This window comes from Limnobacter litoralis, assembly GCF_030160455.1.
GTDB classification, from domain to species: Bacteria; Pseudomonadota; Gammaproteobacteria; order Burkholderiales; family Burkholderiaceae_B; genus Limnobacter; species Limnobacter litoralis.
Map to the genome: position 1 here is coordinate 1 of NZ_BSOJ01000032.1, position 55,215 is coordinate 55,215.

59 protein-coding genes, 3 tRNA genes and 1 pseudogene (1 of these 63 only partly in view) are annotated in these 55,215 nt (G+C 54.8%); 43 read left to right on the forward strand and 20 right to left on the reverse strand.

Annotated elements, in window-relative coordinates; all coding sequences use genetic code 11:
* Positions 1-89 precede the first annotated feature (89 nt).
* A complete protein-coding gene (locus QQJ87_RS12950) occupies positions 90-1,505 on the forward strand; it encodes a high affinity choline transporter 1 (RefSeq protein ID WP_284282521.1) in 1,416 nt (471 codons plus the stop codon).
* 44 nt (positions 1,506-1,549) lie between these two features.
* Positions 1,550-2,452 carry a cysteine synthase CysM gene (cysM, locus tag QQJ87_RS12955; protein ID WP_284282252.1) on the forward strand — a complete coding sequence of 301 codons (903 nt, stop codon included), beginning with the start codon at positions 1,550-1,552 and terminating at the stop codon, positions 2,450-2,452.
* Here the strand turns inward: cysM and mltB are convergent, their stop codons facing one another.
* A complete protein-coding gene (mltB, locus tag QQJ87_RS12960) occupies positions 2,453-3,526 on the reverse strand; it encodes a lytic murein transglycosylase B (RefSeq protein WP_284282253.1) in 1,074 nt (357 codons plus the stop codon). It abuts the gene before it with no gap.
* Between the two features lie 93 nt (positions 3,527-3,619).
* On the opposite strand from mltB, the gene QQJ87_RS12965 reads away from it, so the two are divergent.
* The 11 genes from QQJ87_RS12965 to QQJ87_RS13015 all read left to right on the forward strand — a co-directional run bounded on the left by QQJ87_RS12965 (position 3,620) and on the right by QQJ87_RS13015 (position 15,273).
* Positions 3,620-4,540 carry a histone deacetylase family protein gene (locus QQJ87_RS12965; RefSeq protein WP_284282254.1) on the forward strand — a complete coding sequence of 307 codons (921 nt, stop codon included), beginning with the start codon at positions 3,620-3,622 and terminating at the stop codon, positions 4,538-4,540.
* A gap of 118 nt (positions 4,541-4,658) precedes the next feature.
* A complete protein-coding gene (locus tag QQJ87_RS12970; RefSeq protein ID WP_284282255.1) occupies positions 4,659-5,408 on the forward strand; it encodes an electron transfer flavoprotein subunit beta/FixA family protein in 750 nt (249 codons plus the stop codon).
* A gap of 24 nt (positions 5,409-5,432) precedes the next feature.
* Positions 5,433-6,362, forward strand: a complete 930-nt coding sequence (locus QQJ87_RS12975; protein ID WP_284282257.1) for an electron transfer flavoprotein subunit alpha/FixB family protein — start codon at positions 5,433-5,435, stop codon at positions 6,360-6,362.
* Between the two features lie 28 nt (positions 6,363-6,390).
* Complete coding sequence (locus tag QQJ87_RS12980) at positions 6,391-8,196, forward strand: acyl-CoA dehydrogenase (RefSeq protein WP_284282258.1); 1,806 nt, start codon at positions 6,391-6,393, stop codon at positions 8,194-8,196.
* Positions 8,197-8,306: 110 nt separating this feature from the next.
* Positions 8,307-8,501 (forward strand): YqaE/Pmp3 family membrane protein, encoded by a 195-nt coding sequence (locus QQJ87_RS12985; protein ID WP_284282259.1) that lies wholly within the window; start codon positions 8,307-8,309, stop codon positions 8,499-8,501.
* Positions 8,488-8,874, forward strand: a complete 387-nt coding sequence (locus tag QQJ87_RS12990; RefSeq protein ID WP_284282260.1) for a DoxX family protein — start codon at positions 8,488-8,490, stop codon at positions 8,872-8,874. Before QQJ87_RS12985 ends, QQJ87_RS12990 begins: the two co-directional genes overlap by 14 nt.
* A gap of 65 nt (positions 8,875-8,939) precedes the next feature.
* The gene (locus QQJ87_RS12995) at positions 8,940-9,689 is read left to right on the forward strand and encodes a TerC family protein (RefSeq protein ID WP_284282261.1); all 750 of its coding nucleotides are present in this window, start codon (positions 8,940-8,942) and stop codon (positions 9,687-9,689) included.
* Between the two features lie 111 nt (positions 9,690-9,800).
* On the forward strand, positions 9,801-10,976 hold the full coding sequence (gene carA, locus QQJ87_RS13000; RefSeq protein WP_284282263.1) for a glutamine-hydrolyzing carbamoyl-phosphate synthase small subunit: 1,176 nt from the start codon (positions 9,801-9,803) through the stop codon (positions 10,974-10,976).
* 39 nt (positions 10,977-11,015) lie between these two features.
* Entirely contained in the window at positions 11,016-14,246 is a 3,231-nt protein-coding gene (carB, locus tag QQJ87_RS13005) for a carbamoyl-phosphate synthase large subunit (RefSeq protein WP_284282264.1), read from the forward strand.
* A 70-nt stretch (positions 14,247-14,316) separates the two neighbouring features.
* Positions 14,317-14,793: a transcription elongation factor GreA gene (greA, locus tag QQJ87_RS13010; protein WP_284282265.1), complete on the forward strand. Its 477-nt coding sequence runs from the start codon at positions 14,317-14,319 to the stop codon at positions 14,791-14,793.
* Between the two features lie 12 nt (positions 14,794-14,805).
* On the forward strand, positions 14,806-15,273 hold the full coding sequence (locus QQJ87_RS13015) for a DUF4149 domain-containing protein (RefSeq protein WP_284282266.1): 468 nt from the start codon (positions 14,806-14,808) through the stop codon (positions 15,271-15,273).
* Here QQJ87_RS13015 and yhbY read toward each other — a convergent pair whose 3' ends face one another.
* The gene (gene yhbY, locus QQJ87_RS13020) at positions 15,274-15,642 is read right to left on the reverse strand and encodes a ribosome assembly RNA-binding protein YhbY (protein ID WP_414674814.1); all 369 of its coding nucleotides are present in this window, start codon (positions 15,640-15,642) and stop codon (positions 15,274-15,276) included.
* A 28-nt stretch (positions 15,643-15,670) separates the two neighbouring features.
* On the opposite strand from yhbY, the gene QQJ87_RS13025 reads away from it, so the two are divergent.
* The 7 genes from QQJ87_RS13025 to QQJ87_RS13055 all read left to right on the forward strand — a co-directional run bounded on the left by QQJ87_RS13025 (position 15,671) and on the right by QQJ87_RS13055 (position 20,991).
* Complete coding sequence (locus tag QQJ87_RS13025) at positions 15,671-16,306, forward strand: RlmE family RNA methyltransferase (RefSeq protein WP_284282267.1); 636 nt, start codon at positions 15,671-15,673, stop codon at positions 16,304-16,306.
* A 123-nt stretch (positions 16,307-16,429) separates the two neighbouring features.
* Positions 16,430-18,334, forward strand: coding sequence for an ATP-dependent zinc metalloprotease FtsH (gene ftsH / locus QQJ87_RS13030; RefSeq protein ID WP_284282269.1), 1,905 nt, complete (start codon positions 16,430-16,432; stop codon positions 18,332-18,334).
* 99 nt (positions 18,335-18,433) lie between these two features.
* The gene (folP, locus tag QQJ87_RS13035; RefSeq protein ID WP_284282270.1) at positions 18,434-19,276 is read left to right on the forward strand and encodes a dihydropteroate synthase; all 843 of its coding nucleotides are present in this window, start codon (positions 18,434-18,436) and stop codon (positions 19,274-19,276) included.
* 19 nt (positions 19,277-19,295) lie between these two features.
* Positions 19,296-20,636 (forward strand): phosphoglucosamine mutase, encoded by a 1,341-nt coding sequence (glmM, locus tag QQJ87_RS13040; protein ID WP_284282271.1) that lies wholly within the window; start codon positions 19,296-19,298, stop codon positions 20,634-20,636.
* Between the two features lie 78 nt (positions 20,637-20,714).
* Positions 20,715-20,791 (forward strand) — tRNA-Pro (locus QQJ87_RS13045).
* 30 nt (positions 20,792-20,821) lie between these two features.
* Positions 20,822-20,898 (forward strand) — tRNA-Arg (locus QQJ87_RS13050).
* A gap of 17 nt (positions 20,899-20,915) precedes the next feature.
* Positions 20,916-20,991: transfer RNA gene (locus QQJ87_RS13055), tRNA-His, on the forward strand.
* Positions 20,992-21,131: 140 nt separating this feature from the next.
* Here QQJ87_RS13055 and QQJ87_RS13060 read toward each other — a convergent pair.
* Positions 21,132-22,529 carry an aminotransferase-like domain-containing protein gene (locus tag QQJ87_RS13060; RefSeq protein ID WP_284282272.1) on the reverse strand — a complete coding sequence of 466 codons (1,398 nt, stop codon included), beginning with the start codon at positions 22,527-22,529 and terminating at the stop codon, positions 21,132-21,134.
* Positions 22,530-22,810: 281 nt separating this feature from the next.
* Here QQJ87_RS13060 and QQJ87_RS13065 point away from each other — a divergent pair, with 281 nt between their 5' ends.
* The 7 genes from QQJ87_RS13065 to QQJ87_RS13095 are packed head-to-tail and all read left to right on the forward strand — an operon-like array spanning position 22,811 to position 28,538.
* Positions 22,811-23,293, forward strand: coding sequence for an MSMEG_0572/Sll0783 family nitrogen starvation response protein (locus tag QQJ87_RS13065; RefSeq protein ID WP_284282273.1), 483 nt, complete (start codon positions 22,811-22,813; stop codon positions 23,291-23,293).
* A gap of 58 nt (positions 23,294-23,351) precedes the next feature.
* Positions 23,352-24,308 carry a Nit6803 family nitrilase gene (locus QQJ87_RS13070; RefSeq protein ID WP_284282274.1) on the forward strand — a complete coding sequence of 319 codons (957 nt, stop codon included), beginning with the start codon at positions 23,352-23,354 and terminating at the stop codon, positions 24,306-24,308.
* On the forward strand, positions 24,295-25,371 hold the full coding sequence (locus tag QQJ87_RS13075; RefSeq protein WP_284282275.1) for an MSMEG_0568 family radical SAM protein: 1,077 nt from the start codon (positions 24,295-24,297) through the stop codon (positions 25,369-25,371). The genes QQJ87_RS13070 and QQJ87_RS13075 overlap by 14 nt, the downstream gene beginning before the upstream one ends.
* Positions 25,372-25,392: 21 nt before the next feature.
* Positions 25,393-25,968, forward strand: coding sequence for an MSMEG_0567/Sll0786 family nitrogen starvation N-acetyltransferase (locus tag QQJ87_RS13080; RefSeq protein ID WP_284282277.1), 576 nt, complete (start codon positions 25,393-25,395; stop codon positions 25,966-25,968).
* Complete coding sequence (locus QQJ87_RS13085; protein WP_284282279.1) at positions 25,965-26,972, forward strand: sll0787 family AIR synthase-like protein; 1,008 nt, start codon at positions 25,965-25,967, stop codon at positions 26,970-26,972. Before QQJ87_RS13080 ends, QQJ87_RS13085 begins: the two co-directional genes overlap by 4 nt.
* Positions 26,963-27,247: an MSMEG_0570 family nitrogen starvation response protein gene (locus QQJ87_RS13090; protein WP_284282280.1), complete on the forward strand. Its 285-nt coding sequence runs from the start codon at positions 26,963-26,965 to the stop codon at positions 27,245-27,247. The genes QQJ87_RS13085 and QQJ87_RS13090 overlap by 10 nt, the downstream gene beginning before the upstream one ends.
* A gap of 10 nt (positions 27,248-27,257) precedes the next feature.
* On the forward strand, positions 27,258-28,538 hold the full coding sequence (locus QQJ87_RS13095; protein ID WP_284282282.1) for an MSMEG_0569 family flavin-dependent oxidoreductase: 1,281 nt from the start codon (positions 27,258-27,260) through the stop codon (positions 28,536-28,538).
* 65 nt (positions 28,539-28,603) lie between these two features.
* Here the strand turns inward: QQJ87_RS13095 and infA are convergent, their stop codons facing one another.
* Both infA and cspE read right to left on the reverse strand, forming a co-directional pair.
* Positions 28,604-28,867, reverse strand: coding sequence for a translation initiation factor IF-1 (gene infA / locus QQJ87_RS13100; RefSeq protein WP_284282283.1), 264 nt, complete (start codon positions 28,865-28,867; stop codon positions 28,604-28,606).
* An 11-nt stretch (positions 28,868-28,878) separates the two neighbouring features.
* Entirely contained in the window at positions 28,879-29,082 is a 204-nt protein-coding gene (gene cspE / locus QQJ87_RS13105; RefSeq protein ID WP_284282284.1) for a transcription antiterminator/RNA stability regulator CspE, read from the reverse strand.
* Positions 29,083-29,365: 283 nt separating this feature from the next.
* On the opposite strand from cspE, the gene QQJ87_RS13110 reads away from it, so the two are divergent.
* Complete coding sequence (locus QQJ87_RS13110; protein WP_284282285.1) at positions 29,366-29,977, forward strand: tetratricopeptide repeat protein; 612 nt, start codon at positions 29,366-29,368, stop codon at positions 29,975-29,977.
* On the opposite strand, the gene QQJ87_RS13115 is transcribed toward QQJ87_RS13110, so the two are convergent.
* Entirely contained in the window at positions 29,974-32,016 is a 2,043-nt protein-coding gene (locus QQJ87_RS13115) for an NADPH-dependent 2,4-dienoyl-CoA reductase (RefSeq protein WP_284282286.1), read from the reverse strand. The two genes, QQJ87_RS13110 and QQJ87_RS13115, sit on opposite strands and share 4 nt — an antisense overlap.
* A 151-nt stretch (positions 32,017-32,167) precedes the next feature.
* Between QQJ87_RS13115 and QQJ87_RS13120 the strand changes: the two genes are divergently transcribed.
* The gene (locus QQJ87_RS13120; RefSeq protein ID WP_284282287.1) at positions 32,168-32,692 is read left to right on the forward strand and encodes a PadR family transcriptional regulator; all 525 of its coding nucleotides are present in this window, start codon (positions 32,168-32,170) and stop codon (positions 32,690-32,692) included.
* A 28-nt stretch (positions 32,693-32,720) separates the two neighbouring features.
* Positions 32,721-33,719 (forward strand): NADP-dependent oxidoreductase, encoded by a 999-nt coding sequence (locus tag QQJ87_RS13125; protein WP_284282288.1) that lies wholly within the window; start codon positions 32,721-32,723, stop codon positions 33,717-33,719.
* Positions 33,720-33,731: 12 nt separating this feature from the next.
* On the opposite strand, the gene QQJ87_RS13130 is transcribed toward QQJ87_RS13125, so the two are convergent.
* Together QQJ87_RS13130 and QQJ87_RS13135 are read right to left on the reverse strand one after the other, a co-directional pair.
* Positions 33,732-34,574 (reverse strand): metal-dependent hydrolase, encoded by an 843-nt coding sequence (locus tag QQJ87_RS13130; protein WP_284282289.1) that lies wholly within the window; start codon positions 34,572-34,574, stop codon positions 33,732-33,734.
* A gap of 3 nt (positions 34,575-34,577) precedes the next feature.
* Positions 34,578-35,609 (reverse strand): fatty acid desaturase family protein, encoded by a 1,032-nt coding sequence (locus tag QQJ87_RS13135; RefSeq protein WP_284282290.1) that lies wholly within the window; start codon positions 35,607-35,609, stop codon positions 34,578-34,580.
* A gap of 276 nt (positions 35,610-35,885) precedes the next feature.
* On the opposite strand from QQJ87_RS13135, the gene QQJ87_RS13140 reads away from it, so the two are divergent.
* Complete coding sequence (locus QQJ87_RS13140; RefSeq protein WP_284282291.1) at positions 35,886-36,626, forward strand: SDR family NAD(P)-dependent oxidoreductase; 741 nt, start codon at positions 35,886-35,888, stop codon at positions 36,624-36,626.
* Positions 36,627-36,630: 4 nt separating this feature from the next.
* Here QQJ87_RS13140 and QQJ87_RS13145 read toward each other — a convergent pair whose 3' ends face one another.
* Entirely contained in the window at positions 36,631-37,338 is a 708-nt protein-coding gene (locus tag QQJ87_RS13145) for an SOS response-associated peptidase (protein ID WP_284282293.1), read from the reverse strand.
* Positions 37,338-37,766 (reverse strand): DUF4149 domain-containing protein, encoded by a 429-nt coding sequence (locus QQJ87_RS13150; protein ID WP_284282294.1) that lies wholly within the window; start codon positions 37,764-37,766, stop codon positions 37,338-37,340. Before QQJ87_RS13150 ends, QQJ87_RS13145 begins: the two co-directional genes overlap by 1 nt.
* Before the next feature lie 206 nt (positions 37,767-37,972).
* Between QQJ87_RS13150 and QQJ87_RS13155 the strand changes: the two genes are divergently transcribed.
* From QQJ87_RS13155 to QQJ87_RS13165, 3 genes are all read left to right on the forward strand, one after another.
* The gene (locus QQJ87_RS13155) at positions 37,973-38,230 is read left to right on the forward strand and encodes a hypothetical protein (protein ID WP_284282296.1); all 258 of its coding nucleotides are present in this window, start codon (positions 37,973-37,975) and stop codon (positions 38,228-38,230) included.
* Between the two features lie 66 nt (positions 38,231-38,296).
* The gene (locus tag QQJ87_RS13160) at positions 38,297-39,427 is read left to right on the forward strand and encodes a ferredoxin reductase (RefSeq protein ID WP_284282297.1); all 1,131 of its coding nucleotides are present in this window, start codon (positions 38,297-38,299) and stop codon (positions 39,425-39,427) included.
* A gap of 11 nt (positions 39,428-39,438) precedes the next feature.
* On the forward strand, positions 39,439-40,596 hold the full coding sequence (locus tag QQJ87_RS13165; RefSeq protein ID WP_284282298.1) for a fatty acid desaturase family protein: 1,158 nt from the start codon (positions 39,439-39,441) through the stop codon (positions 40,594-40,596).
* A gap of 22 nt (positions 40,597-40,618) precedes the next feature.
* On the opposite strand, the gene QQJ87_RS13170 is transcribed toward QQJ87_RS13165, so the two are convergent.
* Together QQJ87_RS13170 and QQJ87_RS13175 are read right to left on the reverse strand one after the other, a co-directional pair.
* Complete coding sequence (locus QQJ87_RS13170) at positions 40,619-40,969, reverse strand: hypothetical protein (protein ID WP_284282299.1); 351 nt, start codon at positions 40,967-40,969, stop codon at positions 40,619-40,621.
* A complete protein-coding gene (locus tag QQJ87_RS13175) occupies positions 40,966-41,445 on the reverse strand; it encodes a glycoside hydrolase family 73 protein (protein WP_284282300.1) in 480 nt (159 codons plus the stop codon). Before QQJ87_RS13175 ends, QQJ87_RS13170 begins: the two co-directional genes overlap by 4 nt.
* Before the next feature lie 119 nt (positions 41,446-41,564).
* Between QQJ87_RS13175 and QQJ87_RS13180 the strand changes: the two genes are divergently transcribed.
* The gene (locus tag QQJ87_RS13180; RefSeq protein ID WP_284282301.1) at positions 41,565-43,022 is read left to right on the forward strand and encodes an FAD-binding domain-containing protein; all 1,458 of its coding nucleotides are present in this window, start codon (positions 41,565-41,567) and stop codon (positions 43,020-43,022) included.
* Here the strand turns inward: QQJ87_RS13180 and QQJ87_RS13185 are convergent.
* Entirely contained in the window at positions 42,998-44,302 is a 1,305-nt protein-coding gene (locus tag QQJ87_RS13185) for a HipA domain-containing protein (protein ID WP_284282303.1), read from the reverse strand. The two genes, QQJ87_RS13180 and QQJ87_RS13185, sit on opposite strands and share 25 nt — an antisense overlap.
* Entirely contained in the window at positions 44,299-44,532 is a 234-nt protein-coding gene (locus QQJ87_RS13190) for a helix-turn-helix domain-containing protein (protein WP_284282304.1), read from the reverse strand. The genes QQJ87_RS13185 and QQJ87_RS13190 overlap by 4 nt, the downstream gene beginning before the upstream one ends.
* A 231-nt stretch (positions 44,533-44,763) precedes the next feature.
* Between QQJ87_RS13190 and QQJ87_RS13195 the strand changes: the two genes are divergently transcribed.
* From QQJ87_RS13195 to QQJ87_RS13205, 3 genes are read left to right on the forward strand one after another with little or no spacing between them, the layout of a single operon-like run.
* Positions 44,764-45,417 (forward strand): peroxiredoxin, encoded by a 654-nt coding sequence (locus tag QQJ87_RS13195; protein ID WP_284282305.1) that lies wholly within the window; start codon positions 44,764-44,766, stop codon positions 45,415-45,417.
* Position 45,418: 1 nt separating this feature from the next.
* Entirely contained in the window at positions 45,419-46,240 is an 822-nt protein-coding gene (locus tag QQJ87_RS13200; protein ID WP_284282307.1) for a cobalamin-binding protein, read from the forward strand.
* Entirely contained in the window at positions 46,241-47,545 is a 1,305-nt protein-coding gene (locus QQJ87_RS13205; protein WP_284282309.1) for an NAD(P)/FAD-dependent oxidoreductase, read from the forward strand.
* 11 nt (positions 47,546-47,556) lie between these two features.
* On the opposite strand, the gene QQJ87_RS13210 is transcribed toward QQJ87_RS13205, so the two are convergent.
* Genes QQJ87_RS13210 through QQJ87_RS13220 form a run of 3 tightly spaced genes read right to left on the reverse strand, consistent with a single transcriptional unit; the run spans position 47,557 to position 49,695 of the window.
* Positions 47,557-48,336 carry a molybdopterin-dependent oxidoreductase gene (locus QQJ87_RS13210; protein ID WP_284282310.1) on the reverse strand — a complete coding sequence of 260 codons (780 nt, stop codon included), beginning with the start codon at positions 48,334-48,336 and terminating at the stop codon, positions 47,557-47,559.
* The gene (locus tag QQJ87_RS13215) at positions 48,336-48,950 is read right to left on the reverse strand and encodes a cytochrome b/b6 domain-containing protein (protein WP_284282311.1); all 615 of its coding nucleotides are present in this window, start codon (positions 48,948-48,950) and stop codon (positions 48,336-48,338) included. The genes QQJ87_RS13210 and QQJ87_RS13215 overlap by 1 nt, the downstream gene beginning before the upstream one ends.
* Before the next feature lie 58 nt (positions 48,951-49,008).
* Positions 49,009-49,695, reverse strand: a complete 687-nt coding sequence (locus QQJ87_RS13220; RefSeq protein WP_284282312.1) for a histidine kinase dimerization/phospho-acceptor domain-containing protein — start codon at positions 49,693-49,695, stop codon at positions 49,009-49,011.
* A gap of 292 nt (positions 49,696-49,987) precedes the next feature.
* Between QQJ87_RS13220 and QQJ87_RS14700 the strand changes: the two are divergent.
* The 4 genes and pseudogenes from QQJ87_RS14700 to QQJ87_RS13235 form a co-directional block, all read left to right on the forward strand.
* A pseudogene (locus QQJ87_RS14700) lies at positions 49,988-50,191 on the forward strand (hypothetical protein); the annotation flags it as partial.
* A gap of 55 nt (positions 50,192-50,246) precedes the next feature.
* Positions 50,247-50,891 carry an HD-GYP domain-containing protein gene (locus QQJ87_RS13225; RefSeq protein WP_284282313.1) on the forward strand — a complete coding sequence of 215 codons (645 nt, stop codon included), beginning with the start codon at positions 50,247-50,249 and terminating at the stop codon, positions 50,889-50,891.
* Between the two features lie 38 nt (positions 50,892-50,929).
* On the forward strand, positions 50,930-51,451 hold the full coding sequence (locus QQJ87_RS13230) for a DUF2062 domain-containing protein (RefSeq protein ID WP_284282314.1): 522 nt from the start codon (positions 50,930-50,932) through the stop codon (positions 51,449-51,451).
* Positions 51,452-52,052: 601 nt separating this feature from the next.
* Positions 52,053-52,256 (forward strand): hypothetical protein, encoded by a 204-nt coding sequence (locus QQJ87_RS13235; protein WP_284282315.1) that lies wholly within the window; start codon positions 52,053-52,055, stop codon positions 52,254-52,256.
* Here the strand turns inward: QQJ87_RS13235 and QQJ87_RS13240 are convergent.
* The 3 genes from QQJ87_RS13240 to asd are packed head-to-tail and all read right to left on the reverse strand — an operon-like array spanning position 52,220 to position 55,103.
* Positions 52,220-53,104 (reverse strand): NAD(P)-dependent oxidoreductase, encoded by an 885-nt coding sequence (locus QQJ87_RS13240; protein ID WP_284282317.1) that lies wholly within the window; start codon positions 53,102-53,104, stop codon positions 52,220-52,222. The two genes, QQJ87_RS13235 and QQJ87_RS13240, sit on opposite strands and share 37 nt — an antisense overlap.
* A gap of 18 nt (positions 53,105-53,122) precedes the next feature.
* Positions 53,123-54,211 carry a transporter substrate-binding domain-containing protein gene (locus QQJ87_RS13245; RefSeq protein ID WP_284282318.1) on the reverse strand — a complete coding sequence of 363 codons (1,089 nt, stop codon included), beginning with the start codon at positions 54,209-54,211 and terminating at the stop codon, positions 53,123-53,125.
* A 52-nt stretch (positions 54,212-54,263) separates the two neighbouring features.
* Positions 54,264-55,103, reverse strand: a complete 840-nt coding sequence (asd, locus tag QQJ87_RS13250; RefSeq protein ID WP_284282319.1) for an archaetidylserine decarboxylase — start codon at positions 55,101-55,103, stop codon at positions 54,264-54,266.
* 54 nt (positions 55,104-55,157) lie between these two features.
* Here asd and QQJ87_RS13255 point away from each other — a divergent pair, with 54 nt between their 5' ends.
* Positions 55,158-55,215, forward strand: the beginning of a protein-coding gene (locus QQJ87_RS13255) for an aminotransferase class III-fold pyridoxal phosphate-dependent enzyme (protein ID WP_284282320.1). Its footprint extends 1,676 nt past the window's final position; only the first 58 of its 1,734 coding nucleotides appear in the window; the start codon lies at positions 55,158-55,160; its stop codon lies beyond the right edge, outside the window.

Here is a 55,215-nt window from a genome sequence, read left to right on the forward strand (position 1 = left end):
ATTCTCCTTGAACCAAAGTATAAAAACACTCCAGTTAACGAGTCCATCTTTCAGGGGCAAGGTCACTAGCCTCGGTTATCGGATATCTGCTGTTGTCTGTGTTCATTGGCCTTTACGTGGCACGCAACGTGTCCACCACGGCTGACTATGCGGTTGCGGGCAGGCACCTCGCCCTGCCCGTGGTTACCGGCACGGTGTTTGCCACCTGGTTCGGTTCCGAAACCGTTTTGGGTATTTCGTCGACCTTCGTCAATGAAGGGCTGCGCGGCATTGTGGCCGACCCCTTTGGTGCAGCGCTTTGCCTGATCCTTGCGGGTCTGTTTTTTGCACGGAAACTCTACCGTTTGAACCTTTTGACAATCGGTTCGTACTATAAAATTCGATACAACCGCACGGTCGAAGTGTTTTGCACCATTTGCATCATCGTGTCCTACCTGGGTTGGGTAGCCGCTCAAATTACCGCGTTGGGCCTGATTTTCGACATCATCACCAACCGCACCATTCCCACAGAGTGGGGCATGGTGTTCGGTGCCACCATTGTGCTGGTGTACACCCTGTTTGGCGGAATGTTGTCCGTGGCTGTTCTGGATTTCATTCAAATGTCGATCATTGGTTTGGGGCTGCTTTACATTGCATACCTGGTCAGCAACATGACCGGCGGCGCCTGGAATGTGATTGAACACGCCAGGGACGCGGGCAAGCTTCAATTCTTTCCTGCTGAATTCAAATACGAACAATGGGTCCCATTTATCGGTGCAGGCATCACGATGATGCTTGGCTCCATTCCCCAGCAGGACGTCTTTCAGCGCATTACGTCCGCACGCGACGAAAAAACCGCTGTGCGCGGCGCGGTATTGGGCGGTTCGCTTTACTTCTGCTTTGCCTTCATTCCTGTGTTTCTTGCGTTTGCCGCCACCATGGTCGACCCTGCGTTGTTCAACAAAATTCTGGCTGAAGATTCGCAACTGGTGTTGCCCACACTGGTGATTCAGCACACGCCCATGTTTGCGCAAATCGTGTTTTTTGGGGCTTTGCTGTCAGCCATTATGAGTACGGCCAGTGCCACCCTGTTGGCACCCTCTGTGTCTTTCGCTGAGGACATCGTCAAGGCGTTTTTCCCGAACTGGACGGACAAAGGCGAGTTGTTGTTGATGCGTGGTTCAGTGCTGGGTTTTGCCATTTTGACCCTGACTTTCGCATTGAACAGCCAGTGGTCCATCTTTGAAATGGTTGAGAACGCCTATCAAATCACGCTGGTTGCTGCATTTGTGCCGCTGGCATTTGGACTGTACTGGCAGCGCGCCACCACCCAGGGGGCCATTGTGTCCATTGTGTGTGGCGTATCCGCTTGGTTGGTGTCCACTTACCTCATTCCCAGCGAAGTCTGGCCAGCCCAACTGGTCGGTCTGCTGTTCAGTGCCGCAGGCATGATCGTGGGCTCCCTGATTCCGCAATGGATCGCGCACAAACCACTTTTGCGCGATGGGGTGATTCATCCGGAGTAAAATGGTGGGATGATTCTTTCAATTCATTCTAGAGCGGTACCATTTTGAAATACCTCACCATCGAAGACACCATCGGCAACACGCCGCTGGTGCAACTGCAGCGCATTCCTGGCAAGGCCAATGCCGACCGGGGCAACGTCATTCTTGGCAAGCTCGAAGGCAATAATCCTGCTGGATCCGTCAAAGACCGCCCGGCCATTTCCATGATTCGCCGTGCAGAAGCCCGTGGCACCATCAAGCCGGGCGACACATTGATAGAGGCCACATCCGGCAACACCGGTATTGCCTTGGCCATGGCGGCGGCACTGCGCGGCTACAAGATGGTGTTGATCATGCCGGAACACCTCAGCATTGAACGCCGCCAGACCATGCGTGCGTTCGGGGCCGAAATCATTCTGACACCTGAAAAAGGCGGGATGGAATACGCACGAGACTTGGCCGAGCAAATGCGCGATCAAGGCAAGGGCGTCATCCTTGATCAGTTTGGCAATGAAGACAACCCCTTGGCTCACTTTGAAACCACCGGCCCGGAAATTTGGCGTGACACGGGCGGCGAGGTGACTCACTTTGTGAGTGCCATGGGCACCACAGGTTCCATCATGGGGGTGTCCCGTTATTTGAAGTCCCAAAATCCGGCGATTCAAATTGTCGGTGCTGAACCGAGCGAAGGTTCTCAGATTCCGGGCATTCGCAAATGGCCCAAAGAATACCTGCCGAAAATATACAAACCCGAAGGCGTAGACCGCGTGGTGCAGGTTACTCAGGCCGAGGCTGAAAACATGGCGCGCCGCCTGGCCGCTGAAGAGGGTATTTTCTGTGGCATCTCGGCAGCGGGGGCCGCGCACATCGCCCTGAAAATTGCCGAAGAAGTGGAAAACGCCACGATTGTGTTTATCGTGTGCGACCGCGGCGACCGTTATCTGTCAACAGGCGTCTTCCCCGCCTGACTATTGCTTGACCGGTGTTTTCAGCCGGTTGAGCTCCAGCCTGCGGTGCAATGCAATGGCCTGCGCCAGCTCCAGCACAGAGGTGGCGTAAAAGGCCGAGCGGTTGTAGCGGGTGACCGTGTAGAAGTTTTGCCCGCCCACCACATAGCTGGGCTGCTTTTCACCCCTGACCAACTCCACCAAGGCCAGCTTTTCGTCCGGCTGGACGGGCTGCTCAAGCGTCAGCCCGAGCTGGTTCATCTGTTCACCCGTGAAGGTGGGTTGAATGTCTGGCTTCAACAAGGTCTGAAGGTCGGCGTGGGGGCGAATGGTGACCGGCACCAGCGTGGCTGCACCCGGTTGCCAGCCATGCACCTTTAAAAAGTTGGCCACACTGAAAATGGCGTCACTTTGGGTGTGGAACAGATCGATCTTGCTGTCACCATTGCCATCCACCGCGTAATTCAACCAAGAGCTGGGCATGAACTGGCCCAAACCGATCGCACCGGCATACGAACCCTTCACCTCGGTGGCGTCCAGATTGCTTTGCTTGCAGAGCACCAAAAACTTGGCAAGTTCTGCCTTGAAGAAGTCGGACCGGTCACGTTGACCCTCTGGGTAGGCAAACGCCAATGTCGACAGGGCGTCGATGACCCGATAGTTGCCTGTGTGCCTTCCGTAAATGGTTTCAATCCCGATGATGGCCACAATGACTGACTGTGGCACGCCGTATTTTTCTTCTGCCATTTTCAGAACGTCGGCATTTTTTTGCCAAAATTCAAAGCCTTTCTTGATACGATAAGGTTCAACAAACCTGGATCGGTAAACGTCCCAGTTTTTGACTGTCGGATTCACAGGGGGCAAAACAGCCTTGACCACACTGGGCTGGAACTGGGCCTGATGCAACAGGTTCAAGGTGTCTTGCACGGCAATGCCGTGCTCGGCGTACAGGCTTTCTGCCATTTCAATGGCTTTTGGATTGTTGGCAAAATCTGTTTTCGAGTCGTTGCCAGCCAACGAAGTGGCGGTGGTGCAGGCAGTCAGCAGCGCGATCAGGCTGGCCGTGCGGGCAAGATGCAATATGGGCTTTAACATGGACAAGGCAGTGATAGTTCAATACGGAATCAATGCGATCACTATAGCGCAAGACCTGGCGCACAAACGCCAGTGCGTTGCCGGGTAGGGCCTATGGTTACTGCTTACATCACCCACAATGACTGCGTGTTGCACAACACTGGGCTGGGGCATCCGGAGTCCATTCATCGCCTGAAGGCCATTCAGAGTCGCCTGGAAAAGGCGGAGTTCTGGCCTCAGCTGGTGCATTGCGAAGCACCCGTGGCCAGCTGGTCCAGTATTCAGGCTGTGCACTCCGCCGCCTACATTGCCGCTGTTCAGGCGCTTTTTCCGCTTCGTCGCGCTGCCATGCTGGATTCAGACACGGTGGTGTCCGAATTCTCGCTGGACGCAGCCCGCAGGGCTGCCGGGGCCAATACCCACGCCGTGAATCTGGTGATGGCCAATGCGGTCGAAAACGCATTTTGTGCCGTGCGCCCGCCGGGGCACCACGCCACAAGGGCGCAGTCCATGGGGTTTTGCGTGTTCAACAACGCCGCCATCGCCGTGCAACACGCCATTGACGCCTATCGACTTGATCGTGTCTTGTTGGTGGATTTCGACGTGCACCACGGCAATGGCTCGGAAGACATTTTTGCAAATGACCCGCGTGTGTTGATGTGCGGCATCTTTCAGGCGCCCCTGTACCCCTACAGCGGCGGTCTGGAAGGCGCACCCAACATGGTGAACGTGCCCCTGGACGCGGGTGCAGGGCGCGAGCAGCTTAAGCAGGCCATTGAAAACCACTGGATTGATGCGATCGACGCATTTCGGCCGCAACTGGTCGTGGTGTCTGCCGGTTTTGACGCCCATGAAAGTGATCCGCTGGCCGATTTGAATTTCACCACAGCCGATTACGGCTGGTTGGGCCGCTTTCTGGTTCAGGTCGCGCATGAGTATTGTGACGGCCGCTTGGTCAGCACCCTGGAAGGGGGCTACGAGGTGGACGCCTTGTCAGAATCGGTGCAGGCCTACCTCGAGGCCATGGTCGGCTAGCATCGACATTTCGGGCGTTAGAGTATAAAATCTACAAAAAATCGAACGATCGTGCGATTTTTCGATTCCCGCTTCGTATAATCGAATTCATTACTTAATTCTCATAGGGATGACCTGCATGAAAATCCTAGTACCCGTCAAGCGTGTGGTTGATTACAACGTGAAGGTTCGCTGCAAAAGCGACGGCACCGGTGTGGACATCGCCAACGTCAAAATGTCGATGAATCCCTTTGATGAAATTGCAGTCGAAGAAGCCGTGCGCTTGAAAGAAGCGGGCGTGGCCACTGAAGTCATCGCCGTGTCATGTGGCGTGGCTCAATGTCAGGAAACATTGCGCACTGCCGCTGCCATCGGTGCTGATCGCGGCATTCTGGTTGAAACCGATGCGGAATTGCAGCCCCTGGCTGTCGCCAAAATTTTGAAGGCTTTGGTCGAAAAAGAAGGCGTGAGCCTGGTGATCATGGGCAAACAGGCCATCGACGACGACTGCAACCAAACCGGCCAGATGCTGGCTGCGCTGGGCAACATGCCACAAGGCACCTTTGCCTCCAAAGTGGTGGTTGCTGATGGCAAAGTCAATGTAACCCGTGAGGTCGACGGCGGTCTTGAAACCGTGTCTTTGACCATGCCTGCTGTGGTGACAACCGACCTGCGCTTGAATGAGCCACGTTACGTCACACTGCCCAACATCATGAAGGCCAAGAAAAAGCCGATCGACACCATCAAGCCCGAAGAACTGGGCATCGATGTGTCCCCCCGCATTAAAACCCTGAAAGTCAGTGATCCACCCACTCGTTCTGCCGGCATTACCGTGCCCGATGTCGCCACACTGGTCGACAAGCTCAAGAACGAAGCCAAAGTGATCTAAGCCGAACAGGACAGGAGAAAGACAATGTCAGTACTCGTAATTGCCGAACACGACAATCAATCCATCAAGCCCGCTACGCTGAACACAGTAGCGGCGGCCGCCAAAATTGGTGGTGACGTCCATGTGTTTGTGGCCGGGCAGGGTTGCCAGGCTGCAGCCGATGCCGCTGCAAAAATTGCTGGTGTGTCCAAAGTGCTGCTGGCTGACTCAGCCGCGCTGGGCGACCAGCTGGCTGAAAACGTGGCAGAACAGTTGCTGGCAGTGGCTTCGGGTTACAGCCACATTCTGGCGCCCGCCACCAGCATCGGAAAAAACATTCTGCCCCGCGTGGCAGCCCGTCTGGACGTTGCCCAGATTTCCGACATCATTTCTGTTGAGTCTGCAGACACCTTCACACGCCCCATTTACGCAGGCAACGTGATTGCCACCGTGCAGTCCAGCGACGCCGTCAAGGTGATCACCGTGCGTACCACGGCATTCGATCCAGTGGCTGCCGAGGGTGGCTCCGCCGCGGTTGAAAACGTGTCTGCCGTTGCCGATTCAGGCAAGTCCACCTTTGTGAACCGTGAAGTCGCCAAGAGCGATCGCCCTGAGCTGACAGCGGCTTCAACCATCGTGTCTGGCGGTCGTGGCATGGGTTCTGCAGACAACTTCAGTATTTTGAATCCCCTGGCGGACAAGCTGAACGCGGCCATCGGCGCGTCACGCGCTGCCGTGGATGCAGGTTACGCACCCAACGACTGGCAGGTTGGTCAAACCGGCAAGATCGTGGCACCACAGCTTTACATTGCACTGGGTATTTCAGGTGCCATTCAGCACTTGGCCGGCATGAAAGACAGCAAGGTGATTGTGGCTGTGAACAAAGACCCCGAAGCCCCCATTTTTGGCGTGGCCGACTATGGTTTGGTGGGCGACCTGTTTGAGGTTGTACCCCAGTTGACCGAAAAACTGTAAATATTTGGTTGTATCAGGAGACAAGACAATGAGTTACAACGCCCCAGTCAAAGACATGATGTTCGTCTTGAAGGAATTGGCAGGTCTGGAGGCGGTTTCCAAGCTTCCCAATTGCGAAGACGCAACCGAGGAAACAGTGGAAGCCGTTCTGACCGAGAACGCCAAATTCACCAGTGAAGTGGTTGCGCCGCTGAACTGGTCTGGCGACGTCGAAGCCGCCACCTGGAAAGACGGCGTTGTAACCACGGCGTCTGGTTTCAAGGCGGCATTCAAGGCCTTCGGTGAGCAGGGTTGGCAAGGCCTGCAGCACCCGACTGAATTTGGTGGTCAGGGTTTGCCCAAGTTGGTCGCAACGCCTTGCATGGAAATGGTCAACGGCTCAAACCTGAGCTTCGCACTGTGCCCCTTGCTGACCGATGGCGCCATTGAGGCCCTGTTGGTGGCAGGCAGTCAGGAACAGCAGGAAACCTATATTCCCAAGATGATTTCGGGTGAATGGACTGGCACCATGAACCTGACTGAACCACAGGCAGGCTCCGATTTGTCATTGGTGCGCACCAAGGCGGTTCCCCAGAATGATGGCACCTACCGCATCAGCGGTCAGAAGATTTACATCACTTACGGTGAGCACGACATGGCCGAGAACATCGTTCATCTCGTGTTGGCTCGTACGCCTGATGCGCCCGAAGGCGTAAAAGGCATCAGCCTGTTCGTGGTGCCCAAGTTCCTGGTTAACGAAGACGGTTCACTGGGCAAGCGCAACGACGTGTACTGTGCCTCCATCGAACACAAGTTGGGCATCAAGGCTTCACCCACGGCTGTTCTGCTGTACGGCGACAACAAAGGCGAAGTGGGTCAGGGTGCCATTGGTTATCTGGTTGGCGAAGAGAACAAAGGCCTGCAGTACATGTTCGTGATGATGAACGCAGCCCGCTTCCAGGTGGGTGTGCAGGGCATCGGCGTGGCCGAACGCGCTTATCAGCACGCTGTGCGCTATGCCAACGACCGCGTGCAGTCTCGTCCAGTAGACGGTTCAGCCAACGAAGCCGTGGCCATTATTCATCACCCCGACGTGAAGCGCATGTTGATGAGCATGCGCTCACAGGTGGAAGCCGCCCGCGCCATGGCGTGCGTGGCAGGTGCTGCTTACGATGCGGCGCACAACCATCCCGATGAGGCGACGCGCAAGCAGAATCAGGCGGTGTACGAATTCCTGGTGCCACTGGTCAAAGGTTGGTCCACCGAGATGAGCATTGAAGTGGCCTCCACAGGTGTGCAAGTGCACGGTGGCATGGGCTTCATTGAAGAGACCGGCGCTGCGCAATATTACCGAGACGCCAAGATCCTGACCATCTACGAAGGCACCACGGCCATTCAGGCCAACGACCTGGTGGGTCGCAAAACCGCTCGTGATGGCGGCGCAGTTGTGAAAGCATTGGCCGCTGAAATGGCACGCACCGTGGCGCAACTCAACGAGTCGTCCAGCACCCATGCCAAGGCAGTGGCCACAAGGCTGGATGCTGCCCGCACTTCTTTGCTGGAAGTGGCTGAGTTTGTGTGCAACAACCTCAAGAGCAACCCCAATGCTGTGTTTGCCGGATCAGTGCCTTATCTCAAACTGGCGGGTGTCACCGTTGCTGGTTGGCAAATGGCTCGCGCTTTGCTGGCCGCCGAAGGCAAGCTGAACGCAGGCGAAACAGACTCGTTCTACAAAGACAAGATTCTGACAGCCCGCTTCTTTGCAGACCACAGCCTGAGCACAGTGCCTGGCCTGCGCGACAGCATCCTGAGTGGTTACGACGCAGTCACAGAAATGGCAGTTGCCAACTTCTAATTGTATTGGTCTGATTGTTTGAAACCCCCGCCCGGCCTTGTGCTGGCCGGGGGTTTTCTGTAAGTTGGGCCTGACGTGGCAGATTATTAACCAATTCGTGGAGCCTTTTAATGCGCTTGTTATTGGCCATCTTTTTACCGTTCGTCGTTTTCTTCACCATTGGCCGGCCATTGACTGGTCTTTTCTGTTTGATCTTGCAAATCACCCTGATCGGCTGGCTGCCTGCAGCAATTTGGGCTGTTTATACCTTAAGCCAGTACAACACCGACAAAAAAATTGAAAAGGCCTTGGGTGGTCGCTCCTGAACAGTCGCGCTGGGCGCTGGTGCTGACAGCGCTGTTTTTTCTGACGGGCGGCGTGTTGCATTTTGTGTTGATCGATTATTTCATCGCCATCATGCCCGCTTATCTTCCCTGGCACCGCGAGCTTGTGCAAGTCAGCGGTGTATTCGAGCTGATGGGTGCGTTGGGAATACTGATTCCAGCCACCCGCCAGTGGGCAGCTTGGAGTTTGATTGCCCTGTGCATTGCCGTGTTTCCGGCCAATCTCAACATGGCTTTGCACCCCGATCACTTTTCAAACATTCCCGTGGTGCTGCTGGTTGCGCGCCTGCCATTGCAATTGCTGATCATCTGGATTGTCGCGAAAGCGGGTGGTTTGCCAAACCGTTCGGTTTAATCTGAAGGTTCATGTTGCTTAAGCAGTTATCATTGGCAAAAATTTGACATTGAGGTGGCTCGCACATGGAATTTCTCACAGACCCGAATGCCTGGATCGGCTTTTTCATCCTGACAGCGCTTGAAATCGTTTTGGGTATCGACAACATCATCTTCATCACCGTGCTGGTGTCGAAGCTGCCCAAGCAGATTCAGGACACGGTGCGCCGGTTTGGTCTGGCATTTGCCATGATCACCCGAATTGGTCTGTTGTTCTCCCTGTCCTGGATCGTCGGTCTGACTGAGCCGCTGTTTACGCTCCTGGAAAAAGCCTTTTCTGGCCGCGATCTCGTGCTGATGCTTGGTGGAGCCTTCCTGATCTGGAAAGCCTCGCAGGAAATTTATCTGGAGGTTGAGTACAAACAAGATCATCACGACCCCGAGGTGTCTGGTCCCAAGGTGGGCAAATCCATGAAGGCGCTCTTTTGGGGTTCGGTGATTCAAATCGGCATTCTGGACATCGTCTTCAGTCTGGATTCAGTCATCACGGCGGTTGGCATGGTTGATCACCTGCCCGTCATGATTGCCGCGGTCATGGCTTCAGTGGGTGTCATGATGTTTGCGGCCAAACCGATTGGCGAATTTGTGGAAAAACACACATCGCTGAAGGTTTTGGCACTGGCCTTTTTGTTGATGGTTGGCTTTCTGTTGGTGGCTGAAAGTTTGGGCTCACACGTGCCAAAGGCTTACCTGTACAGCGCCATGGGCTTCTCGGTGCTCGTTGAATTCCTGAACATTCGGGCCAAGGCCAAGCGAGAGAAAGCCCACGCGCATTGAAGTCGGGTCTGTATTTTGGGTGACTTCACGGGTATAATGCTCGGTTAACTGAAGAATTCAAGGCAAACGGCCATCCCAGGGCCGTTTCGCCGTCATCAATTGGAGTTTCCCTTGTCGAAATTAGTTGCAAGCGCACTACCGCGCGCCTTGCTCGCGCTCGCAGACGGAACCGTGTTTGAAGGTGTGTCATTCGGTGCCCCGTCAACGCAGGTGGGTGAAGTGGTTTTCAACACCTCGCTGACCGGTTATCAAGAAATCGCGACCGACCCGTCTTACTGCCGTCAAATCGTCACCCTCACATACCCACACATTGGGAACGTGGGCACCAACTCCCAAGACGAAGAATCAGGTGCGCTTCACCTCTCTGGCCTCGTCATCCGTGATCTGCCCAGCCTTGTTTCAAACTTCCGCTCGGCCTTGCCTTTGTCAGACTATCTGAAAAAGCACGGTGTGCCCGGCATTTGCAACCTTGACACGCGCAAGCTGACACGAATTCTGCGGGAAAAGGGCGCACAAAACGGCTGTATTCTGACTGAAGACAGCGGCGAAACCTTCACGGCAGAGCGCGCCATTGAGTTGGCACGTGCTTTCCCCGGCCTGGCAGGCATGGACCTCGCAAAGGTGGTGTCCACTGAAAAGGTGTACCAGTGGGTTGAAGGTGAGTGGGCATTGGGCGTGGCCGCCGAGCAACCCCACTTCCAGATGGGCCCGCGCCCACTGAACGTGGTGGCTTACGATTTTGGTGCCAAGCGCAACATTCTGCGCATGCTGGCGCAGCGTGGTTGCAAGGTCACCGTGGTGCCTGCGCAAACACCGATCGATCAGGTGCTGGCTCAAAATCCGGACGGTGTTTTCCTGTCCAACGGCCCTGGCGATCCCGAACCCTGCGACTACGCCATTTCTGCCATTGCCCATGTGCTCGATCAAACCACCATTCCAGTGTTTGGCATTTGTTTGGGGCATCAGTTGATGGCGCTGGCCAGTGGTGCCAAAACCATGAAAATGAAGTTCGGCCACCACGGTGCCAATCACCCCGTTCAAGACCTGAAAACTGGCCGTGTGGCCATCACCAGCCAAAACCATGGCTTTGCAGTGGATCCTGACACCTTGCCAGGCAACTTGCGTGTTACGCATGTGTCTCTCTTCGATGGCTCCATTCAGGGCCTTGAGCGCACTGACCGTCCGGCATTCTGTTTCCAGGGGCACCCTGAAGCAAGCCCTGGTCCGCACGACCTGGCTGAACTGTTCGATCGCTTTGTGGCAGACATGCACGCCGCCAAGTCTTGAAACTGATTTTTAAACGAATTTTGACAATTAAGGGAAGTTATGCCAAAGCGTAACGATCTAAAAAGCATCCTCATCATCGGCGCTGGCCCCATCGTGATTGGCCAGGCCTGTGAGTTTGACTACTCGGGCGCTCAGGCTTGCAAGGCCCTGCGCGAAGAAGGTTACAGGGTTATTCTGGTTAACAGTAACCCGGCCACCATCATGACCGACCCGGAAATGGCCGATGTCACCTACATCGAGCCCATCACCTGGCAGGTGGTTGAGCGAATCATCGAGAAAGAGCGTCCAGACGCCGTATTGCCCACCATGGGTGGTCAAACTGCGCTGAACTGCGCGCTGGATCTCTCCCGCCATGGCGTGCTCGAAAAGTTCGGTGTTGAACTGATTGGCGCCAAAGAGGCGGCTATCGAAAAGGCCGAAGACCGTCTGAAATTCAAAAATGCAATGACCAGCATTGGACTGGACTCCGCCAAATCGGGTGTTGCCCACTCCATGGAAGAAGCCTGGGCCATTCAACAAAACATCGGTGAGCAACTGGGTACTAATGGTTTTCCGGTCATCATTCGCCCCAGCTTCACGCTGGGCGGCACAGGTGGCGGTATTGCCTACAACGCCGAAGAGTTCGAGACCATTTGCCGCCGCGGTCTGGAGGCCTCGCCCACCAATGAGCTTTTGATTGAAGAAAGCCTGATCGGTTGGAAAGAATATGAAATGGAAGTGGTGCGCGACACCGCCGACAATTGCATCATCATCTGCTCCATTGAAAACCTGGACCCGATGGGTGTGCACACGGGCGACTCCATCACAGTGGCCCCTGCCCAAACACTGACCGATCGCGAATATCAGATCATGCGCAATGCATCCATTGCCATTCTGCGCGAAATCGGCGTTGAAACGGGCGGCTCAAACGTGCAGTTCTCGATCAACCCCGAGAACGGCCGCATGATCGTCATTGAAATGAACCCACGGGTGTCCCGTTCTTCTGCACTGGCGTCCAAGGCAACCGGTTTTCCGATTGCCAAGGTGGCTGCCAAGCTGTCTGTGGGGTACACACTCGACGAACTCAAGAACGACATTACAGGTGGCTTGACGCCCGCCTCATTCGAGCCTTCCATCGACTACGTGGTCACGAAAATTCCACGATTCGCGTTCGAGAAGTTCCCGACTGCCGACGACCGTTTGACCACGCAGATGAAGTCTGTGGGTGAGGTCATGGCCATTGGTCGCACTTTCCAGGAAAGTTTCCAGAAGGCCCTGCGCGGCCTCGAAGTGGGCGTGGATGGACTGAATGAGAAAACAACCGATCGCGAAGTGATTGAGCGTGAACTGGGTGCCCCTGGCCCTGAACGCATTTTCTACGTCGGCGACGCATTTGCCCAAGGCTTCAGCCTGGAAGAAGTGCACCAGTTGACCAAAATCGATCGCTGGTTCCTGGTGCAAATTCAAGACATCGTTGACACTGAGCTTGAACTGGAAACCAAAACACTGGCCGATCTGACCGAGCCTGTGTTGCGTCTGCTCAAGCGCAAAGGGTTCTCGGACCGCCGTCTGGCCTACCTGCTGGACACTTCTGAAGCTGAAATCCGCAAGCTGCGCCACCAACACAACGTGCGCCCGGTGTACAAACGCGTAGACACCTGCGCAGCCGAATTCAAGACCGGTACGGCTTACATGTACTCCACCTATGAAGACGAGTGCGAGGCTGAGCCGACTGATCGCAAAAAGATCATTGTGCTGGGCGGTGGTCCAAACCGCATCGGGCAGGGCATCGAATTTGACTATTGCTGTGTGCACGCGGCCATGGCCCTGCGCGAAGACGGGTACGAGACCATCATGGTCAACTGCAACCCCGAAACAGTGTCCACTGACTACGACACCTCTGACCGCCTGTACTTCGAGCCGTTGACGCTGGAAGACGTGCTGGAAATCGTTCAGCTGGAAAAGCCGATCGGCGTAATTGTGCAATACGGTGGCCAAACGCCCCTGAAGCTCGCGAAAAGCCTGGAAGCCAATGGCGTGCCCATCATCGGCACCAGCCCTGAAAGCATTGACATCGCGGAAGACCGTGAGCGCTTCCAGAAGCTGCTGGCCAAGCTGAATTTGCGTCAGCCACCCAACCGCACCGCTCGCACCGAAACTGAAGCCCTTGCCCTGGCCCAGGAAATCGGATACCCCTTGGTGGTTCGCCCCAGCTACGTGCTGGGTGGTCGCGCCATGGAAATCGTGCATGAACAGAAAGACCTTGAACGCTACATGCGCGAGGCCGTGAAGGTCAGCAATGACAGCCCTGTGCTGCTTGACCGCTTCCTGAATGACGCCATTGAGGTGGACGTGGATGCGCTGTGCGACGGTGACCGCGTGCTGATTGGTGGCGTGATGGAACACATTGAGCAGGCGGGCGTTCACTCTGGTGACTCTGCCTGTTGCCTGCCGCCGTATTCGCTGAAGCCTGAAATGGTGGAGGAGTTAAAGCGCCAGTCTGCAGTCATGGCCAAGGCCCTGAATGTGATTGGCCTGATGAACGTGCAGTTCGCCATCCAGAACAACGACGTGTACGTTTTGGAAGTGAACCCGCGCGCATCGCGCACGGTGCCTTACGTGTCAAAGGCCACTGGCGTCCAGTTGGCCAAGGTGGCAGCACGCTGCATGGCTGGTCAAAGTCTGGAATCGCAAGGTGTGACCAATGAAGTGGTTCCCAAGTACTTCTCGGTCAAAGAGGCTGTGTTCCCGTTCGTGAAATTCCCGGGCGTAGACACCATTCTGGGCCCTGAGATGAAATCCACGGGTGAAGTCATGGGTGTGGGCCGCAGCTTTGGTGAAGCCTTTGTGAAGTCGCAGATTGCGGCCTCAGTGAAGCTGCCCAAAGACGGCGTGGCCTTTATCAGCGTCAAAAACGAAGACAAAAAGCGGGCCATCAAGCTGGCGGCCGGTCTGAAAGAGCTGGGCTTCAAACTGATTGCAACCCGCGGCACTGCGGCGGCCATCAGCGAGGCAGGCATTGAGTGCGGCGTGGTCAACAAGGTGCTTGAGGGCCGCCCGAACATCGTAGACATGCTGAAAAACGGCGAAGTCAGCCTGGTGATCAACACTGTGGAAGAGCGTCGCAATGCGATCAATGACAGCCGGTACATTCGCACCACCTCATTGAGTTCTCGTGTTACGATCTTCACAACGATGGCAGGCGCATTGGCTGCTGTTGAGGGCATGAAGCACCTCAACAACATGGATGTGTACAGCGTTCAAAGTTTGCACGCCGAGCTGTCTGCCTGATTTTTTAGATTTAAAAGCCGTCTATTAGCGCTTGCTAACAGGCGGCTTTGCATTTGTTGGAACATGAACCATGGCTACAATTCCCTTGACAGTACGCGGGGCCGAAAAACTGAAGGCGGAACTTCACCAGTTGAAGACAGTCGAAAGACCAGCCGTTATCAATGCAATTGCCGAGGCCCGCGCGCAGGGTGATCTTTCTGAGAATGCCGAGTACGACGCTGCCAAAGAAAAGCAGGGTTTTATCGAAGGCCGTATTAAAGAAGTTGAAGGCAAGCTGTCCAATGCACAGATCATCGACCCCAAATCACTGGACGCCGAGGGGCGCGTGGTGTTTGGTGCAACCGTCAAACTTGAAGATCTGGAAAGCGGGGCCACTGTGACCTATCAAATCGTCGGCGACGACGAGGCGGACATCAAGCTTGGTCTGGTGTCAGTGTCCAGCCCGATTGCTCGCGCGCTGATTGGCAAATACGAAGGCGATGTGGCGGTGGTGCAGGCCCCTGGCGGCGAAAGGGAGTACGAAGTACTCGAAGTTCAATACATTTAACAGGTACGGCTTATGAACTGGCGCGGCGCAAAACACATTGAACTGGCAATTTGGGCCATTTGGCTGGGTTCATTGTGGATGATGGCTGTGCTGGTTGCCCCTGGTCTGTTCAAGTGGCTGCCACGCCCAGAGGCGGGCTTGGTGGCAGGTCGGCTTTTTTACATGCTGAGCTGGTACACCGTGATCACGTCGGTATTTCTGTTGGCCATTTCAACCTGGCTGGGTGCGGTTCAAGCCAGTGTCAGATTGAATATTCTGATGGGTGCCTTGCTGGTGCTCGCTGTGGTTGAACTGCTGTGGATGCACCCTACCATGTCGCAAATGCGTCAGGCCATGGCCGACGCAGCGCCCGACATGGTGCCAGTCATGAAATCGCGTTTTGGGCGTATGCACGCCATTTCCAGTGTGCTGTACGCCATCAAGATGATTGGCGGCCTGGCTTGGGGCCTTAGCCGATACTCAGTCAAGCCGGCCGACTGATCAGTCTTTGGACGCAAACTGGCGTTTGGTTTGGCGTGGTGGTTTGGGTTTGCGTTTTGGTGCTTTTTTGGCCAGTATTTCAGCAGGTTGTGGGCGGTACAGCACCAACAGCTTGCCGATGTGCTGCACCAATGCGGCACCCAGGGTGTCGCAAAGAATTTGCGCGCATTCAATTCTGGCTTCCCGCTCGTCGCCCGTCACCCGAACCTTGATCAATCCATGCGCGTTCAGGCTGTGGTCCACTTCCTTGATGACCTGTTCAGTCAGGCCTTTGTCGCCAATCAGCACCACAGGGTTCAAGGCGTGGGCTTGCGCTTTCAGGGCCTTTTTCTCGGCGGGTGTCAGGTTTATTGTGGTGGTGTCCGTCATATTGATATTTCACTCGGTTGGGTAATCGGTGGCTAAAAAGAAGAAATTAAACAAAAACTGGTTGCATGATCACATCAACGACCCGTACGTCAAAATGGCCAATCAGGCGGGTTATCGCGCCAGGGCTGCGTACAAGCTCATAGAGATCGCAGAACCAGAAGGCTTGATCAGGCCTGGAATCAAGGTGGTCGATCTGGGTAGCGCACCGGGCAGCTGGTCTCAAGTGCTGCGTGACGCCATGGTGGGTCCGGAGGGCGTCATCCAGGGACGTATTATCGCACTGGATATCCTGCCAATGGAACCGATTGCTGGTGTTGAATTCATTCAGGGCGATTTTCGGGAAGACTCTGTGCTTGCTGAGCTACAAAAGCGGCTGGAGGGGAGTAAGCTGGACATGGTGGTGTCTGACATGGCGCCCAATTTGTCGGGCGTGGCTTCGGCCGACGCTGCCCGAATGGAACATGTTTGCGAGCTGGCCATCGACTTTGCGGTTAATCACCTCAAGCCAAACGGTGTTCTGATCATGAAAATGTTTCACGGCTCGTCGTACAGCAACGTGATACACACCGCCAAGCAAGTGTTCAAATCGGTAACGCCTCGTAAACCGAAAGCCTCGCGTGACCGTTCAAGAGAAACCTTCATGCTGGCCAAAGGACTGAAGTGATTGGATTGTTCTATTTATTCGATCAATTAGTGTGATGGCGTATTTGCGGAACTGGGTTTAAAATGGAATTTTCGCCCTCATGTACTGGATGTTGGCCTAGCCACACATCAAGGAGAAGTAGCATTGAATAATTCGTTTTCCAAGGCAGCCATTTGGTTGGTTGTTGCGCTGGTGCTTTTCACCGTGTTCAAGCAGTTCGAGAACCGGCAGGTGCGTTCCAATGAGATGAGCTATTCCGAGTTCATGCAGGACGCCAAGAACGGGCAGGTCAAAAGCGTGCTGGTTGATGGGCGAACCATCAAGGCGACCATGTCGGATGACCGCCAGCGCGTGATCTATTCACCGGGCGACTTGTGGATGGTGGGCGACTTGCTGAAATACGGTGTTCAGGTCAAGGGCAAGGCCGAAGAAGAGCCTTCGCTGTTGATGAACGTGTTCGTGTCCTGGTTCCCGATGCTTCTGCTGATTGGCGTGTGGGTCTTTTTCATGCGGCAGATGCAGGGCGGTGGCAAGGGCGGGGCGTTCTCGTTCGGCAAAAGCAAGGCGAAGCTGCTGGATGAAAACACCAACCCCATTACCTTCGCCGATGTGGCGGGCTGCGACGAAGCCAAGGAAGACGTGACCGAACTCGTTGAGTTCTTGCGCGACCCCACCAAATTCCAGAAGCTGGGCGGACGTATTCCCCGTGGTGTGTTGATGGTGGGCTCACCAGGTACTGGTAAAACCCTGTTGGCCAAGGCCATCGCGGGCGAGGCCAAGGTGCCGTTTTTCGCGATCTCTGGTTCTGACTTCGTTGAAATGTTTGTGGGTGTGGGTGCAGCCCGTGTTCGCGACATGTTCGAGCAGGCCAAAAAGCAGGCCCCTTGCATTATCTTCATTGATGAAATTGATGCCGTGGGTCGTCAGCGTGGCGCTGGCCTGGGCGGTGGTAACGACGAACGCGAACAGACCTTGAACCAGATGCTGGTTGAAATGGACGGTTTCGAGACCAACCAGGGCATTATCGTGATTGCAGCCACCAACCGGCCAGACGTGCTGGACCCTGCGCTGCTGCGCCCCGGTCGTTTTGACCGTCAAGTGGTGGTCAGCTTGCCAGACATTCGCGGTCGTGAACAAATTCTGAAAGTGCACATGCGCAAGGTGCCCATGTCGCCGGACGTTGATGCATCCATTCTGGCCCGCGGTACGCCTGGTTTCTCAGGTGCAGACCTGGCCAACCTGGTGAACGAAGCGGCCTTGTTTGCCGCACGTCGCAATGGCCGCGTGGTGGAAATGTCTGACTTTGAAAAAGCCAAAGACAAGATCATCATGGGCGCCGAGCGCAAGAGCATGGTCATGCCCGAAGAGGAACGCCGCAACACGGCTTACCACGAGTCGGGTCACGCCATTGTGGCCAAGCTGTTGCCCAAAACCGACCCCGTGCACAAGGTCACCATCATTCCACGTGGCCGTGCCTTGGGCGTTACCATGCAGTTGCCGGAAGGTGACCGTTACAGCATGGACAAAATCCGCATGCTGTCGACCATCTGTGTGCTGTTCGGTGGCCGCATCGCCGAAGAAATTTTCATGGACCAGATGACCACCGGTGCGTCAAACGACTTTGAACGCGCCACGGCCATTGCCCGTGACATGGTGACCCGTTACGGCATGAGCGAGAAGCTCGGCCCAATGGTGTACGCAGAAAACGAAGGCGAAGTGTTCCTCGGGCGTTCAGTGACCAAGACCACCCACGTGTCTGAGCAAACCATGCAAACGGTTGATTCTGAAATTCGCCGCATCATTGATGAGCAGTACAAGCGCGCCTGGGACATTCTGGACCAGAACCGTGACAAGGTGCACGTGATGGCGAAGGCCCTGCTGGAATGGGAAACGATCGACGCGGACCAGATCAACGACATCATGGACGGCAAAGACCCACGTCCACCCTCAGCCGGTGGCAGCACGCCACCTTCTGGCAACAGCCCAAGCAGCAGTGGCGACAAGGTGGCGCCTGTGGTTCAACCCGCCCCTGCGGCACCCACGGCCTGATGCCTGTTTTGGCTTTGAAGAAAAACCGCTCTGATGAGCGGTTTTTTTTTGCACTGCCGCCGGAGCGTTATAATCACAGCACCTTGGTGCAGGAGCAACATGTTGACGCAGAATCAGTGGAAGGCAGGCCGGTTTGAATTGACCTGGCAAACGCAAAAGCCATTGCTGATGGGTATTGTCAACATCACGCCCGATTCGTTTTCTGATGGCGGCAAACACAACTCCACTTCGTCAGCCATTGCCCATGCGCAGCGCCTGCTGTCTGAGGGCGCTGACATTCTGGACATCGGTGGAGAGTCCACCCGCCCCGGCGCTGAATCGGTGGCGCTTGAAGCCGAGTGGGCCCGGTTGAAGCCCGTGCTGCAAGAGCTGGTGCGCTGGAATGTGCCCGTGTCGGTGGACACCATGAAAGCGGAGATTATGCGCAGAGCCATTGAGCTGGGTGTCGACATTTTGAATGATGTGTACGCGTTTCGTGACAAGGATGCCGTGCAAGTTTTGGCTGAAAGCCAGGCTGGCGCAGTGGTTATGCACATGCAGGGTGAGCCGCGCAGCATGCAAAACAGGCCTGAATACGACGATGTGTGCACTGAGGTAAGCGATTTTTTGGCCGCCAGGTTGAATGTGCTTGCGCACGCCGGGGTGCCTTCCAGCCGTGTTTTGCTAGACCCCGGTTTTGGGTTTGGCAAGAATTTGCAGCACAACCTGGCGTTGATGAAGCGGACCAGCTGGTTTGCAGGGCAGGCCAGTGGCGTGCTGATCGGCGTGTCGCGCAAGCGCATGATCGGTGAACTGACCGGGCAGGAAAGCCCTGCAGACCGGGTCAGTGGGTCGGTGGCTGCTGCTTTGTATGCCGCGGGGCAGGGCGCAGCCGTGCTGCGAGTTCATGATGTACGGGCCACCCTGGATGCACTGAAGGTGTGGCAAGCCTTAGTCGATTGATTGTAGAAAAGAAGAATCCATGAGCAGACAATATTTTGGCACAGACGGCATACGCGGCGAAGTGGGGCAGGCCCCCATGACGCCTGACTTCATTATGCGTTTAGGGCAGGCAGCCGGTACAGTGCTGGCTCGTCACGAGGCCGGTGCGCGCAGGCCACGCGTGTTGATTGGTAAAGACACACGCGTGAGTGGCTATTTGCTTGAAAGCTGCCTGGAGGCTGGCTTTACCTCTGTGGGCGTAGACGTTGTGATGGTGGGGCCCATGCCAACTGCCGGTGTGGCTTATTTGGCCCGTGCGCTCAAGATGTCTGCCGGGGTGGTGATCAGCGCATCCCACAATCCGTTTCAGGACAATGGCATCAAGTTTTTCTCGGGGGCAGGCACCAAGTTGCCCGATTCCTGGGAGCTGGAAATTGAAGAACAGATTCAACACGGCGCCGATTGCAAGTCGTCCGAAAACCTGGGCAAGGCACGCCGTTTAACCGACGCTGCGGGTCGCTACATTGAGTTTTGCAAAGCCACCTTCCCGCGTGAACTGGACTTGCACGGCTTAAAGCTGGTGCTGGATTGCGCCAATGGCGCTGCCTATCAAATTGCGCCTGCGGTGTTTCGCGAATTGGGTGCGGAGGTGGTGGTACTGGCTGATCAGCCCAATGGTTTGAACATCAACCTTGGTGTGGGGGCGACCCATCCTGAATTTGTGGCTGCGGCTGTGAAAGAACACCGTGCCGACTACGGCTTTGCATTGGACGGCGATGCCGACCGACTGATCTGTGTGGATTCAACAGGGCGTATTTTCAACGGCGACGAGCTGTTGTACGCCTTGGTTGCTGAGCGCATGGCCGACGGCAAAACTGTGGCAGGCGTGGTGGGCACCTTGATGAGCAACTATGGCCTTGAAAGGGCCTTGGGGGCGTTGAGTGTGCCTTTTGAGCGTGCCAAGGTGGGCGACCGCTATGTGTTTGAAAAGTTGCAGCAGAAAGGCTGGCACCTGGGCGGTGAAAGCTCGGGTCATTTGCTGGTGCTGGATCAGCATTCAACCGGTGATGGCATCATCAGCGCCTTGCAGGTGCTGCGTGCCGTGCGCGCGCTGGGCAAGCCCCTGGCTGAGGTGCTGGCCCCTTTGGCGATGCTGCCACAGGTGCTTAAAAACGCCCGTACACCGCAGGGTTACGACTGGCAGGCAGACAAGGGCTTGGCCGCTGAATGCGAGCAGGTTCGCCACGAGTTGGGCAACACCGGGCGCTTGCTGATACGCCCCTCTGGCACTGAGCCCTTGTTGCGTGTGATGGTGGAAGCGGAAGACAAACAACTGGCCAATACGCTGGTAGACAGAGTGTTGGCCAGACTGCCCGCCTGAGACATTCACACCCGTGGCATTTTGACAATTTAGATGTTGACCTTCTGCGAGAGAGGCATTAAAATCTCGCTTCTTTGTCGGGGCATAGCGCAGTCTGGTAGCGCATCTGGTTTGGGACCAGAGGGTCGAGGGTTCGAATCCTTCTGCCCCGACCATCAAAGACATCCTGTAATGGGACTACATTTCTGCCCGTAGCTCAGCTGGATAGAGCATCGGCCTTCTAAGCCGAGGGTCAGGGGTTCGAGTCCCTTCGGGCAGGCCAAGAAATTTTCCCCAGTGGCGGGGTTAGCTCAGTTGGTAGAGCAACGGATTGTGATTCCGTGGGTCGTGGGTTCGAGCCCCATACCTCGCCCCAAGAATTCAAGGACTTAGCGTGCATTTGCCGCTAGGTCCTTTTTGTTTTTGGGGTGCCGTTTTTATTTTCGATTGTGCGCAATAGTGGTTGCTCTGCCCGCAACCCGGTTTAAGCAAGCCTTGCAACCCCAAGCCTGTCCCTTACGCTTGTTCAGATTTTCTGGGCATGTGGCTTACCGTTTCAGCAATAATCTGCAGTGCATGTTCAACACGGTCTTCATTCAGGTTGCCACCCAAGCAAAGCCTGACTGAATTGGGCGTGGTCCCTTGCAGGCAGAACATTTCTGCGCTGGCAGTGGTGATGCCACGGCTTAAAAGGCGTGAACAAAATGCCGAATGTGTCCAATAAGAGGGTAGGTTGAGCCACAGGTGGAACCCCTCCGGATTTGTTTCGATGTTGAAGTCACCCAGAGTGCGTTTTGCAAGAAGCTGTCTTTTTTGGCTCATGGTTTGAATACTTTGCAGACACAGTTGAGCAGTGCCATCCAGAATCCATTGTGTGGCCACTGCAATGCACAAGGGGCTTGCCATGATTTCGCTGGCCCGCAAAGTGGAAGCCAATCTGTTGGTTTCATTTGCATTGGGGCAAACGAGAAAGCCGATACGGAGCCCTGCTCCGACTGTTTTCGAGAGTCCACTGACGTAGTAGGTCAGCTCTGGCACAATGTTGGCAAATGTTGGGGGCGGGCTTTTCATCAACTTGTTGTAAGGGTCGTCTTCAATGATTTTCAGTCCGAATTGCCTTGCAACTGCAGCGATCTCAAAGCGCCTGTTTTCGGAAATGGTTCGTGTGGTTGGGTTTTGAATGGTCGGGTTTAAATACAGGGCTTTGACGGTGTGGATGCGGCATTGCGCCTCTAAATCGTCTGGCAGAATGCCTTCATTGTCTGAGCGCAGTCCGATTGTCTTGATACCAAAGTGTCTAGCCATGGTTTTAACGCCCGGGTAGGTTGTGCCCTCTGCGCACAGTGTGCCGCCAACACCAACCAAGGCCAGCATCAGGCTATTCAGGGTGGCTTGAATGCCAGGGGTAATCAACACAGTTTGACCAGTCTGAGCCGGGTAAAGTCCTTCCAGCCAGGTTGCGGCAGCAGCCCGAGCATCCTCATTTCCACCCAATTCCTGATAGCGGGTTAGTCTGTGGAAATTGCCTTGTTCTGTGACATGGCGAATGCCATGGCGCATGCGTCCGAGAATTTCAGGCTCCTGAGGTTCGGGAGCCACATTCATGGTCATCTCAATAAGGTCTGAACTTGGAACTGCGTCGGCCGTGTTTTCTACCTTGATGTAACTGCCTACACCCGATTTGGAAGCAATCAGGCCGCGATGTTGCAGCTCGTGATATGCGCGAGCGACGGTCGTGTAGTCAAGGTGCAGGGCGGCTGCCATGTCTCGTAGAGTGGGTAGTTGATCATCTCGCTTGAGCATCCCTTCGCGAATTTTTTCTTCAATGAATTCGGCAATCAGCAAATAGGCAGGCTGGCTTCGATCCGCCAAGGCATTTTGCAATTCTTCCAGTATTTCAGGATGCTTTTTCATGCGCGTTACCTGTGCTTTTACATTCCATATGGGTGCAAGCAACTAACGCGCCTGAGCAAATGCCCACTTCGGGTGCGCAAAATTCTGCGGTCATCAATGGAATGGCGCTGACAAGTTTGATCTGCCGTTTGCTGCAAAGCGGCATGAATTCGTCTTGATTGGATCTTGATTGGATGAGATTCCGCTGAATGGGTACGCCCATTGCACCTTGTTGCCTGTGCTCCGACACAGTGCAAATCACGTCAGGATGCCAATTTCTAGTTGAATCAGGAGATCAGACAATGCCTAAGGTAAATCATCCCGCCCATGTTGATGGCGATTATTTTGTGGATTACGAAGAGAAGGTTTTTGAGGATGTGAAGGCTGAGCCGGGACAAAAGGCTCTGGTGACTTTTCACACGGTTGCGTTCGAGGGATCAATTGGGTTTGTCAATATGTTGCAGGCCACCCGCTTACAGCGTAAAGGTTTCGATACGTCCATTTTGTTGTATGGCCCTGGAGTCACCTTGGGTGTGCAACGTGGCTTCCCCACGCTGGGTAGTGAGGCGTTTCCAGGTCATTTAAACTTCAACAACCAGCTTAAAAAATTCATGGGCGAGGGCGGGAAGGTGTATGCCTGCCGCTTTGCGCTGCAAGCCCTTTACGGCCATGGAGAGCCCTCATTGATCGAAGGCATTACCCCAATCAATCCATTGGATGTTCTGGACGTGGTTCTGCTCCACAAGCGAGATGGTGCAGTGATTATCGACACCTGGACTTTGTAAGCAGACTAGGAATTGGTCGCCCTTGGGCGACCGGTTCAAGCCGCTTGGAGATTAGACAATGAATCAGGCAAAAATGGTTAGGGCAGCTGCCGTGCAGATTGCGCCCAATCTGGTGGAGCCGGAAAAAACCATCGAAAAGGTGTGTCAGACCATGGCAGAGGCTGCTTCCAAGGGGGTGCAAATCATTGTCTTTCCGGAGACTTTCGTGCCGTATTACCCCTATTTTTCATTTGTTGAACCGCCAGTAAAGCAGGGAAAGGATCACCTGCGCCTCTACGAGTATTCAGTTTCCATTCCGGGAGCGGAAACGGAAATGGTTGCTGCACTTGCAGCCCAGCACAATATGACGGTGGTGCTGGGGGTGAATGAACGTGATCACGGCACTTTGTATAACACTCAAATGATTTTCGACGGCGAGGGCCAGTTACTTCTGAAGCGTCGAAAAATCACGCCGACCTACCACGAGCGAATGATTTGGGGGCAGGGCGATGGCTCTGGTTTGAAAGTGGTGCAAACACCTATCGGCCGAGTGGGCGCCCTCGCTTGCTGGGAACATTACAACCCCCTGGCTCGCTATTGTTTGATGGCGCAGCACGAGGAAATTCACTGTGCGCAGTTTCCAGGGTCATTGGTGGGGCAGATTTTTGCCGACCAGATGGAGGTCACCATTCGACACCACGCGCTCGAAGCGGGTTGCTTTGTGATCAACAGCACTGCATGGCTGACTGAAGATCAGATCAATAGTATTTCGCAGGATGCAGACCTGCAAAAGGGGCTCCGTGGCGGCTGCTTTACAGCAATTGTCAGTCCGGAAGGCAAGTTGCTGGCTGAGCCCTTGCGAGAAGGTGAGGGCATGGTGATCGCCGATCTGGACATGTCTTTGGTAACCAAACGCAAGCGAATGATGGACTCGGTTGGGCATTACGCCCGGCCCGAATTGTTAAGTCTGCTTGTTCATGAGGAGTCAACCAGCCCCATGAAATCAGTGAAAGGAGATTGCCATGCTCAGTACTGAACTTCAAACCCATGGGCTTCGCCTGGAAGACCCGCTGGCGGGCAGTCAAAGCAGGCGAGGCGGTGCAGGGCCGTCCGATCACAAGGCCGTAACCATCGATGGTGAGACCGTGATGATTCCAGTTCACACTCACTCGGCCTGGCAGTCTCCTTACCTCGCTGCCAAGCCGGATGAAAACGGAAAAAGCCGCTTGTTGAAAAATGGAATTCCGATTGCTGTCATCGAATTTCCGCAAAAGCCACGGTTTTATTCCTTGAAAACTGCGGATGGCATTGCCTACGACAAGATTGCAACACTGCATAGTAAAGACGTGTTGGCAACCACCGTGTTGCAAACCTGTATTCGCTATGAAAGCCGTGTAAAAACCTGCAAATTTTGCTCGATCGGGCAGTCACTTGCCGCCGGCCGAACCATCGAGCGCAAAACCCCGGAGCAGTTGGCTGAAGTGGCCAGGGCTGCTGTTGAATTGGATGGCGTGAAGCAGATGGTAATGACCACAGGTACGCCACCAACGCCTGATCGCGGTGCTGCGTTGATGGTCGAGAGCGTGGCTGCTGTAAAAGCAGCAGTGGACATCCCCATTCAGGTTCAGATTGAACCACCTGACACCTTTGAATGGTTTGTCAAATTGAAACAAGCAGGCGCGGACAGTTTGGGTATGCATTTGGAGGTTTTGTCCGAGCCATTGAGAAAGTGGTTGATGCCGGGCAAATCCAATGTGACTGTCAACGAATATCTGGCGGCGTTCGATGCCGCTGTAGCAGTGTTTGGCCGAGGGGAAGTAAGCACCTACATCATTGCAGGTTTGGGCGACACCGAATCAGAAATAGTCGAAATGAGCCGCGTGTTGATTGATAGGGGTGTGTATCCCTTTGTGGTTCCCTTTGTACCGATCAGTGGCACGCCTCTGGAAAGTCATCCGGTCCCCGATGCCGAGTTTATGCAACGCGTGTTACAGCCTATCGGGCAAATGCTGAAGGATGAAGGTCTGTTGTCAGCGGATACGAAGGCGGGGTGTGCCAAATGCGGTGCATGTTCCACGCTTAAATCTTTTGAGCAATGAGTTCACGGGGAGGCATGATTCATGATGTTTGACGCCGTACCAGCCGATCCGTTTCAACACGGTGAATGCAGAATCAAGCTTGCTGACGGTGAGTGGGAGCTCAGGCAGGCTCAGTCCCTTCGCAAGCGTGTGTTTGTGGAGGAGCAGCAAGTGTTCCGGATCAGTGATTTTGACCATCTGGACCATGACGCTTACACCCTGATCGCCACCACTTCCATGCTGGGTATCCCTGATTCAGTGGTGGGTACCGTCAGAATCAATCAGACAGCCAGGGGAAAGTGGCAGGGTTCCAGATTGGCTGTTGACGCCATGTATCGGCACTCTAGCGGTATCGGGAAAGACTTGATCAAGATGGCGGTTGGTACTGCGCTGACGCTGGGATGTGAGTCTTTTTATGCCAATGTCCAATTGCAAAATCAGGCGTTCTTCGAGAGGCTTGGCTGGTGTGTACTCGGCCATGTACTTGTTGAAGGTTTGGATCATGTGTTCATGCAGGCCAACCTGAACCTTTACAGCCCTGCGCCTGATCCAAACCATGGCTGCTTTCATTTGTTCAGCAAGGCATTGCCACCTGAAAAGTCCAGGAATAAAGCATGAACGAGCTGGCCTCTATCGTCGAGATGGTGCGACAAAGCAAAGGGATTGCCCACAAGCGGGACATCGAATTGGGTATGCGAGCCATTGCACAGACGCAATCTTGCGAGACCTCCGTTTTAGTCGGTGATGATTGCGCTGTGATTCCCTCGGGCGAGGGTTATCTCTTGTTCGCCATTGAGGGGTTCATGAATGAATTTGTTCAGGAGGACCCCTGGTTTGCAGGCTATTGCGGCGTCATGGTGAATGTCAGCGACATTGCGGCCATGGGTGGAAGGGCCACGGCTGTGGTGGATGCTCTGTGGTGCTCAAAGCCCGATCAATTGGCGCTTATTTTACAAGGCATGGCATGTGCCTCTGCCCGATACCGAGTGCCGATTGTTGGTGGTCACACCAATGCCCGCACTGACAGAAATCAACTTGCAGTGTCCATCTTGGGCTCGGCCAAATCAATCTTAAGCAGCTTTGAGGCGCAACCCGGAGACGCTTTGATGTGTGTGATTGATACGCGTGGCGAGTATCGCGGCAACCTCGGAAACAATTGGAATGCCAGCACGGACGCGCCTGCGGATCGCTTGCGAGGCGATCTTGAATTGTTGCCGCTGATTGCAGAATCAGGTTTGGCGAGCGCTTGTAAGGACATCAGTATGGCGGGGCCTTTGGGAACTCTTTTGATGCTTTTGGAATGTTCTGGATGCGGGGCTGAAATTGATCCAGAAGCGTTTCCGCGTCCCAAGCACATTGGACTGGAACGCTGGATGCAGACCTTTCCCAGTTATGGGTTTGTCTTCAGTGTGTCTCCTTCACGGGTGGAGGAGATGAAACATCTATTTGGCGCCAGAGAGTTGCAATGCTTGGTAGTCGGCCAGGTAACCGCCGGTTCCCAAGTGTGGCTTGCCAATTCAATCGAGCGCGAGTTGCTGTGGGATTTTTCAACGACGGCTTTGTTGGGTTGCAGTGCTTTGAATTCTGCCGGCGAAATGCAGGGGGTGCGCAAATGCCAATGACGCAGTTCGATCTTCAGTGGCCTGATGGTTCCGTCATGAAATGCCACTCTCCTTCAACGATCATTCGGGATTATTTGGTTGTGGGCAAGGAGTACACGCTGGCCGACTTTCTGGAGTGTGCAGAAAAAGGACTCGGTCATGCCAGTGAACGTGTGCGTGAGAAGTACGGATTTGCCTGCTCTATGGCGGCTGATCAATGGGATCTTATTCGCATTCAGAGCGATAGGTATCAGGCTGTGCCAGCGGCCAAGGTGCAGATATTAAGAATCAAGTGAGGGGTTGAATATGAATGCTCAGGGAACAAAGTTAAAGGCGCATTACAAGGTGGTGGTAATTGGTGGAGGGCAGGCAGGTCTGTCAATGAGCTATCAATTGACGCAACGGAAAATTGACCACGTGGTGCTGGAAAAAGCCAGGATTGGCTTCAGTTGGCGGGAACAACGGTGGGATACGTTTTGCCTGGTGACGCCGAACTGGCAATGTAACTTGCCTGGATTTCCTTACGCTGGCATCGAGCCCCATGGCTTCATGAAGAAAGATGAGATTGTTGCCTACATTGAGTCCTATGCGAGGTCATTCAGGGCGCCCGTCTTTGAAGGGGTGTCAGTCACCCGCTTGCGTAAAAGCGATGACGGGCTGTTTGTACTGGAAAGCACAGCGGGCACAATTTCTGCCAATCAGGTTGTTGTGGCGATAGGTGGATATCACAAGCCTAGAATTCCGAGTCTGGCGAAAAAGTTGCCTGCGCACATTCGACAAATTCATTCTTCTGAATATCGAAGCCCTGAACAACTTCCCGATGGCAAAGTGTTGGTGATCGGGTCGGGTCAGAGTGGATGTCAAATTGCCGAAGACCTGCATTTGGCGGGTCGTAAGGTGCATTTGTGCGTGGGTAGCGCTCCGCGAGTGGCGCGTCGTTACCGGGGTCGGGACGTTGTGGATTGGCTGGCTGACATGGGTTATTACGACATGCCCGTGGACGAACATCCTTTGAAAGAAGGGGTACGTGCCAAGGCCAACCATTACGTCACTGGTCGCGATGGCGGCCGTGACATCGATCTGCGATTACGAGCTCTCGAAGGGATGTCTCTGCATGGCCGTTTGAAAGACTGCAACGAGGGAGTAATGCTTTTTGCCGATGATCTGGCGGCCAATTTGGACAATGCGGATCGAAGCAGCGAGAACATCAAAAATACGATTGACCAATACATTGCCGATCGTCGTCTGGATGCACCACTGGAAAATCGCTACTTGCCGCTTTGGAAGCCCAATCCAGGCTGCTCTACGCTCGACCTCGTGGCTGAGCAGGTCTGCTCTATCGTTTGGTCGGTCGGCTTTGAAAGTTCATTTGACTGGATCGAATTGCCTGTTTTTGATGGCAGGGGGTATCCGATTCATTCGCGGGGTGTTAGCTGTGAGTCCGGCTTGTATTTTCTCGGCCTGCCTTGGATGTACACATGGGGATCTGGACGCTTTTCAGGCGTGGCCCGCGATTCCGCGTTTCTTTTGGAGAAAATTGAGCTGGAATGTTTTACCAAAGCAGAGGAAATTGACTCTTCACTTTAGATTTGAATACAAAAGTCAGGGTTTGATTATCAAATCATCAAACCCTGCCCATTTGTCTGAATCAATCAGTAACGCCGAGCCCGATTGTTTGGGCCGCTGTTGCGTGGCGTATCGAGGTGACGGAAGGTGATTCGGCCTTTGCTGAGGTCATACGGCGACAGCTCGAGCGACACACGGTCACCCGCAATGATGCGGATGTGATTCTTGCGCATTTTGCCTGCGCTGTATGCAATCAGTTTGTGACCGTTTTCAAGGGTAACCTTGAAACGTGAATCTGGCAGAATTTCATCCACCATTCCGTTCATTTCCAACAATTCTTCTTTGGCCATGTGTTGGCCTTTTACGCGTTGCGAATGTTGGATGCCTGTGGGCCTTTGGCGCCCTGAGTGACGTCGAATGTCACTTGCTGTCCTTCGGACAGGCTTTTGAATTCAGAGCTTTGAATGGCTGAGAAATGGGCGAAAAGATCTTTGCTGCCATCGGATGGAGAAATGAAGCCGAAACCTTTTGAATCGTTAAACCACTTTACTGTACCTGTTGTCATTTTTGACACTCCTGAAATTAAACACAAATGGGGAGTTATGCCCCGGTGGGGCGACAGTCAAGAAAAAGACAAACGGATGAAAGGAAAGATACCGCGCATGGCGGGTAAAAAACCCAGCAGCAAAAGCTGGTCTTGAAGATCGCTGAGGACACTATCCTCTGCTTTGCCAACAATTGCAAACGATATCGACATTAATTTGTTTGGGGGGGGCAGCGCAAAGCTGTGCTTGTATTCCCCTTCACTTTGATTCAAAGTCGAAATTATTGCCTATCGCTGATTGACCATGAACAAATGCCTTTTAGCCTTGCTCTGTGTTTTGGCTTCACCGGTCTGGGCGCAGTCTGTGCCGCCCGGTGGGGTCACCAAGGTTCAACCCATCATCACACCCGATGCTCTGAAGGGCGGACAGTCAACGCCACCCTTGGCAGGCTTTGAGCGGGCAGCAGAAGGGGGTGACGCGAATGCGCAGTACCAGATGGGTATGGCGTATTTGCAGGGCGATGTCGTGAAAAAAGACTTGGCGCAGGCTGCACAGTGGTTTGCCATGGCGGCAGACCAGGGTGAGGACCGCGCGCAGGTTCGCCTGGGGTATTTGTTGGAATTTGGGCGGGGGGTCAAGCGCAATGCCGCGGCGGCGGCACAGCTGTATGAACAGTCTGCTTTGCAGGGCAACACCGAGGCTCAAGCCCGGTATGCGCAGTGCCTTGAGCGTGGTTCAGGTGTGAAAAAAGACCTCACCAAGGCCTACGCGTTTTACCTGTTGGGTGACCGGGGTGGCAATGAACAGGCGAACAAAGCAGTGAAGCGGCTTGCACTGACTTTGACCGAGGCCCAGAAGGGCAAAGCACAGGAGATGGCCAGCAAAGTGCAAAGCACCGCTGGCCGCAGGTATTAAATTTCAGCGCCCAGCCGCACGCCCTGGTTGATGGCTCGGCGGGCGTCCAGCTCGGCGGCCACGTCTGCGCCACCAATCAGCGTGACCTTCAGACCCATGGCTTCCAGGTCGGCCTGCAGGTCGCGGCGGGGCTCTTGCCCGGCGCACACCACCACATTGTCCACTTTCAAGGTTTGCAGCTCGCCATCGATTTCAACGTGCAGGCCCTCATCGTCTACGCGTTTGTATTGCACTCCGGGCACCATTTGCACCTTCTTTTTAATCAGCCCTTCGCGGTGTATCCAGCCGGTGGTTTTGCCAAGGCCGCTGCCCACTTTGCTGGTTTTGCGTTGCAGCAGGTAGATCTGGCGTGGGGGTTCTTCCACATGCTCGGCGGTTAAGCCACCCACGTTTTTGTAGGTGGGGTCGATGCCCCATTCGCGGTTGAATTTGTCGAGGTCGACACTGGCGGACACGCCTTCGTGTGTGAGGTATTCCGAGGTGTCGAAGCCGATGCCGCCTGCGCCCACCACAGCCACGGTTTTGCCCACGGGTTTGTGTTCGCGCAGCACGTCCAGATAGCCCAGCACTTTGGGATGGTCGGCACCAGGAATGTCGAGCTTGCGGGGCACCACGCCGGTGGCCAGCACCACTTCATCGTAGCCGCCTTCTTTGAGCATGGCGGGGGTGGCGCGGGTGTTCAAATGCACGTGTACTTTTTTGTGTTCAAGCTGACGCTCGAAGTAGCGAATCGTTTCGTGGAATTCCTCTTTGCCGGGAATGGTTTTGGCGATGTTGAACTGTCCGCCCACCTGACCGTGTTCGTCAAACAGGTGAACTTCGTGGCCACGTTCTGCTGCGGTAACGGCCAGGCTCATGCCAGCGGGGCCAGCACCGACCACAGCGATGCGTTTGCGCGTTGCCGCAGGCTTGATGACGATTTCCGTTTCATGGCAGGCGCGTGGGTTGACCAGGCACGATGTGATTTTGAGCTGGAAGGTTTGGTCCAGACAGGCCTGATTGCAACCAATGCAGGTGTTGATGTCGGCACTTCGGTTTTCAGCCGCTTTTTTGACGAATTCGGCGTCGGCCAGAAACGGGCGGGCCATGGACACCATGTCGGCGCAGCCCTCAGACAGCACTTGTTCGGCCACCTCTGGCGTGTTGATGCGGTTGGTGGTGACCAGTGGAATATTCACCTTGCCTTTCAGGTTTTTGGTGACCCAGGCAAAGGCCGCGCGGGGTACTTTGGTGGCGATGGTGGGAATGCGCGCCTCGTGCCAGCCAATGCCGGTGTTGATGATGGTGGCACCTGCTGCCTCAATGGCTTGGCCCAGCCTTACCACTTCATCAAGCGTGGAGCCGCCCTCAACCAGGTCAAGCATGGAGAGGCGATAAATGATGATGAAATTGGGGCCAACCTTGGCGCGAATGGCGCGAACCACCTCGACCGGCAAGCGGATGCGTTTTTCAAAGCTGCCGCCCCATTCGTCGTTGCGGTGGTTGGTGCGCGCGGCGGTGAACTGGTTTAACAGATAGCCTTCCGAGCCCATCACTTCCACGCCGTCGTAGCCGGCCTGCTGGGCCAGGCTTACGCAGTTGGCAAAGTCCCCGATGGTGCGAAGAATGTCTTCGTGGCTCAGTGGTTTGGGGGTGAACGGGTTGATGGGCGCTTTGACGGCGCTGGCCGACACCTGGTTGGGCTGATAGCTGTAGCGGCCGGTGTGCAAAATCTGCATGGCAATGCGGCCACCCTCGGCGTGCACAGCGTCAGTAATGATGCGGTGCTCGGCCACTTCATGGGCATTGGTCAGTTTGGCCCCGCCGGCGAACACCACGCCATCGTCGTTGGGGGCGATGCCGCCCGTCACGATCAAGCCCACACCGCCCCGCGCGCGCTCGGCGTAGAAGGCCGCCATGCGATGAAAGCCGTTGGGCGCTTCTTCCAGGCCCAGGTGCATAGACCCCATCAGTACCCGGTTTTTCAGGGTAACAAAGCCCAGGTCTAGCGGGGCAAGCAGGTGGGGGTAGGGAAGGCTGGATGCTGCGGGGGTGGTCATGTTGTCTGCTCCATGTGTGCCGCAAAGTGACGGACTTGTTGTGCAACTGGTTGCAATTTATAGCGCAGGTTTTGGTTTTGTGCAACTGGTTGCATAAACAGCCACCTGCACATAAGATAGGGGCTCTATTTTTGATGGTTTGTAACGCACCGTGTCTTTGCCCCATGCCTTGTTGACCTCATTGCTGGAAAAGCCCAGCAGTGGCCTAGAGCTGGCCCAGCGCTTCAGCAAATCAATTGGCTATTTCTGGCAGGCTTCCCATCAGCAGATTTACCGTGAATTGGTTCGGCTTGAAAAAGCCGGCTGGGTGCAGTCCACAGCCAATGAGGGCGCGCGCGGTCGCAAGCGCACCTACGAGGTACTGCCCGAGGGCAAAGTTGAATTGAAGCGCTGGATCGCCTTGCCTTCGGAACACAAAAACCTGCGCGATGAAATGATGGTGCGTGTGCGCGCCGCCGCTGTGGTAGGCCCCAAGGGGTTGACCAAGGGCATCGAGGAGCGCCTTGAAAGCCATCGCAAGCAATTGGCGCTGTACAAAGCCATACGCAAGAAAGATTTTGAGGGCAAAAAGGAAACCAGAACTGTGGCCTTGCAACGGCGCATTCTGGAAGTGGGCATTGAATACGAGCGCCTGTATGTGGCGTTTTGTGAGGATGTGCTGAAAGAGTTGGCTTGAACCAAGCCGCTTCAACAGGAGAACAAGTATGAGCACTTACACGACTATTAGTTTGATTGCACGCCCCAAGCCCGGGCCGATTACACCTGATCTTTTCAAGATTGAGCACAAAGAGATTCCGGAACCCGCACAGGGGCAGGTGCTGATCAAGCAAACACACATGTCGCTCGACCCTGCCATGATCGGCTGGATGAGCCCTGATCAAGAAAGTTACATTCCTCCTGTTCAACTCGGGGAGGTCATGCGTTCTTCTGGCGTCGGTGAGGTGGTCAAGAGCAATCATCCGGATTTTGCCGTGGGAGACACCGTGCGGGGCATGCTGGGTTGGACTGAATATTTGCTGAGCGATGGCAAGGGCATCAGCAAACTTCCTCCCGGATTGGACGCTGAAACTGTTTTGGCCGTGTTCGCGCTGCCAGGCTTGACCGCCACTCAGGGCTTGTTCGGTTTTGGAGATCCGAAGGCCGGTGAAACGCTGGTGGTTAGTGGTGCCGCTGGCTCAGTGGGATCGATTGTTGGGCAACTTGCGAAGGCCGAAGGGCTTCGGGTGATCGGTGTGGCTGGTGATCCGGAAAAATGCAATTGGTTGACTGAGGAATTGGGGTTTGATGGCGCCATCAATTACAAAACGGACGACATTCCTGCTCGCCTCAAAGCGCTTGCACCCAATGGGGTCGATATTTATTTTGAAAACACGGGCGGCGCCATCCAGCAGCATGTGTTTGATCGGATGAATGCCCATGGCCGAATTGTGGTGTGCGGAATGATTGCCGACTACACCGCCAAAACGCCATCTCCCGGTCCCAATTGGGTGCCGTTGATCAAGAAGCGGATCACGATTCGCGGCTTTGCGATGCCGGATCACTTCAAGGACATCGGGGCGCTGACCCAGAAGCTGACGCCTTATGTTCTGGGTGGCAAAATCAAATTTCGCACGCATGTGCTTGAAGGTTTGGAGTCCTCCATTGATGGCCTGAACCTGTTTTTTACAGGCGGAAATCGGGGCAAGTTGATCGTGAAGCTTTGATCAAAGTACCGCTTAAGCCTGTAAACCCAGTTCCCTACGAAAAACGGCCAGGGTCATTTCGGGGCCCTGGTCATTCGGATGAAATCCGGGTTTGAAGTACTTGACCAATTCAGGAATGGCGGCGCTGAAAAAGCCGCCAGGGCTGAAGTAATCCTTCGCGAATTCTTTCCAGGCCTGCGTATTACCCAGTTCTTTTTGCTGTCTCAGGCAATTGATCATGCCCAGCAACACCACTGGGCCTATGCCGGCTGAAACGACAGCCATGCCCAGTGCGCGTGTCAAGTAGCCGCGTGCAGCGTGCTGGTACAAGTCGAAGGCCACGGCGCGATGCTCCGTTTCTTCCATGGCGTGCCAAAGAATGAGCTGCCTGATCTTCGGGTCGGTCACGCTGTTCAGGAAATCGGGGTGGTGCGCAATTTGATGGGCAATCACACCGGTGTAATGCTCGGCGGCGGCTGTCATGGCCAGCCGCAGGCGTTTGGGCAGGTATCGGTTGGCACGCTTCCTGACCCACAGGGCGGCTTTGTCCAGCCCTTCTACGTGTATGCCCCGGGCTGCAAGCGCCTCGTTGGCGGTGCGGTGTTCTTTGCCGTGCATGGCCTCTTGACCAATGAAGGCACTGACATCGCGTTTCAATTGTTCGTCGGTGATCTGGCTTTTGAAGGTGCGTACCGAGTCAACGAAGAATTGCTCGCCTTCCGGAAAGTAGGCCTGAAACGCAGTCCACAAAGCCGACGAAACAGGGTTGGATTTGATGAACACGGGGTTGATGTCATGGAAGTCGAAGTCCATGCGACGCACTGGAAAGGCAGCGCCTTTTTGATGGGTGGACACGGGTTGGAAGGTTAGGGGCATGGCTTAGGCTCCTTCAGGTTGGTCTGCGTTTTTGGCTGGTGCAGAGGACACGAGTTTCAGCACATCCAGATAACTGGGTGGGCTGTCGACCAAGCCTTTGTGACGCAGAATGCGATGCAGGGCTGGCAGCTTCTGCCAGGGCACTGACGCCATGGCGTGGTGTTCGATGTGATAGTTCACGTTCAGCGGTGCCACCAGCGCACGGGCCAGAAAGCCTGCACGCGTGGTGCGCGTGTTTTTCAGCATGTCGGTGGTGCGTTCGGTTGCGGCGTGTTCTGCCATGGCCCGAATGCGAATGAACAAAGGGTAGGGGCTGAGGTAAGCCAGTACCCACACCCAATACAATTCGCCGTGGCCTGCCGTGTACAAGGCGGCAAACAATGCAATGTTGGTCAACAGAGTGGGGTAGGCGTTTTGGATAAAACGCAGCAGGTGGTGCCCAATGTTGTGGCGTGGCAACCATTCGTAGTGGCTGGCCACGGTCCACTTCAGGTATTCGGCGTCCATCAAAAAACGGCCAACTAAAAATTTCAAGCCAGTGACCCCGAATGCGTCGCGGGTCAATTTTCTGACCATGGACCGGCGTGTGGTTGGTAAACCTTGAATCAGCGACAGGTCGATGTCGTCGTTGGTGCCGGTGTGGGTGTGGTGTGTGAAATGGTGCTGCCGGTATTTGAAGAGGTCGAGGCCGATGGGCCGGCCACACAGCCAGTCTGTCAAATGGTCATTTAATTGACGGGTCGCAAACAGGGTTCGGTGTGCGCCTTCGTGGGTGGCAATGGCCAGGGCCAGTTGCCGGCCACCCAACACAACAATGGCGAGCAGCCAGCACAGCGTACGCCACAAAGGCGGAAGTTGCATTGCCCAGGCTGAAAATGCGAATACGGCCACGATGGTTGCCCAAATGGATGCAACTGCCCACAAACCCGCCAGGTTGGACCGTTCGGTCACCGCTTGCAGCTCAGCTTTTGACAGCAAAGCGCTCAACCTTTGACGGGTTGCTGATTGCGGTGTGTCATTGTCAGGGTGATTCATTGCAGTTGAACTCAATGGTTTGATTGTTCTAATTTAATTACTAAAAATGTCTTAAAAATATTATTATTGTAATCTTACATAAATTGTCAATAAATTATTTATAAGTAATCTTTCAAGGGAATACTGGCACATTGCGCTCACTTGCGGGTCAGTGTCAATTTCTGCTTCGCCTGGTATCGGTTCTTTTTGCACAGTGTGTGTTCATTTTCTGCGGTTTTCAGTGCTTTGGTGCACGCCTACACTGCAAGTCGTATCGACAAATCAAGGAGAAACTTCGTGAATGCAGAGCGAAAAGTGGCAGTGGTAACTGGCGGTGGCACTGGGATTGGCCGGGCCACCTGCATCCGGCTGGCTCAGACGGGTTGCGATGTGGCATTGATCTATTCGCGCAGTGCGGAACAAGCGGATCAAACGATGCATGACGTGGTGCAGCTGGGGCGGCAGGCCATGGCCATACGTGCTGATGTGTCAGACAAAGCGCAGGTGAATGCCGCATTTGAACAGGTGATTTTGCAATGGGGGCAGTTGAACTACTTGGTGAACAATGCGGCGATTACTCGGCAATTGCCATTCAATGATCTGGATTTGGTGACCGACGAGATCTGGGATGTGCTTCTGTCAGTCAACTTGAAGGGAAGCTTTAACTGCAGCCACGCGGCTGCACCACACCTGCGCAAACAGGCGGGCAGTGCCATCGTGAATGTGGGCAGCATTGCAGGTGAAACGGGTTTTGGATCTTCATTGCCGTATGCGGTTTCTAAAGCGGCGGTGCACGGTTTGACCCGTTCACTGGCGCGCGCATTGGCCCCATCAATACGCGTGAATTGCATTGCACCTGGCGCGGTGGACACGCGTTGGTGGGTGGGGCATGAAGACAAAATGAGGCAGATTTCAGGCACCTTGCCGCTTGAGCGGATTTCCACACCTGAGGACATTGCCGAGGCGATTTGTTTTTTATTGACGGCTCCTTCTTTAACAGGTCAGGTGATCAAAGCTGAAAACGGGCAAACGTTGTAAGGCTTCAATTTTCTGGTGGCGCCTTGGGCTCAATCAGCCCAGGGTGGTCCACCCGGTTTTTGCCCACCCCACTGACCTCAAAGCCCACGGTGTGGAATTGCACAGCGCTGCTGCTGGCGATGAATTTCAACAAATCGGCCACGTTCTGGTTCTTGGGATTCAGCCATGCTTCCCAATCGTCAGGTTGCAACATTACAGGCATGCGGTCGTGCACGGTTTGTAGTGCTTTGCAAGGGGGCGTCGTGATGATGGCGGTGCTAAGCACCAATTCACCGGTGTCGGGGTCTGTCCAGTGGTCGCACACGCCTGCCATGGCGAAGTAAGGTGCATCGGACGGGTGAATGTAGAAGGGCTGTTTGCGGGCCTTGCTGCCTTCAGGTGGGGCCTGCCATTCGTAGTAACCACTGGCGGGTATCAGGCATCGAAACTTTTTGAACCCGGTGCGAAACGACGGCTTTTCATGCACCGTTTCGCCGCGTGCGTTGTTGAGCTTGGCGCTGACGGTTTTGTCTTTCGCCCAGTGGGGTACCAGCCCCCACAGGTGGTTGAGAATGACGCGTTCACCTTCGCGATTGATGCGCACCACGGGCACCTGGGCGGTGGGGGCAATGTTGTAACGGTTGGTAAACAGGTCTTCCTGTTCAGTGTAGCGCGCGTCGAAATGGGCCGTCAGGCGTGAAACCGGGCCTTCAATGACGTAACGGCCGCACATTAAACAAAGCGCGCCAAAACCCAGGCTGCCAGCGCGATGTGAACCAGCGTGACAAGCACCGACAAGCCATGCAGTTTTTTAAAGCGCGACTTGTTGCCGGCGTCGGTTGCCGCGTTGATGGCGGGCATCAGCACTTGCCGTGCGGGCACCGTGCTGACTGCAATGGTTGCGAGCAGCATGGCCGACACGGGGTTGGCAACCCACAACAAGGCTGCACCAAGCGCCGCAGTCACGATGACAAACAAATAAAAGTGCGGAAACACGCGTCGCAAAGTGCTACCCGCCTGGTCGGCCGGCAGGGTGGAAAACAATGCTGCCGCAAAGCCGAATGAATACAATACAGACCCGCCAAACAGCAGTGCAACAAGGAGAAGGGCCAGGGTGGTCATGATGCCTCGAACCGCGATGATGGTTACAACGGCCTTCAATTTACCACATGGCCCGGTTTTGCCAACGGCTGGTAATGTGCCGAGGGGTGGGTTCAAAATGTAAATTGTTAATTAGCTTTTTGCACTTAAATTTAACCGAGTTTAGTGGACCTACTCACCCAATTGGCTTGACCTGTCGTTGGCTAAGCTTTTGTGTAATTTCAAACTTCACTGAGGTTCGCGCCATGTCCGCCGCATCTGTTTCAATGAGACATTCCATTCGCAGCAAGTTTCTGATGTTGGGCGCATTGTTCGTTTTGCTGGTGGCTTTTTTGACTTGGGACATCGTGGGTCAGAATTTGTCCAATTCACGCACCACTTCGAACATGCTGGCGGGTCTGGATGAAATAGCCAAGATGACTGAAGGCAACAACCATTCAACTCGCAGACTGGACACACTCGTGAATGACCTCACGGACATTTCGAAATCGATGAGCAGTCATCTTTCGTGTTATGTGGTGTGATCATTTGCTAGTTACCGTGCAGGACTTCGTGTAGAGTAATTACTCTAATTCCCGCAGGAGACGCATGTGCTGCAACATTCAGAGGCCGATCGTTCGTCGGTGTTGGGGTTCATCCGAAAAGTCAGTGATGCCTTTGCGTTCCCGTTGCGGGTCTCGCATTACATCGAACTGGTCAACCCGCTGTGGGCTGACCACAGCATGCAGGCCCGCATTGAAAAGGTGTGGGACGAGACATCCACAGCCCGCACCCTGACTTTAAGGCCCGGCGCAAACTGGCGCACATTCAAGCCTGGGCAGCACGTTCGGGTTGGTATTCCAATTGGCGGACGTCACTTTACGCGTACTTATTCCATCAGTTCGGGTGCTGAATCGCCCGACGGCTGTTTTTCCATCACTGTGAAAGCCATACCAGGCGGTTTTGTATCGAACCACATTGTGCGCAAACTCAAGGTGGGCGACTACATTCCTGTGGGCATTGCGCAGGGGGACTTTTACTTGCCTGATGCGCAGCCGGTGGAGCCCCTGTTCATCACTGCGGGCAGTGGAATTACACCGATCATGAGCATGCTGCGCACGCTGGACCGTGAAGACCGAATGCCCGATGTGCGCCACATTCACTATGCGCCCCATGTGCATGACGTTATTTTCGGGCAGGCCTTGACTGATCTTCAGGCCCGCTACAATCGCTATCACTTGCAACGCATCTACACCCGAGAACCTGGTCAGGCGGAGTCGGCAGCAGGCAGCGCGGGTAGCCAACACTTTTCACCGGCGCAGCTTGAGCAGTTCTGCCCCGATTGGCGCAGTCGCGATGTGTACGCCTGCGGTCCTCAATCCTTGCTGGATGCGCTGGAGTCGTTTTGGGAATCGCAGGGCCTGCGCAGGCAGTTGCACACTGAGCGTTTCAGGGCGCCACTGGCGGTGTCTGCCCAGCCTGGGCAAGCCGGGCGTGTCACCTTTGCAAAAAGCGACGCCGTGGTGGATTCAGACGGGCAAACCAACCTGTTGCGTGTGGCTGAGGACAATGGCCTGAACCCCGAACATGGCTGTCGAATGGGCATTTGCCACGGCTGCGATGTGAAGTTGGTGTCGGGTTGTGTGCGCGACTTGCGCACCGACGAGCTGCTGCAAGAAGCCGGGCAGGTGATTCAAATTTGCGTGTGTGCCGCCGTGGGCGACGCCGTAATTGACGTATAAGGGGTGTAGCGATGGGAATGCCAACACATTTAACTGCCGGCGACATTGAAGAATTTGGGCGTGAGATGGACGCCATTCGCAATGAGGTAATGGACTCGCGTGGGGAACGCGACCGCCGCTACATTTTGAACATCATCCGACTGCAGCGTTCCATGGCGCTGCTGGGCCGCATTGTGCTGTTTTTAAGCCTGATTGTGTCGCCTTACGGGCACTTGGCAATTGGCGGCTGGCTGGCGTTTGGCTTGGCCGTCCTGCTGGGTGCAGGTTTGCTGGGCGTGGCCAAAATCATCGAGAACATGGAAATTGGTCACAATGTGATGCATGCCCAATGGGATTGGATGCGCGACCCCAACATTCAAAGCAACACTTGGGAATGGGACAACGTGTGCCCCTCCGACCAGTGGAAGCACAGCCACAACGTGGTGCACCACACCTGGACCAACGTGTTTGGCAAAGACCCGGACATCGGCTACGGCGTATTGCGCGTGTCTGAAGAACAGAAGTGGCACCCCAAGTTTTTGCTGAATCCGCTGATCAACTTGATATTGATGTTCTATTTTCAGTGGGGTGTGGCCGTACACGACGTTGAGCTGGACAAAGTGCTGGAGGGCAAAAAGAAGTTGTCGGACGCGCGGCCCATGCTGAAGCGCATTTGGTGGAAGGCCCAGCGCCAGTTGCTGAAAGACTATGTGCTGTGGCCATTGCTGGGTGTGGCGTTCACCGTGCCTGTTACGGTGGCCATGGGCTTGCCCGTGCTGTCGGTGGCTTGGTCAGCATTCTGGACGGTGGTTGTGGGCAATTTGATCGCCAATGGCATTCGCAATGTGTGGTCAAACATGATTATTTTTTGCGGGCACTTTCCCGAAGGTGTGCAGCATTTCACGCAGGCCGAGGTGGCGGGGGAGACCCGCGCGCACTGGTACATTCGGCAATTGCTCGGCAGTGCCAACATTGGCGGCGGCAAGGTGTTTCACATTTTGTCGGGCAATTTGAGCCATCAGATCGAACACCACCTGTTTCCGGATTTGCCCAGCAACCGGTATCCGGAAATTGCGCCGCGCGTTCAGGCACTGGCCACCCGCTATGGTTTGCCGTACAACACCGGGTCGTTCAGGCGGCAGTTTGGCACCACCACCGGTAAAATCTGGAAGTTGGCAGTTCCAGCCTAAATAGGCCAAGCATTTTTCGCGTTTATCTCTTGAGTGGCTGCTTGAACGGTAGCGACTCAAATTCGTCATCGGTATTTCTGGCGGTGGTGGACAGCTTGCCGTCTTTCTTGTTGACCCGAATGAAGAAGATGGTGGGTGAGGTCTCGGGATCTCCACCACATTTTTCATTGTGCTTTTCACGAACGCGAATCAGGTATTTGGTTTTTTCGTTTTCCGTGTCGAAATACAGGCATTCAAGCGCGAGTGTTGTCAGCTGGTATTTTTGAACTGCATTTGCAGCAAGATCGACTGCCTGATCGTCCGATTTCACCGTGGCTGCACAAGCGCCCAAGCTGCAGGTTGCGATTGAAAGACTAACCAGGATTTTCTTCATTGATTGAGGTCCAGTGCGTGAAGATTGTGATGCTGGATGATTGATTTGAGCTTTGCAATGTATTGCGGATCAGTTGCGTACCTTTGTAAATGTTCAACAAAACCGATGGGGTCATTTTTGTAGGGTAAGGCGTCAGCGAAGTTTCGACGAATCACCTGTGCATATTCTCTAGCTGCTTGCTTGTAAGTCGGATATCCTCGGAAGTTGGCCGCAAGGCGGTGGCTTTTTCCGTTGATAACTTCGTGGGTCACAAATCGAGTTGTCTTACCAGATCGGCTACTGCCTTTGACGCCGAAGAATGCATTGTCAATCACGTGGCTTCCCCAGCCAGTTTCCAAGGCGGACTGTGCAAGAATGACGCTAACGGGTACACCGAATCCCTTGCTTACTAAAACGGCGTCCTTCAGGTGGTGATCAATGAAAATTTGAACGTGACTGGTAGGGTGTTTGACCGCTTGTAGATATCGATGAGGCATTGTGTAGAAGAGTTCTTAATCTCAACGATAGAATAGGCACACCTTTTTGCTGAAGCAAACACCAGCTCGGGCACTTGCCTACTATTGATTCATTTTTCAGCTTTCCATAAAAAATTACCATGGCAGTACAGGTACTTTGGTTTAAAAGAGATTTGCGTGTCACCGACCACCTGCCACTGTTCGAGGCCGCCAAAGGCGTGAAGCAGTTTGGCCGTGTTTTACCCCTTTACATCCACGAAAACTTGATGATTCAAAGCCCTTACAGTGCCCGGCAGCATCAGGCTTTTGTGTGGGAATGCCTGGATTCACTGAACGCAGACTTGCAGGGCATGGGCGGTGTGCTGGGCGAAGTGCATGGCGATGCGGTAGAGCAGTTGGATCGTCTGCATGCCGTGTATGGCATTTCTCGCATTCTGGCCCATCAGGAAAGCAGCACCCGTGCCGAATACACCCGCGACAAGGCTGTGCGTGCTTGGTGTAAGGCGGCGGGTGTGGCCTTAGTTGAATTGCCGCAAGACAATGTGCTGCGCAAGCCTGCCAAAGCCAAATTGAGCTTTCAGGATTATCTGAATGCCGCTGTAGACACCCCTTTGAAAAACCCTTTGGGCAAACCACTGCACCACTTGTTTGTGGAACAGGTGCCCACCTTAAACCGCGCCACTTTGCCCCTGTCTGTGGGCACAGACAAACCCCAACGTGTGAAGGGCGGGCGCTTGGCAGCTGTGGCGCTGGCCAAGCGGTTTTTTACGATCAATCGCCTGAAGCAATACCCGTATGGCATATCCAGCCCGAACAAGGCTGTGGATGCGTGTTCGCGCCTGTCGGCCTACCTGGCGCACGGTGTGGTGTCAGACCGGCATGTGCTGGTGCGCTTGAATGAACTGGTGTCTGAGGCAAGCCAAACCCTTCCGGCGGCTGAGTTTGAAAAGCTGCAAAGTGGCGCGCAGTTTTTTGTGGAACGCCTGATTTGGAGGCACGGTTACTTTCAGCAGTTTGAAGACCACCTGGAACTGGAGGACACCGAGTTTTTTGATGCGCTGAAAGGCGTGCGCGAGGCCGAGTTCAACCCCGCCCATTTTGATGCCTGGGTGGCAGGCAAAACCGGTGTGCCGTATGTGGACGCCATTCAACGTTGCCTGGATCAAACCGGCTGGATCAACATGCGTGCGCGGGCCACCTTGGCGTCGTTTGCCACCATGCAGTTGTGGCTGCCGTGGCCCATGGTGGCGCGGCATTTGGCGCATCAGTTCACCGACTTTTGCCCGGCCATTCATTTTGGGCAGGTTCGCATTGCCTCGGGCAGCAGCCACTTTGGCCAATTGTTGATTTACGACCCGCTGAAGCAGGCGAGGGACCACGACCCCAAGGGGGTGTTTGTGCGCAAGTGGGTGCCTGAACTGGCTGGCCTTTCGGCAGAGATCATTCACACCCCCTGGTTGGTGCCTGGCGCTTTGCCCGCCGACTACCCCGCGCCTGTTGTTCAGCCTGAGGAGGCTTTGAGAACTTCGAAGGCGCGGATATATGCGTTGCGTTTACAGACGGAAAGCCTTAGTCAACCTGGCTTGCACATCGGCTGAATAACCGAGTGAATAATGGCGCGCAAGCATCTCAGTTCGCCTGCAAACGTGGCGGCCAATTCAGGTCGTGTGGCCATCAAGGTTTGGTTTTCCTGTTCAACTTCTTTGTAAATGCTGTGCGCTTGATCAAGCAGTTGTTGGCGCATGGTTCGCAAGATACGCGTCGTGGTGTTTGCGCTTAATCCCAAAGTTTCACCAGCCTGGGTCAGTGTGGCAGGCGTGGCTTGCGCAAACCTTGAAGCACCTTTAATGGGCCATGCCAGCTCGGTTAGGTCGGGCCATCGGTTTTTGTCAAAGGCAGGGCTGTCGTATACGCCGATGCTCAGCAGGTCGTAAAACGGGGCCAATTGCACGCCGCCTGGCGACACCAAAAAGCTGATGTTTTTCAGGTGGGCGTCGCTGTTGCCAACCAGCACATTGAACACAAGCCATGAAAACAGCCGGGTGCGCGCAACAGCGGGTGAACGGCATTGCCCGGCCAGTTTCATAAGTGCATCTACGCTGCCTTGTGAGTACTTAAAAACCCGGTCGATGCCCAGCAACTGGCAGGCGTCAATGGCGTGCCTGCGCTGCACTTTTCCGCCTTTTTGCAGCCGATCAAAACGATTGACCAGATAAACCGGTGCTGGCACGTACAAACGGTGAACGTCTGGAACATCGAGACCGACACGCTTGGCCAGGCGCATGGTGAACCATTCATTGATGACTGAATGTGGATATTCCGCGTCAACGTGGTTGGGTTTCAAGATGTGGGTAGACGGGGTTTCGCCCACGGGCTCGAACAATTCGCCCGCCTGTAAAACCACAGCCAGTTTGTGTTGCGCACCCGCCAGTGACATTTTTTTGGTGGCCCCGTGGGCAAGTGGAATGTTCGGCAACTTTTTGATGCGTGCTTGCAATGCATCAAATGGCAAAGGCTTCAATACGCCGGGTGTGTCAGGCTTGGTTGCTTGGGGCAGCAGGGTAAGCGAACCAGCCGATTCAGCCCCATAGTGCTGAAGCAAGGCAAATGCATCTGCCCCATCCACCTTGGCGTCTTTGGCCAGCAACTGGCGTGCCCCTTCTTCGGGCAAAAGGTTGTCGAAAAACCATTGCACCGGGCGCTTGCTGGATCCGTCTTTGATGGCAATTTGCACGCGTGGTAGCGCTGGGCTTAAATCAAAGCCCTTGGGATTGTTCAGCCAACCTTGCGAGTACTCAAACTGCCAAACGGCACCTTGCTCTGAAAGTGTACCTACCTCAACCGTGTCGACAAATGCGCGAAGTGAACGTGATTTCATTCGGTGGTGTCATCCTCTGGCACATCGAGAATGACATAAATACCAAGCCCGTGAAGCACCTGAAAAAGCTTTCCCCACTGAACGGCATCTGATCCTCTTTCAACTTTACCAAGAAAGTTTTCGCTGACACCGATGCTGTCTGCCGCGTCGTCCTGTCGCATTTTTTGCGCTTTGCGATACGCCCGCACAATGGGCCCGAGGGCGCTGGGGTCGTCAATTTTGATTTGCATAAAATCCTCACGTTTGTAAGGATTATGGGTTTAAAATACGATTTTAGCAAGAAATCCTTACGGCCATAAGGATTTTTAATTTTTCACGCATCATTCACTCAAATTCCGCACGATCGGAAGGATTCAAGCGCCCGCTGAAACTCCGTTCAGTTATATGCATATTGCCGATCTGTTGTTCAGCAGCACCGGCTTCGGTGGTAGTCTTTAAGCCTGTCTTTTTAGGAGAAAACCATGGGATTGAGAATCAATGACGTTGTGCCCAACCTGGACCTGACAACCGACCAGGGCAGCTTTAAGTTGCACGACTTTATCGGCGACAAGTGGACCATTCTGTTCAGCCACCCCAAGGATTTCACGCCTGTGTGCACCACCGAGTTTGGTGCTGTGGCCCAACTGGCAGACGAATGGAAAAAGCGCAACACACAGGTGATCGGCCTGTCCGTGGATGGTGTGGAAGAGCACACCAAGTGGAAGGGCGACATTGAAAGCTATTCAGGCGCCAAAGCCACTTTCCCGATTATTGCCGACAAAGACCTGGCGGTTGCCAAGGCATTGGACATGCTGCCGGCCAACGCGTACCTGCCCGATGGCCGCACTGCCAATGACACGGCGACTGTGCGCGTGGTGTTCATTTTCAGCCCCGACAAAAAACTGCAGTTGCAACTGACTTATCCCATGTCGATTGGCCGCAATTTTGCTGAGGTGCTGCGCGCACTCGATGCCTTGCAGGCCACCTATGGCAAGCCAATTGCCACGCCCGCCAACTGGACCCACGGTCAGGACGTGATTGTGGCGCTGTCGCTGGACAACGAGGCGGCCAAGGCCAAGTTTGGCAGCATCGACATCAAATTGCCTTACCTGCGCACCACCAAGTTCCCGGGCTGACATGCGCGGCCCGAGGCGGATCGTATGCCTGACTGAAGAAACCACCGAGTGGCTTTACCTGCTCGGTGAGGATCACCGGATTGTCGGCATTTCGGGCTACACGGTTCGCCCCCGCAAGGCACGGCTTGAAAAGCCCAAGGTCAGTGCCTTTCTGTCTGCAAAAATTGATCAAATTCTCGACCTGAAGCCAGACTGCGTGTTTGGCTTTTCTGATTTGCAGGCCGACATTGCTGCTGAACTGGTGCGCCGTGGCGTGCAAGTCACTGTGTTCAACCAGCGCAGCATCGCTGAAATTCTGGACATGATGTTTCAAGTCGCGTCCATGGTGGACGCGCAGGCCAAAGGGCTTGAACTGTTGGGCAACATTCAACGCGGGCTGGATGACGTTCGCAATGCTTCCGAGACCTTGCCCCGCCATCCGAAAGTCTATTTTGAAGAATGGGACACCCCCGCCATCAGCGCCATTCAATGGGTGTCTGAATTGATCGGCGTGGCAGGTGGGCACGACGTGTTTCCCGAGCTGGCTACCCAAAGCCTGGGTAAAAACCGAATCATCGCCAACACGGATGAAATCATTGCCCGCAACCCCGATCTCATCATCGGTTCATGGTGTGGCAAGAAATTCAGGCCCGACACCGTGGCTGCAAGGGCAGGCTGGCTAAGGGTAAACGCGGTTCGAAACGGGCACATTTACGAGATAAAATCGCCGCTTATTTTGCAGCCCGGCCCAGCTGCCCTGACGGATGGTTTGCAGGCCCTGCGGGATCTGGTCCACAATTGGGCTGAGGGCACACTGCCGTCGAACTTGATCAAAGGTGAATAAATGACATTGCCAAGCGTGGTGATCGTGGGTGGTGGCGCAGGTGGCCTTGAACTGGCTTGCAAACTGGGCCGCAAGTTTGGTCCGCAAAGCGTTACCTTGGTGGACGCCAAAACCTATCACATCTGGAAGCCCTCGTTGCACGAGGTGGCGGCCGGTACGCTGGACATTCATCAAGAAGGTTTGTCCTATTCCATGCTGGCCTACAACAGCGGCTTCACTTTTGTGTTGGGCAGCATGGAAGGCTTGAATGCCGAAGACAAAACGATCGCTTTGTCGCCCGTGCTGGATGATGCGGGCGACGAAGTATTGCCCCGCCGCACCCTGAGCTACAGCCGCCTGGTGATTGCCGTGGGCAGCCAGTGCAATTACTTTGGTGTGAAGGGCGCTGCGGAGCACACCATTTCACTGGACGGGCCGCAGCAGGCTGAGGGTTTCCGTTTGAAAATGCTGAAACAACTGGCCATGCTGGACCTGCGCAAGCGCGACAACCCGGCCGCTAACCTGAACATTGTGATCATTGGGGCGGGTGCAACGGGGGTTGAACTGGCTGCTGAATTGCGTGAGGCCAGCCAAGTGCACAGCCGCTTTGGTTTTCGAAACATTGACGCTGCGCGCGATGTAAACATCACCATTCTGGAAGGTGCAGACCGCATATTGCCGGTGCTGCCGAAGAATGTGTCTGAGGCGGCGGCTGACCTGTTAAAGGCCCGGCACGTCAAGATCATTAACCACTGCAAAGTGGTCGACATTTCGCCCAAGCTGGTGGTGGACGCCGCTGGCAATGAGTACAAGGCCGATTTGTGTGTGTGGGCAGCAGGCATCAAGGCACCTGCCTTGTTGGCCACACTGGGTTTGCCGGTGAACCGCAACAATCAGCTTGAAGTGGAGGGCACCCTGCAGGTGAAGGGCTTCCCCAATATTTATTCCCTGGGCGATTGTGCCGCTTGTGCCCAGCCCGATGGCACCTGGGTGCCACCCCGCGCCCAGTCTGCCCACCAGCAAGCGGATTATCTGATGGCGCGCTTGCTTGCTGAAAGCAGGGGTCGTTTGCCTTCGTCAAAACCTTATTTGTACAAAGACCATGGATCGCTGGTGTCTCTCGGTACGCGCAGTTCTGTGGGCAGCCTGATGGGCAATCTGTTTAAGGCAAGCAATGTGTTTGTGGAGGGTTTTTTTGCCAGGTCCATGTACGCCAGCCTGCACCTGATGCACCATTACGCGGTGCTCGGCCCGGTCAAAACCTTCCTGTTGGCCATGGCGCGCTTTCTGACCAAGCGGGCCACGCCTTTGGTGAAGTTGCACTGAAGCCCCATCACCTAGATTCCGCCAAACCAGTTGTAACCCTGATCTTCCCAATAGCCGCCCGTGTAGGCGTTGGCCACAAAAATGGTGGTGATGTGTTTGGGGTTTTTGTAGCCCAGTTTGGTGGGCATGCGCAGCTTCATTGGGAAGCCGTACTTGGGCGGTAGTACCTCACCGTCGTAGGTCAATGTAAGAAGCGTTTGCGGGTGCAGCGCCGTGGGCATGTCGATGCTGGTGTAGTAGTCGTCTGCACATTTGAAGCCCACGTACTTGGCGGTGGTGTCCGCCCCTATCGTCTTCAGGAATGTTGAGAAACGCACGCCACCCCAGCGGCCAATGGCACTCCACCCCTCGACGCAAACGTGGCGTGTAATCTGCTCTTCCTGTGGCAGTGCGCGCAGCGAATCCAGTGTCCAGGCGGACTTGTTGCCAATCAGTCCGGCCAGCTCCAATTTGTAACTCGATTCGTCCACCTCTACCACCTCGTCTTCGTCGTAATAGGCGTTGAAAGGGAAGGGGCGGGTCATGTCGGCAGGCGTGTAGGTGGGGGCCAGCGCCGTGGGCGAGAAAAGTGCCGCTTGCACCTTGTCGTTGAATCTTGAAATGGTCATCAGTGCCTTTTCAATACTGGGTTCGTCGCTGATGGTGCAACCAGACAGCAGGCCCAGTGTACCGAGCCCCGAGGCGGTCAGAAAGCCACGCCTTTGCAGGTTGGGGGCCAGTTTGACCAATTCACGATTGGCCTCCTGTTGGACATCGCTGTCGATTTGCAGCAGTCGTTTTTTGTAAACCATTATTGACCCCTTGTTGTGGTGGAGACGCCGATCATGGTCAGCAGGCTGCGTGGCACCAAAGCCACCATGGCCAGGTGTATGGCCACAAAGGCAACAATGCCGGTCATGGCGCCGAAGTGAATCCAGCGCGCAGCTTCGTAGCCGCCCAACAGCTCGCGAAGCGTGCCGAATTGCACCGATTTCCAGAGCACCAGCCCACTGAGGATGACCAGCACAATCAATGCGAGAACCCCGAGGTAGGCGAGCTTTTGAATGGCGTTGTAGTGCAGTGGATGGGTGTGTTCGAGCCGACCTTTTAGCAGCAGTGGTACGTCGGCTCGAAGCCCGCTGACAAGGCCCTTGGACAGGGTGCGGTAAAGCCTGCCGCCAACAGCACTTCGAATGGCATACAGGCTGAAATTGATCACCAGCAGCCACATGGCTGCAAAATGCCACTGCAGTGCACCGCCCAGCCAGCCACCTAGGGTGATGGTGTTGGGGAAATACCAGTCAAACAGCGGTGAAGCGTCGAATATTTTCCAGCCGCTGGTGACCATGATGACAATGGCCAGTGCATTGGTCCAGTGCCAGGCGCGAACCCAGCGGGGGTGTGTGGTTGGAGTAGGGTTTGCCATGCAGGGCCTCGCGAGTGATGTTGCTCATCAGTTCGTTGGCCCTTTGGACAAAGTTACATCAAGTTTCAAAAGGGTAGTTGTTGACTGGCAGCCACACCGTGAAGCAAGTGCCCTGGCCGGGTACGCTGTCCACTGTGATTTTGCCATTGCTTTCGATGGCGTGCGCCGCATTGACCAGCAAGTTCATGAACACCTGGTTCAGTTGCGACGCGATGCAATAAATCGGTGGAATGTTGCCGTATTTTTTCTCGACTGTGGCTTTGTATTTCAGCTCGTTGTTGACGATGTTCAAAGTGCTGTCCAGCCCCTGGTGCAGGTTGGCCAGTACCCATTCGCCATGGTCCACATGCGAAAAATCCTTGAGGTCTTGCACGATGCGTTTGACGCGACCTATGCCGTCCAGGTTTTCTGTCAGCAGGTTTTTGATGTCAAGCCGCAGGAAATCAAGATCCAGACTTTTGGCCAATGCGTCGGTTTTGGGTGTGGCGGTGTAGGTCAACAATTCTGCGCGATAGGCGTCGATCAGAATGAAAAGGTCGTTGATGTAGTGCTCAAGGTTTCCGGTGTTGGACGCTACAAAGCCGATCGGATTGTTGATTTCGTGCGCAACGCCTGCCGCCAGCGAACCAATGGATGCCATTTTTTCAGATTGCAGCAACTGGTGATGCGCTTCTTCCAGCTTTTTAATCAGCTCGGCTTGCTCGGCTTTTTCTTTTTGCAGCTGGACATGTAAGTCGTCAGTCATGGTCTGTCTCCTTCCGGGTCTGCAATTCGTATAACGGAAGGTTTAATCCGTTTCTTGATGCGTTTAACCAGATTTAACAATGGTTGTGTCTTTAAATCGATTTTTGTAATTAACTTTTTGGGAGATCTGCCGTTAACTCAATCAGGGGGTCCCGGTTTGTCAGGACGATCGATGTCTGTGAGGCCATTGGGCTGCAGTATGCAGCTCAGCCAGCGTCTGATGCCATGGCCGAAGTGCTGGGCTGGGCCCACCAGTTGAGGTTCAGGCCAGCACTCTGCCAACTTGCCCGTCGATGAGGCACTACAGGCTCGAATTTTGGCACTGGCCCAAGGTTGGATTGAATTGGCAGGGGAGGTTTGACATACAAAACAACGCAGTCCCCGTCGTGTTGATTCTGGACGATGAACCCAATGTGGTCAGCGCCATCAAGCGCACTTTGCGTTCTGAGGCTTACGTTGTGCACACCAGCACAGACCCGGTTGAGGCGCTCGAAATGGTCAAGCAACTCAGGCCGATTGCGGTGCTCAGTGACATGCGGATGCCCGGCATGGATGGCCGGGCACAGCCGCCGTGTGGCCGAACTGGCCCGTGCGCTGGCGCTGGAGTTGAAGTTACCCGAGGCGGAAGCCCAAGACATCTACGTGGCGGGCCTTTTGCACGACATCGGCAAAATCGGTTTGAGTGAACGCGTGTTGGCGACACCCTACGCGCAGCTGGATGGTGCCAGCCGGCACGCCATGATGAAGCATTGTCAGAAGGGGCAGATTGCGCTGATGGCCCTGTCTGAGCTTCACCACGTGGCGCAGTATGTAGCCAGTCATCACGAGCGGATGGACGGCATGGGCTACCCTGACGGACTGATTGCCGGCGACATTGCGCGAGGTGCCCGGGTGTTGGCGGTGGCAGAAGATGTAGACGAGTTGCAGATGGGTTTACTGACTGGTCAGAAAATGGACATTCAGCAGGCCATTCCCCAGAGCGACGAGGTGTTGCTGGACAGCCAGCGGGTGGTGACCGGGCAGGTGGTCAGTCGTGATTTGTACAGCCCTGAGGGCCTTTTGCTGCTGGCCAAGGGTGGGCAGATCAGCTCGCGGCTTGTGCAGCACCTTCGTGGCCTGCATGAACGCGAAAAGGTCACATTCAAGGTGTATTGTGAGGCTAGGCATACATCTGTTAATCCCGCTGTGTCGTTATAAGATCAGAGGCACTTACTCCAAAACATGAAGTTTTTCGAATGAACCCACCTGACAATGCAAGCATCGAACAACGCGGCTGGTTTTCCCGACGGGCTGCGCACGTGCGTGCATGGCTGGGGCAGGGGCCTGCATTGATTGAAAAGACGCCCGGTTTGCGCTGGCTGGGGCCCAAGCTCAGTCACCCCGATTTCTGGAAAATGAGCCGCACCAACCTGGCCAAAGGGGCCGCAGTGGGTGTGTTTTTCGGGTTGACGCTGCCTTTTGGACACACGCCTTTTGTGATGCTGGCCTGCGCCGCGTTGCGAGCCTACATTCCTGCAGCGGTATTGGCTACCTTTGTGAATACGCCCCTGACTTTGCCCCTGATTTATTGGGCTTCTTTCAAGTGTGGTGACGCCTTGTTTGTGGCCAGCGCGCTGCCCGTTCCGGATGGCATTTCATCGGTGCTGGCACTCACCTTTTGCGGCTCTTTCGTGTTGGGTGTGGGTTTTGCCTTGCTGACCTACTTGGCCTGTTACTTTGGGTACAAGCATGTGTCTGGGGCGCTCTCAAAGCCCTAATTTTTGCCGATCGCGCTCCTGCTTGTTGCGTGCAGACACGCAGTACCTGACTCAGCGGCTCGGGATCACCAGAACAAGAGGTTTGATTTGGGATTTCATGATTTGTTACCTGTTCGGACGCTCGAAGACTAACTGCCTTCTATGTATAAGCCCGTTAAGAGGCCCGAATTTTGCGCCTGATGGAACTGTTTAAGCAGACCGAACATAGTCTGCAGGTAACACTGCCGTTGTGGCACTGACCAGTTTTGAGTATCCAGCATTTCCATGAATTGCATGGCGGTGGCTGACACCATGAACTGAAGGTCGGCTTGCGCATTTCCAAATATCCACTGTGCGGTTCGCATGGCGATTTCCCCCCTCGATCGGACTGGCGTATTGCGATGCTTGAAGGTAAGGGCAGGGCTGGAAATCAGGCGGATTTTGTAACAAACTGCAATCTCTTTGCAAAATGTAAAATTTAACAATTTGCAAAACAATTTTGTGACGTCACTGGAATAATGAACGCTCAGCCCCGTGGAGCATGCGATGAGCGAGTCCAAATACTCTTTTTTCCCCGAGACCGGTTTGCCTGTCCGGTTTAAAAAGACTTTTGATCTGGCCCATGGCTTTGCAGTTCAACGTCGATGGCAAGCTGCATCAGGAATACATCGATCACTTGGACAAACCCTTGATTGAGGTGCTGCACCCGCAGGGCAGCCCCTTAAAAACCCGGGCGCAGTACATCTGCAAATGGGCCAGCCGAGTGCTGTACGAGCGCCAGGTTAACCACTACGGTTTGATGCCAGCGTCCGCTGAAATGTTGTAAGCGGCACCCGTCCAGTCCCACTCACCACGGCCATTGGCCACCGCGGTTTGAAACCGTGCCTGCATCAACTGGGCCAGTGGCATGGCCATGCCGGCCTCGGCAGCCGTTTGCAACACGAGGTTGGCGTCTTTCAATCCCAATTCGAGCTTGAAGCGGGCAGGCTCGTACCCTTGCTCGGCGATTTGCTTGCCGTAGTTGGCCACAATCGGTGCCGGAAAAATGGACTGGCTGAGAATGTCAATGAACAACTGCCGGGGCATCCCGTTTTTCTCGCACAGGGTGAGCGCCTCGCCCATGCTTTCGATCAAGCCCATGATCATGAAATTGCCGCACAGCTTGATCACATTGGCCAATCGTGGCTCGTCGCCCAGCTCGAACGTTTTTTGCCCCATGGCTGCCAGATAAGGCGCTGCCAGTTCTCGCGCTGCAGCAGGGCCTGCACTCAATATAAACAGCATTTTTGCAGCAGCGGCATCGGGCCGACCAAACACGGGTGCCGCCAGGTAATGGGCGCCCCTAGCCTGGTGAGCTGCGCGAAGTTTTTCGCTGGTTTCAGCGGCAACCGTGCTCATGGACACATGGACTGCGTCGTTGCTCAAAACACTGGCAAATCCGTGTTCACCCAGGGTGACCTCTTCAAGCACACTGTCTTTCGACACCATCGTAATAACGATTTGCTGGCCCTGTGCTGCTTGTGAGGGGCTGTCTGCCCAGCGTGCACCTTGGGCGATCAAGCCATCGGCGCGTGATTTTGTGCGGTTCCAGACGGTTAGATCAACCCCTGCTTTCAAGAGGTTTTCTGCCATGGGCAAACCCATGCTGCCCAATCCGATAAATGCTGCTTTCATGGTGGTACTGCTCCTTGATTATTCACCGAGGTAATGTTTCAGAACATCTTGCCAGTCATCCTGGCCGATGGTCTGAAGCAATTCTAGATTCAAACGCTCTCTCAATTTGCTGCCTGCGGGCAATGCAACGCCATAGTCTTCACGGCGGAGAATATCGGGCAGCACCTGCACTTGGCCTTTGAACGCTGTGTTGCCCAGGTATTGCATCAGCGGTGCATCGTAGACCACTGCGTCGGTCTTGTTGTTCACCAGGGCCTGCATGGCCTCGTTCAAATTGTCGGTGGGCTTGAAGCGAATGGATTCATGGGTCAAAAATTCGGAGGCTGACGAGTGTTTGACCGCCATGACCCGAACGTGTTGCAGGTCATCCAGCCCATGCACTTTGGTGGACAATTGATTCACGGTCAGGCTGGTGGCAATGGCCGCTGTAAAGCTTGAAATCAGGATGATGGCCGCAAACATCCAGATCAAACCGATGATTCGCCCCAGCAACGTAACGGGTGCCTTGTCACCGTAGCCCACGGTGGTCATGGTGACGGCGGCCCACCAAAAACTGGCGCCCAAGCCTTGCGCGGGCGTGCCACCAAATTGCTCCGCATTTTTCTTTCTTTCCGCCAACCACAACAACAGGCCCACCAGCAACAACAGCGCAGCCAGCCCTGAAATGGCGTACAGGAACTCGCTGGAAAACAGGCGGCGAATGGTGGCCCACAGGCCTGTTTGCGCGCTGGTGGTGGCAATCGCCAGGCCAGTGGTGTAGTAGGGATGACTAAAATCAATGACCTTTTCGCGTTTGGGCGTAATGGTCAGTGCGGCGATGGACGCATCCAGTGAGCCATCTTGAAGCCCGGTGATCAGACCCGCCAGGTCGCGCTTCTCGAAGCGGTATTGCAGACCCATGTCTTTGGCCATTTTTTTCCAAAGGTCGATGCTGATGCCCGTTAATTCGCCGTCGGCATTTTGCATTACAAAGGGTGGGGCTATTTTGGTGCCGATGACCATGGTGTTGTTTTGGGCCTGGCTGGTGCTGCAAAACAGCAGAAGGAGGGATGTGAGGGCTGAAATAAACAGGCTGCGGGGGGTGTTGTATGACTTTGCGAAGGTCACGCGGGCTCCTTGTAAAAAACGATGAAATAGGCCCCAGCATACCGCGTGCAGCTCAGATGGCCAAAACCTCGCCCATTTTCAGGGGTGATCCAAGGGCCAAGCCGCCCCCTAATTGAAGTGGCTTTTCGCTGATGACAATGACGGTGGACCCATGTTCAAACCAGCCAATTTCCTGGCCCGCTTCCACCTGGGTATTCAGCGCAATGTGTTTGTCACCCGTGTAGTTCTGGCTGAAAGTGCAGCCCGCAGCGTGCAGTTGGATACCGCCCACAAGGACGGCCGCCACTGGAATGATCAACAGCTTGTCACCGTTGGTGTGCACGGCTTGAATGACCAGCCGTTCATTGCGGCAGAACAGACCGGCAATTCGTTTTAAGGCGGGTGGGTTGATGTTGAACTGATCGCCGTGCAGCCAGTGAACCTGTTGCAACTGCCCCGTGTGTGGCGCATGCAAGCGATGGTACTGGTGGGGTTTGATGCGAATGGTGGCGTAACAGCCCCCTTCGAATTGGGCGGCCAACGTGCGGTTTTGCAGCAATTCAGACAGGGCATAGCTGGAGCCTTTGATCTGCAGTGCAAACCCCTGCCGAACATACCCAAACGCGCCCAACGTGCCATCGCAAGGGCTGACCAGTGTGGCCTTGGCAACGGGGCGGCTGCCTGGCCTCAAGCCACGAGTGAAGCAGTCGTGTATCGACTTGAATTTTGCTTGTTCACTGTCGGAGAGGTCCATGCGCGACGTCTTTTTCCACACCCACAGGGCAGGGTGAACAAACCAGGGGTGCTCAATGCGGCTGATGCTTCTCATCAAGCGGCTTGCGGCCAGTCTGGGCAAGCGGTTGCAAATTGCGAAATTCAGTGTTTCGGCCAAGCTCAAAGTGCGCAAGTTCATAGCCCTGTCATGTCAATGTTGCAATCTTAGGGTTTTGATTTTTCACTTTTGTGTATGAGCAACATGTGGCTTGGCTTGGCTTGGGCTTTGGGTTTGAGTGTCTCTTTTTGGC

Coding starts and splice junctions, on each gene's coding strand:
- QQJ87_RS13080 (WP_284282277.1), top strand. CDS start 25,393: ATGATGTTTGACGCCGTACCAGCCGATCCGTTTCAACACGGTGAATGC.
- QQJ87_RS13240 (WP_284282317.1), bottom strand. CDS start 53,104: ATGAAAGCAGCATTTATCGGATTGGGCAGCATGGGTTTGCCCATGGCA.
- QQJ87_RS13175 (WP_284282300.1), bottom strand. CDS start 41,445: ATGCCTCATCGATATCTACAAGCGGTCAAACACCCTACCAGTCACGTT.
- QQJ87_RS13225 (WP_284282313.1), top strand. CDS start 50,247: ATGGCCGGGCACAGCCGCCGTGTGGCCGAACTGGCCCGTGCGCTGGCG.
- QQJ87_RS12970 (WP_284282255.1), top strand. CDS start 4,659: ATGAAAATCCTAGTACCCGTCAAGCGTGTGGTTGATTACAACGTGAAG.
- glmM (WP_284282271.1), top strand. CDS start 19,296: ATGAGCAGACAATATTTTGGCACAGACGGCATACGCGGCGAAGTGGGG.
- QQJ87_RS13195 (WP_284282305.1), top strand. CDS start 44,764: ATGGGATTGAGAATCAATGACGTTGTGCCCAACCTGGACCTGACAACC.
- QQJ87_RS13070 (WP_284282274.1), top strand. CDS start 23,352: ATGAATCAGGCAAAAATGGTTAGGGCAGCTGCCGTGCAGATTGCGCCC.
- QQJ87_RS13095 (WP_284282282.1), top strand. CDS start 27,258: ATGAATGCTCAGGGAACAAAGTTAAAGGCGCATTACAAGGTGGTGGTA.
- folP (WP_284282270.1), top strand. CDS start 18,434: ATGTTGACGCAGAATCAGTGGAAGGCAGGCCGGTTTGAATTGACCTGG.
- QQJ87_RS13130 (WP_284282289.1), bottom strand. CDS start 34,574: ATGCCCCTAACCTTCCAACCCGTGTCCACCCATCAAAAAGGCGCTGCC.
- QQJ87_RS13075 (WP_284282275.1), top strand. CDS start 24,295: ATGCTCAGTACTGAACTTCAAACCCATGGGCTTCGCCTGGAAGACCCG.
- QQJ87_RS13060 (WP_284282272.1), bottom strand. CDS start 22,529: ATGAAAAAGCATCCTGAAATACTGGAAGAATTGCAAAATGCCTTGGCG.
- QQJ87_RS13180 (WP_284282301.1), top strand. CDS start 41,565: ATGGCAGTACAGGTACTTTGGTTTAAAAGAGATTTGCGTGTCACCGAC.
- QQJ87_RS13110 (WP_284282285.1), top strand. CDS start 29,366: ATGAACAAATGCCTTTTAGCCTTGCTCTGTGTTTTGGCTTCACCGGTC.
- QQJ87_RS13015 (WP_284282266.1), top strand. CDS start 14,806: ATGAACTGGCGCGGCGCAAAACACATTGAACTGGCAATTTGGGCCATT.
- QQJ87_RS13165 (WP_284282298.1), top strand. CDS start 39,439: ATGGGAATGCCAACACATTTAACTGCCGGCGACATTGAAGAATTTGGG.
- QQJ87_RS13155 (WP_284282296.1), top strand. CDS start 37,973: ATGAGACATTCCATTCGCAGCAAGTTTCTGATGTTGGGCGCATTGTTC.
- QQJ87_RS13215 (WP_284282311.1), bottom strand. CDS start 48,950: ATGGCAAACCCTACTCCAACCACACACCCCCGCTGGGTTCGCGCCTGG.
- QQJ87_RS13220 (WP_284282312.1), bottom strand. CDS start 49,695: ATGACTGACGACTTACATGTCCAGCTGCAAAAAGAAAAAGCCGAGCAA.
- QQJ87_RS12985 (WP_284282259.1), top strand. CDS start 8,307: ATGCGCTTGTTATTGGCCATCTTTTTACCGTTCGTCGTTTTCTTCACC.
- QQJ87_RS12980 (WP_284282258.1), top strand. CDS start 6,391: ATGAGTTACAACGCCCCAGTCAAAGACATGATGTTCGTCTTGAAGGAA.
- QQJ87_RS13085 (WP_284282279.1), top strand. CDS start 25,965: ATGAACGAGCTGGCCTCTATCGTCGAGATGGTGCGACAAAGCAAAGGG.
- yhbY (WP_414674814.1), bottom strand. CDS start 15,642: ATGACGGACACCACCACAATAAACCTGACACCCGCCGAGAAAAAGGCC.
- asd (WP_284282319.1), bottom strand. CDS start 55,103: ATGAACTTGCGCACTTTGAGCTTGGCCGAAACACTGAATTTCGCAATT.
- greA (WP_284282265.1), top strand. CDS start 14,317: ATGGCTACAATTCCCTTGACAGTACGCGGGGCCGAAAAACTGAAGGCG.
- QQJ87_RS13210 (WP_284282310.1), bottom strand. CDS start 48,336: ATGGTTTACAAAAAACGACTGCTGCAAATCGACAGCGATGTCCAACAG.
- QQJ87_RS13230 (WP_284282314.1), top strand. CDS start 50,930: ATGAACCCACCTGACAATGCAAGCATCGAACAACGCGGCTGGTTTTCC.
- QQJ87_RS13200 (WP_284282307.1), top strand. CDS start 45,419: ATGCGCGGCCCGAGGCGGATCGTATGCCTGACTGAAGAAACCACCGAG.
- cspE (WP_284282284.1), bottom strand. CDS start 29,082: ATGACAACAGGTACAGTAAAGTGGTTTAACGATTCAAAAGGTTTCGGC.
- QQJ87_RS13125 (WP_284282288.1), top strand. CDS start 32,721: ATGAGCACTTACACGACTATTAGTTTGATTGCACGCCCCAAGCCCGGG.
- mltB (WP_284282253.1), bottom strand. CDS start 3,526: ATGTTAAAGCCCATATTGCATCTTGCCCGCACGGCCAGCCTGATCGCG.
- QQJ87_RS13185 (WP_284282303.1), bottom strand. CDS start 44,302: ATGAAATCACGTTCACTTCGCGCATTTGTCGACACGGTTGAGGTAGGT.
- QQJ87_RS13090 (WP_284282280.1), top strand. CDS start 26,963: ATGCCAATGACGCAGTTCGATCTTCAGTGGCCTGATGGTTCCGTCATG.
- QQJ87_RS13170 (WP_284282299.1), bottom strand. CDS start 40,969: ATGAAGAAAATCCTGGTTAGTCTTTCAATCGCAACCTGCAGCTTGGGC.
- QQJ87_RS12975 (WP_284282257.1), top strand. CDS start 5,433: ATGTCAGTACTCGTAATTGCCGAACACGACAATCAATCCATCAAGCCC.
- QQJ87_RS13235 (WP_284282315.1), top strand. CDS start 52,053: ATGGCTTTGCAGTTCAACGTCGATGGCAAGCTGCATCAGGAATACATC.
- QQJ87_RS12965 (WP_284282254.1), top strand. CDS start 3,620: ATGGTTACTGCTTACATCACCCACAATGACTGCGTGTTGCACAACACT.
- carB (WP_284282264.1), top strand. CDS start 11,016: ATGCCAAAGCGTAACGATCTAAAAAGCATCCTCATCATCGGCGCTGGC.
- QQJ87_RS13115 (WP_284282286.1), bottom strand. CDS start 32,016: ATGACCACCCCCGCAGCATCCAGCCTTCCCTACCCCCACCTGCTTGCC.
- QQJ87_RS12995 (WP_284282261.1), top strand. CDS start 8,940: ATGGAATTTCTCACAGACCCGAATGCCTGGATCGGCTTTTTCATCCTG.
- QQJ87_RS13190 (WP_284282304.1), bottom strand. CDS start 44,532: ATGCAAATCAAAATTGACGACCCCAGCGCCCTCGGGCCCATTGTGCGG.
- QQJ87_RS13065 (WP_284282273.1), top strand. CDS start 22,811: ATGCCTAAGGTAAATCATCCCGCCCATGTTGATGGCGATTATTTTGTG.
- QQJ87_RS13205 (WP_284282309.1), top strand. CDS start 46,241: ATGACATTGCCAAGCGTGGTGATCGTGGGTGGTGGCGCAGGTGGCCTT.
- QQJ87_RS13135 (WP_284282290.1), bottom strand. CDS start 35,609: ATGAATCACCCTGACAATGACACACCGCAATCAGCAACCCGTCAAAGG.
- QQJ87_RS13145 (WP_284282293.1), bottom strand. CDS start 37,338: ATGTGCGGCCGTTACGTCATTGAAGGCCCGGTTTCACGCCTGACGGCC.
- infA (WP_284282283.1), bottom strand. CDS start 28,867: ATGGCCAAAGAAGAATTGTTGGAAATGAACGGAATGGTGGATGAAATT.